General features: G+C 63.6%; 46 protein-coding genes and 1 pseudogene (2 of these 47 only partly in view). 16 read left to right on the top strand and 31 right to left on the bottom strand.

The features are described from left to right. The 7 genes from HAP54_RS20520 to HAP54_RS20490 all read right to left on the bottom strand — a co-directional run. A protein-coding gene (locus HAP54_RS20520) for an HlyD family type I secretion periplasmic adaptor subunit (RefSeq protein ID WP_166303266.1) crosses the window boundary here: on the bottom strand, window positions 1-146 show its start. 1,282 nt of this gene lie to the left of the window's left edge; 146 of the gene's 1,428 nt are visible here — the first part of the coding sequence; its start codon is at window positions 144-146; its stop codon lies beyond the left edge, outside the window. Next, on the bottom strand, window positions 143-2,797 hold the full coding sequence (locus HAP54_RS20515; RefSeq protein ID WP_166303264.1) for a type I secretion system permease/ATPase: 2,655 nt from the start codon (window positions 2,795-2,797) through the stop codon (window positions 143-145). Before HAP54_RS20515 ends, HAP54_RS20520 begins: the two co-directional genes overlap by 4 nt. A 163-nt stretch (window positions 2,798-2,960) precedes the next feature. Then, complete coding sequence (locus tag HAP54_RS20510; RefSeq protein ID WP_166303261.1) at window positions 2,961-5,483, bottom strand: glycoside hydrolase family 16 protein; 2,523 nt, start codon at window positions 5,481-5,483, stop codon at window positions 2,961-2,963. Window positions 5,484-5,866: 383 nt separating this feature from the next. Continuing rightward, window positions 5,867-6,877, bottom strand: a complete 1,011-nt coding sequence (gene galE, locus HAP54_RS20505) for a UDP-glucose 4-epimerase GalE (protein WP_166308121.1) — start codon at window positions 6,875-6,877, stop codon at window positions 5,867-5,869. A 45-nt stretch (window positions 6,878-6,922) separates the two neighbouring features. Then, on the bottom strand, window positions 6,923-7,927 hold the full coding sequence (locus tag HAP54_RS20500) for a glycosyltransferase family 2 protein (RefSeq protein WP_166303258.1): 1,005 nt from the start codon (window positions 7,925-7,927) through the stop codon (window positions 6,923-6,925). Continuing rightward, window positions 7,924-9,192, bottom strand: a complete 1,269-nt coding sequence (locus tag HAP54_RS20495; RefSeq protein WP_166303255.1) for a glycoside hydrolase 5 family protein — start codon at window positions 9,190-9,192, stop codon at window positions 7,924-7,926. Before HAP54_RS20495 ends, HAP54_RS20500 begins: the two co-directional genes overlap by 4 nt. Before the next feature lie 339 nt (window positions 9,193-9,531). After that, complete coding sequence (locus tag HAP54_RS20490; RefSeq protein WP_166303252.1) at window positions 9,532-10,665, bottom strand: GNAT family N-acetyltransferase; 1,134 nt, start codon at window positions 10,663-10,665, stop codon at window positions 9,532-9,534. Between the two features lie 214 nt (window positions 10,666-10,879). Here HAP54_RS20490 and HAP54_RS20485 point away from each other — a divergent pair, with 214 nt between their 5' ends. The 8 genes from HAP54_RS20485 (at window position 10,880) to HAP54_RS20450 (ending at window position 21,274) form a co-directional block, all read left to right on the top strand. Further along, entirely contained in the window at window positions 10,880-12,430 is a 1,551-nt protein-coding gene (locus tag HAP54_RS20485; RefSeq protein ID WP_166303249.1) for a glucosamine inositolphosphorylceramide transferase family protein, read from the top strand. 273 nt (window positions 12,431-12,703) lie between these two features. After that, window positions 12,704-13,960, top strand: a complete 1,257-nt coding sequence (locus HAP54_RS20480; protein ID WP_166303246.1) for an FAD-dependent oxidoreductase — start codon at window positions 12,704-12,706, stop codon at window positions 13,958-13,960. Beyond that, window positions 13,957-14,748, top strand: coding sequence for a glycosyltransferase family 2 protein (locus tag HAP54_RS20475; RefSeq protein ID WP_338696891.1), 792 nt, complete (start codon window positions 13,957-13,959; stop codon window positions 14,746-14,748). Before HAP54_RS20480 ends, HAP54_RS20475 begins: the two co-directional genes overlap by 4 nt. Before the next feature lie 46 nt (window positions 14,749-14,794). Further along, a complete protein-coding gene (locus tag HAP54_RS20470; RefSeq protein ID WP_166303244.1) occupies window positions 14,795-15,949 on the top strand; it encodes a glycosyltransferase family 4 protein in 1,155 nt (384 codons plus the stop codon). After that, window positions 15,946-17,910, top strand: a complete 1,965-nt coding sequence (locus tag HAP54_RS20465; protein ID WP_166303241.1) for a hypothetical protein — start codon at window positions 15,946-15,948, stop codon at window positions 17,908-17,910. Before HAP54_RS20470 ends, HAP54_RS20465 begins: the two co-directional genes overlap by 4 nt. Beyond that, on the top strand, window positions 17,897-18,655 hold the full coding sequence (locus HAP54_RS20460) for a hypothetical protein (protein WP_166303238.1): 759 nt from the start codon (window positions 17,897-17,899) through the stop codon (window positions 18,653-18,655). Before HAP54_RS20465 ends, HAP54_RS20460 begins: the two co-directional genes overlap by 14 nt. 16 nt (window positions 18,656-18,671) lie before the next feature. Continuing rightward, window positions 18,672-19,949 carry a glycosyltransferase gene (locus tag HAP54_RS20455; RefSeq protein ID WP_166303235.1) on the top strand — a complete coding sequence of 426 codons (1,278 nt, stop codon included), beginning with the start codon at window positions 18,672-18,674 and terminating at the stop codon, window positions 19,947-19,949. After that, complete coding sequence (locus HAP54_RS20450) at window positions 19,940-21,274, top strand: hypothetical protein (RefSeq protein WP_176422232.1); 1,335 nt, start codon at window positions 19,940-19,942, stop codon at window positions 21,272-21,274. Before HAP54_RS20455 ends, HAP54_RS20450 begins: the two co-directional genes overlap by 10 nt. Before the next feature lie 134 nt (window positions 21,275-21,408). Here the strand turns inward: HAP54_RS20450 and HAP54_RS20445 are convergent, their stop codons facing one another. From HAP54_RS20445 to HAP54_RS20405, 9 genes are all read right to left on the bottom strand, one after another. Further along, window positions 21,409-22,674: a GNAT family N-acetyltransferase gene (locus HAP54_RS20445; protein ID WP_248114477.1), complete on the bottom strand. Its 1,266-nt coding sequence runs from the start codon at window positions 22,672-22,674 to the stop codon at window positions 21,409-21,411. Further along, a complete protein-coding gene (locus HAP54_RS20440) occupies window positions 22,671-24,347 on the bottom strand; it encodes a polysaccharide biosynthesis/export family protein (protein WP_166303230.1) in 1,677 nt (558 codons plus the stop codon). Before HAP54_RS20440 ends, HAP54_RS20445 begins: the two co-directional genes overlap by 4 nt. 283 nt (window positions 24,348-24,630) lie before the next feature. After that, window positions 24,631-26,820, bottom strand: coding sequence for a hypothetical protein (locus HAP54_RS20435; protein WP_166303227.1), 2,190 nt, complete (start codon window positions 26,818-26,820; stop codon window positions 24,631-24,633). Between the two features lie 100 nt (window positions 26,821-26,920). Continuing rightward, window positions 26,921-27,526, bottom strand: coding sequence for a DsrE family protein (locus HAP54_RS20430; protein WP_166303224.1), 606 nt, complete (start codon window positions 27,524-27,526; stop codon window positions 26,921-26,923). A 34-nt stretch (window positions 27,527-27,560) separates the two neighbouring features. Further along, complete coding sequence (locus HAP54_RS20425; protein ID WP_166303221.1) at window positions 27,561-28,175, bottom strand: hypothetical protein; 615 nt, start codon at window positions 28,173-28,175, stop codon at window positions 27,561-27,563. Continuing rightward, the gene (locus HAP54_RS20420) at window positions 28,172-29,176 is read right to left on the bottom strand and encodes a TAXI family TRAP transporter solute-binding subunit (protein ID WP_166308115.1); all 1,005 of its coding nucleotides are present in this window, start codon (window positions 29,174-29,176) and stop codon (window positions 28,172-28,174) included. The genes HAP54_RS20425 and HAP54_RS20420 overlap by 4 nt, the downstream gene beginning before the upstream one ends. A 778-nt stretch (window positions 29,177-29,954) precedes the next feature. Next, window positions 29,955-30,901, bottom strand: a protein-coding gene (locus HAP54_RS20415) for an IS630 family transposase (RefSeq protein ID WP_166293914.1) whose coding sequence is annotated in 2 segments (ribosomal slippage) — window positions 29,955-30,562 and window positions 30,562-30,901 — 948 coding nt in all. Because the reading frame shifts where the segments join, the coding sequence is not laid out codon by codon here. A gap of 91 nt (window positions 30,902-30,992) precedes the next feature. Next, entirely contained in the window at window positions 30,993-31,787 is a 795-nt protein-coding gene (locus tag HAP54_RS20410; protein WP_224741855.1) for a MetQ/NlpA family ABC transporter substrate-binding protein, read from the bottom strand. A gap of 34 nt (window positions 31,788-31,821) precedes the next feature. Beyond that, window positions 31,822-33,147, bottom strand: a complete 1,326-nt coding sequence (locus HAP54_RS20405; protein ID WP_166303218.1) for an O-acetylhomoserine aminocarboxypropyltransferase/cysteine synthase family protein — start codon at window positions 33,145-33,147, stop codon at window positions 31,822-31,824. Window positions 33,148-33,559: 412 nt separating this feature from the next. Between HAP54_RS20405 and HAP54_RS20400 the strand changes: the two genes are divergently transcribed. Next, window positions 33,560-34,963: an LLM class flavin-dependent oxidoreductase gene (locus HAP54_RS20400; RefSeq protein WP_166303215.1), complete on the top strand. Its 1,404-nt coding sequence runs from the start codon at window positions 33,560-33,562 to the stop codon at window positions 34,961-34,963. A gap of 21 nt (window positions 34,964-34,984) precedes the next feature. Here HAP54_RS20400 and HAP54_RS20395 read toward each other — a convergent pair whose 3' ends face one another. The 6 genes from HAP54_RS20395 to HAP54_RS20370 all read right to left on the bottom strand — a co-directional run bounded on the left by HAP54_RS20395 (window position 34,985) and on the right by HAP54_RS20370 (window position 40,471). Beyond that, complete coding sequence (locus tag HAP54_RS20395) at window positions 34,985-35,758, bottom strand: MetQ/NlpA family ABC transporter substrate-binding protein (RefSeq protein WP_166303212.1); 774 nt, start codon at window positions 35,756-35,758, stop codon at window positions 34,985-34,987. 90 nt (window positions 35,759-35,848) lie between these two features. After that, entirely contained in the window at window positions 35,849-36,631 is a 783-nt protein-coding gene (locus HAP54_RS20390) for a MetQ/NlpA family ABC transporter substrate-binding protein (RefSeq protein ID WP_166303209.1), read from the bottom strand. 65 nt (window positions 36,632-36,696) lie between these two features. After that, complete coding sequence (locus HAP54_RS20385; protein WP_166303206.1) at window positions 36,697-37,362, bottom strand: methionine ABC transporter permease; 666 nt, start codon at window positions 37,360-37,362, stop codon at window positions 36,697-36,699. Continuing rightward, a complete protein-coding gene (locus tag HAP54_RS20380; protein WP_166303203.1) occupies window positions 37,352-38,476 on the bottom strand; it encodes a methionine ABC transporter ATP-binding protein in 1,125 nt (374 codons plus the stop codon). The genes HAP54_RS20385 and HAP54_RS20380 overlap by 11 nt, the downstream gene beginning before the upstream one ends. A 49-nt stretch (window positions 38,477-38,525) precedes the next feature. After that, complete coding sequence (locus tag HAP54_RS20375; RefSeq protein ID WP_029085626.1) at window positions 38,526-38,846, bottom strand: 4Fe-4S dicluster domain-containing protein; 321 nt, start codon at window positions 38,844-38,846, stop codon at window positions 38,526-38,528. Then, complete coding sequence (locus HAP54_RS20370) at window positions 38,843-40,471, bottom strand: FAD-dependent oxidoreductase (protein ID WP_166303200.1); 1,629 nt, start codon at window positions 40,469-40,471, stop codon at window positions 38,843-38,845. The genes HAP54_RS20375 and HAP54_RS20370 overlap by 4 nt, the downstream gene beginning before the upstream one ends. Before the next feature lie 315 nt (window positions 40,472-40,786). Between HAP54_RS20370 and HAP54_RS20365 the strand changes: the two genes are divergently transcribed. Beyond that, window positions 40,787-42,127, top strand: coding sequence for an LLM class flavin-dependent oxidoreductase (locus HAP54_RS20365; RefSeq protein ID WP_166303197.1), 1,341 nt, complete (start codon window positions 40,787-40,789; stop codon window positions 42,125-42,127). A 5-nt stretch (window positions 42,128-42,132) separates the two neighbouring features. Here HAP54_RS20365 and HAP54_RS20360 read toward each other — a convergent pair. After that, window positions 42,133-43,222 (bottom strand): annotated as a pseudogene (locus HAP54_RS20360) (LLM class flavin-dependent oxidoreductase). Continuing rightward, a complete protein-coding gene (locus HAP54_RS20355) occupies window positions 43,219-43,497 on the bottom strand; it encodes a hypothetical protein (RefSeq protein WP_166303194.1) in 279 nt (92 codons plus the stop codon). The pseudogene HAP54_RS20360 and the gene HAP54_RS20355 overlap by 4 nt, the downstream one beginning before the upstream one ends. Here HAP54_RS20355 and HAP54_RS20350 point away from each other — a divergent pair. Genes HAP54_RS20350 through epsC form a run of 3 tightly spaced genes read left to right on the top strand, consistent with a single transcriptional unit; the run spans window position 43,496 to window position 46,310 of the window. Further along, a complete protein-coding gene (locus HAP54_RS20350) occupies window positions 43,496-44,719 on the top strand; it encodes an acyl-CoA dehydrogenase family protein (RefSeq protein WP_166303191.1) in 1,224 nt (407 codons plus the stop codon). The genes HAP54_RS20355 and HAP54_RS20350 overlap by 2 nt on opposite strands. A gap of 46 nt (window positions 44,720-44,765) precedes the next feature. Then, window positions 44,766-45,338: a flavin reductase family protein gene (locus HAP54_RS20345; RefSeq protein WP_166303188.1), complete on the top strand. Its 573-nt coding sequence runs from the start codon at window positions 44,766-44,768 to the stop codon at window positions 45,336-45,338. Window positions 45,339-45,356: 18 nt separating this feature from the next. Next, window positions 45,357-46,310 (top strand): serine O-acetyltransferase EpsC, encoded by a 954-nt coding sequence (gene epsC, locus HAP54_RS20340; RefSeq protein ID WP_414646208.1) that lies wholly within the window; start codon window positions 45,357-45,359, stop codon window positions 46,308-46,310. Between the two features lie 12 nt (window positions 46,311-46,322). Here epsC and HAP54_RS20335 read toward each other — a convergent pair whose 3' ends face one another. The 5 genes from HAP54_RS20335 to HAP54_RS20315 form a co-directional block, all read right to left on the bottom strand. After that, window positions 46,323-47,240, bottom strand: coding sequence for an ABC transporter permease (locus tag HAP54_RS20335; RefSeq protein ID WP_224741856.1), 918 nt, complete (start codon window positions 47,238-47,240; stop codon window positions 46,323-46,325). Then, a complete protein-coding gene (locus HAP54_RS20330) occupies window positions 47,185-48,051 on the bottom strand; it encodes an ABC transporter ATP-binding protein (RefSeq protein WP_166303186.1) in 867 nt (288 codons plus the stop codon). Before HAP54_RS20330 ends, HAP54_RS20335 begins: the two co-directional genes overlap by 56 nt. Further along, window positions 48,048-49,103 carry an ABC transporter substrate-binding protein gene (locus tag HAP54_RS20325; protein ID WP_166303183.1) on the bottom strand — a complete coding sequence of 352 codons (1,056 nt, stop codon included), beginning with the start codon at window positions 49,101-49,103 and terminating at the stop codon, window positions 48,048-48,050. Before HAP54_RS20325 ends, HAP54_RS20330 begins: the two co-directional genes overlap by 4 nt. Before the next feature lie 29 nt (window positions 49,104-49,132). Beyond that, entirely contained in the window at window positions 49,133-50,062 is a 930-nt protein-coding gene (locus tag HAP54_RS20320) for a TauD/TfdA dioxygenase family protein (protein ID WP_166303180.1), read from the bottom strand. A 103-nt stretch (window positions 50,063-50,165) separates the two neighbouring features. After that, window positions 50,166-51,602: an FAD-dependent oxidoreductase gene (locus tag HAP54_RS20315; RefSeq protein WP_166303177.1), complete on the bottom strand. Its 1,437-nt coding sequence runs from the start codon at window positions 51,600-51,602 to the stop codon at window positions 50,166-50,168. A 398-nt stretch (window positions 51,603-52,000) separates the two neighbouring features. On the opposite strand from HAP54_RS20315, the gene HAP54_RS20310 reads away from it, so the two are divergent. The 3 genes from HAP54_RS20310 (at window position 52,001) to HAP54_RS20300 (ending at window position 55,091) form a co-directional block, all read left to right on the top strand. Next, window positions 52,001-52,825, top strand: coding sequence for a class I SAM-dependent methyltransferase (locus HAP54_RS20310; RefSeq protein WP_166303174.1), 825 nt, complete (start codon window positions 52,001-52,003; stop codon window positions 52,823-52,825). A gap of 27 nt (window positions 52,826-52,852) precedes the next feature. After that, window positions 52,853-54,193, top strand: coding sequence for an LLM class flavin-dependent oxidoreductase (locus HAP54_RS20305; protein ID WP_166303171.1), 1,341 nt, complete (start codon window positions 52,853-52,855; stop codon window positions 54,191-54,193). Window positions 54,194-54,272: 79 nt separating this feature from the next. Then, window positions 54,273-55,091: a MetQ/NlpA family ABC transporter substrate-binding protein gene (locus HAP54_RS20300; RefSeq protein ID WP_166303169.1), complete on the top strand. Its 819-nt coding sequence runs from the start codon at window positions 54,273-54,275 to the stop codon at window positions 55,089-55,091. 64 nt (window positions 55,092-55,155) lie between these two features. Here HAP54_RS20300 and HAP54_RS20295 read toward each other — a convergent pair whose 3' ends face one another. Next, entirely contained in the window at window positions 55,156-56,874 is a 1,719-nt protein-coding gene (locus tag HAP54_RS20295; RefSeq protein WP_166303166.1) for a PHA/PHB synthase family protein, read from the bottom strand. A gap of 161 nt (window positions 56,875-57,035) precedes the next feature. Beyond that, on the bottom strand, window positions 57,036-57,671 hold the 3' end of the coding sequence (locus HAP54_RS20290; protein ID WP_166303163.1) for a sigma-54-dependent transcriptional regulator. 738 nt of this gene lie beyond the right edge of the window; 636 of the gene's 1,374 nt are visible here — the last part of the coding sequence; its start codon lies off the right edge, out of view; it ends in the stop codon at window positions 57,036-57,038.

Genomic DNA, 57,671 nt, shown 5'->3' with positions numbered 1-57,671 from the left:
ATAATGCTCGCCCCAATCGCGCGCCCGATCGGTGACGGCGGCGATTCGGTGATCTCAAGCGCCGCCGGAAGAAACGCTATCTCCTGCTCGCGACGGCGAACCTCGGCTTTTGGAAACGGAATGATGTTCCGGCTAGCGAGCGTCATTGGATACCTGCCTGCAGCTGGTGCAGTCTCGCGTAGCGTCCATTCGAGCGGATCAACTCATCATGGTTGCCGTCCTCGACGATGCGGCCATGTTCGACCGAGATGATCCGGTTTGCGTGACGTACGGTGGAAAGCCGATGCGCGATCACGAAGACGGTCCGACCGGCAGAAATCCGCTTCATGTTCTGCTGGATCGCGCGCTCGCTTTCGTAGTCCAGCGCACTGGTCGCCTCGTCAAAAATGAGGATGCGTGGATCGGTGACCAGCGCCCTGGCAATCGCGATGCGCTGGCGCTGTCCGCCGGAAAGACTGCTGCCGCGTTCACCCACGACAGTGTCATACCCCTCGGACAGCTCCAGGATGAAATCGTGGGCGCCGGCGAGCGAGGCCGCCGCGATGACACGCTCCATTGGCATGGCCGGGTCAGCGAGCGCGATGTTCTCGCGAATGGAGCGATTGAAAAGCACGTTCTCCTGCAGCACGACGCCGATCTGACGCCGAAGCCAGGCGAGATCGACCATCGCAAGATCGACGCCGTCGATAAGCACGCGCCCGCTTTCCGGCACGTAGAGGCGCTGGATCAGCTTCGCGATGGTGCTTTTACCCGAACCGGAAGACCCAACAATTCCAATAACTTGCCCGGGATCGACACTGAAGGATACGTTGTGCAGCACCTCGGGACCGTCGAGGCGATAGCGGAACGTGGCGTGCTCGAATGAGACCTGGCCACGGATCGCCGGCAGCGCAGCGCGGCCGGGACTGGAGCTCGGCTCGGGAATGGTGTTGAGGATGTCGCCAAGCCGATCGATCGACAGCCGCGCCTGATGGAAATCCTGCCAAATCTGCGAAAGCCGCAGCACCGGCATGCTCACGCGTGACGCCAGCATGTTGAATGCGACGAGTTCACCGACCGTCAGCGCGCCGTCGATCACGAGCCGGGCGCCGAAATACAGGGTTGCCGCCACGACCAGCTTGTTGATCATCTGGACCGACTGGCTCGCCGTATTGTTCAAGCTCAGCACGCGAAAGCTCGCGGCTACATAGGCGGCGAGCTGCTCCTCCCAGCGACGCTGCATTTGCGGCTCGACCGCCATGGCCTTCAGCGTTTCGACGCCGGAGACGCTCTCGACCAGGAAGGCCTGGTTCTCGGAACCGCGATCGAATTTCTCGGCGAGGCGCCGGCGAAACAGCGGCGCGGCGCCCGCCGAAATGCCAATATACAACGGGAACGACGCCAATACGATGAACGTCAGCGTCGTGGAGTAGTAGAACATCACTGCGAGGAACACGACGGTGAACAGAAGATCGATCACGAGCGTGAGCGCCGAGCTGGTCAGGAACTGACGGATATTCTCCAGCTCGCGGACGCGCGCCACGGAATCGCCGACACGGCGGGTCTGGAAATATGCAATCGGCAACGCCATCAAGTGATGGAACAGCCGGGCGCCAAGCTCCACGTCGATACGATTGGTCGTGTGCGCGAACAAATAGACGCGCAGCGTCCCGAGGATGGTCTCGAAGACCGTGAGCGCGACAAGGCCTGCGACCAGCACGTCGAGCGTGCTCATGCCGCGATGCACGAGCACCTTGTCGATGACCACCTGGAAGAACAGCGGCGAGACGACCGCGAAGACCTGGAGGAAGAACGATGCGACCAGGACCTCGCTAAGCAGGCGGCGATACTTGTGGATTGCGCCGAAGAACCAGCTGATGTCAAAGCGCCGGGAGGTATCCGTCAACGCCGCGCGCCGCGTCATCAAGATGACGTCGCCATTCCACACGGCCTCAAGCTCGGCCTGGGTCATCATCTGAGGCTGGGGATGCGATGGACGCTGAACGAGGAGCTTGTCGTCGACGACCTTGCCGAGAACCAGGAATCCGCCGTCGCGCAACACGGCGATCCCCGGGAGCGGCGTTACAGCAAGCCGATTCCAGCTGGTTTTCTGCAACCGGGCCTTCAGCCCGAAACTCCTGGCGCAGCGGACGATGTCGGTGACGCCGAGGCGGGCCGCACCGGTCCGGTGTCGAATCTGGTCCGGGTCGGCCGCGATCCCATGGCAACGCAGCATGACCGCCAGCGCCATCGGCCCCGAGTCGTCGCCGCTGTCAGGTTCGATTGCGCTGGTCTCAACCGCGACATCGCGGCGCGCGGACCACATTGGAAGCTCGCGGACGCGTCGCAGCAGGCTCTCGCGCAGCTGCCGCATCAGATTGCGCCCGCGCGCGCTCAAACCAGCGAGCAGATCAAGCGCCTGGTGCGCGACCGGACGCGAATCGGCCGAGATCAGACGGCCGTCCCAGATTTCCTCGAATTCGGCGCGCGTGACGCGCCGCGGATGCGACGACGACGGATGCAGCACAAGCGCTTCGTTGCCGTCGACTTTGCCGAGCAGCAGAAATCCACCATCCCGCAGCGCCGCGATTCCGGGCAACCGGATATTGGCAAGCCGCGTCCAATCCGTCGTCCACGAGCAGACCTTGAGATCAAATTCGCCGGCGCAGCGGAGCATTGCGCGGATATCGATCGCCCGGCCTCCGCAAAGATCACGGATCTTGTCGAAGTCAGTGCTCACACCATGAAGTCGCAAGAACAGAACCAGGGCCCGGAGCCCAAGGTCTGCGGCATCGGCATTTCCATTCTGGATCGCCATTTATCAACTCGATTGTTCTGCGGTCACGCGACCGGCTTCAACAATTCCTTATTATGCATTCGCAAAAAACGAGGCAGTATCGAACGCAACTGCCGAACCGGTCAAATCTCGTTTCCGCGCCGCCGATCGACGGCGCGGAAACGCTGCCGGGTAGGCCGCAGCATCAATGCTGCGGCTTGCTCAGATACGATTGTTCGTTCCAGCTCCCTCCCTGCGCAACGGCCGTGAGGAGCTGCCCCACACCACTGCTGCCGTGATGGGTTGCCAGATACTGGCTCAGCACCGCAAAGTTCAGATTCGCCGATGCGCTCATGGTGGAAGACGCTGGCGGCGGGTCCGTCACCGTGATGCTCTGCGACGCAGACCTCGTGACGGAGCCGGTCGACGGGTCCGTTGCAGTCGCCGTGATCGAGAGCGTAGCAACCGGATGGTCGCTGCCCCGGTAGTTCGACTGCAGCGTCAATCCACTTTCGACCTGCGCGGCGGTCAGCGTGATGTCTCTCCCGCCCTTGTAGGTGCGGCCATCGAGGTTGTCGGTGATGGTCTCGTACCTCGGCAACCCCTTGATGGTCACGGTCACAGCATCATTCGGGTCGGTGGTCGCCACCTTGACACCCAGGTCGACGGTCCCGCCTCTTCCGTCCACCGACAGCGAGGTATCCGCGATCATGAGCACCGGCGCGACGGACGACGTCGGCGTTGACGGCGCCGTGACGCTCGGAGAGATCTGCAGACCGGCGAACGTCTTCACTGCGCCGGCAAGATTCGCCGCGGCACCGCCGGCGTCGCTGATGCTCGCACCGCTGGGCAGGTTGACCCCGGTGATGGCAAGGGCGGACGTCTGAAGATCGGTCGACGCAACGGTCGTTCGGAAGGTGAGCGCGCTGGTCCCCGAACCGCTGACATAGGTAGCGGTGCTGCCATCATTGAGCGACAGCGTCGGTTTGCCGGCCACATTCACGGCCTCGTTGAACCCGAGCGTAAATGTCACGGTATCGCCAACATGCTCGACCCCCGTCCCCGGCGAGGCGACAACCTGCGTCACCGCCGGCGTAACCGCTGGCGTGGTCGGCTGAGACGGTAGCGTGGGGCTCGTCGGATCGATCTGGAGACCGGCGAACGTCTTCACCGCACCGGCAAGATTCGCGGCGACGCCGCTGGCGTCACGAATGCTCGCACCGCCCGCAAGGCTGACCCCGGTGACGGCAAGGGCCGACGTCGCTGTATTGGTCGACGCAACGGTCGTTCGGAAGGTGAGCGCGCTGGTCCCCGAACCGCTGACATAGGTAGCGGTGCTTCCGTCATTGAGCGTCAGCGTTGGCTTGCCAACCACGTTCACGGCCTCGTTGAAGGCGAGCGACAATGTAACGGAATCGCCAACATGCTCGACCCCCGTCCCCGGCGAGGCGACAACCTGCGTCACCGCCGGCGTAACCGCTGGCGTGGTCGGCTGAGACGGTAGCGTGGGGCTCGTCGGATCGATCTGGAGACCGGCGAACGTCTTCACCGCACCGGCAAGATTCGCGGCGACGCCGCTGGCATCACGGATGCTCGCACCGCCCGCAAGGCTGACCCCGGTGACGGCAAGGGCCGACGTCGCTGTATTGGTCGACGCAACGGTCGTTCGGAAGGTGAGCGCGCTGGTCCCCGAACCGCTGACATAGGTAGCGGTGCTTCCGTCATTGAGCGTCAGCGTCGGCTTGCCAACCACGTTCACGGCCTCGTTGAAGGCGAGCGTCAATGTAACGGAATCGCCAACATGCTCGATACCCGTCCCCGGTGAAGCAGCAACCGACGTCACCGTCGGCGTAACCGCTGGCGTGGTCGGCTGGGTCGGTGGCGGGGGGCTCGTCGAACTGACGTTCGCTCCGGTGACGGAGCCGGCGCTGCCGGGCAATCGATAGAGCTGGATCTCGTCGATCTGCATCTGCATCGTCGAGGGGGTAGAGCCATCAAGTGCAGTATGCCAGCCGGCCGCGTTTGAATTCGCGACCTGATTGCTCATGATCAGCTGCATCGGCTGGTTCGGAATCTGCACCTGCGCGCTGGTCACCGTCGCGATCTGTCTTCCGTCGAGGTACCAGGTGATCGATTGGCCGGGCACCCAATTGATGCCGTAGGTATGGAAGCCGGCCGTGAGATCGACGCCGGTGTCGACAACACCGCCGACCGTCCCTGACGGCGAGTGAAGATGCCAGGAGAAGGCCTGGTTTGCCGGTCCCGAGCCGGTATATCCGCCCTCCTGGATATCGATCTCGAAATTGTCGCCGCTGTTCGAGCCTGCGCCGGGCATCAGCCAAAGCCCTGGCCATGCACCATTGCCGCTCGGCGCCTTCATGCTGATCTGAAGGTAACCGCCGTTAAACTCGAAGTTGCCGTAGCTGCTGACGGCGCCCGACGTAATCGGAAATGACTGCACCGAGCCCTGATTCATGCCGGTGACGGTCTGCTTGGCCGCGGTGAGATTCAGCAGACCGTTGCTCACGGTCACCTGGCTCGGCATGTCGTAATCGGCATCGTACGCGCCGCCCGGCCCGCTTCCACCCGATCCATAGCTGTTCCACGCCCAACCGTTGGCGGCGCGACTCGTGATGTAGGTGTGCCAGTCGCTGTCTAGCGAACTGGAAAAGGTATCCTGATAGACGAGATTGCTTGACGTAAAGCCTGCTGGTGCGGCAAGGGCCATTCCATGTTCCTTCCAAGGATTGAACTAAGAATTCCACCGTCGCGAACCGCGCGACGTACCGCATGCTCGCAGCGCATGGCGCCGCGGGCAGATTTCAGTCCAGTAGCGATTCGGTAGTACGCCCCTTCGACTGCTAGGTCGGTTGGCTAAAGATCAAGTATGGCGAAAAATCGTTTCAAAATGATCTTCTCACAGGCGTTTTTTGCCGCAGCGCGCCCCATTCGGACGGTGCGTTGGCGCTCAATTTTAACATTAGCTAGGATTTAATTCTCTGCGGCGGCTATGCGAAAAAGCCGTTACGTGGAGGCCGCGTTGACAAAGTGGCAAGGGTGCCATCCGCCAAGACGTCGCGATCACGCAGGCGTGTGTGGACCACTCAAGTGCTAGATGTGGCGGTAACCGTCGGGATTCTTCAGCTGCCAGTGCCAATGATCGGCGCACATCTGCGCCAGCGACCGCGCCGATTTCCAATCCAGCGTTCGTTTCGCAAAGCTCGGATCGGCACAGCAGATCGCGACATCGCCGGTGCGGCGATCTGCGATCTCGTACGGAATTGACCTGCCGCTCGCGGCCTCGAAAGCGCGAACGACCTCCAGGACGCTGCTGCCGCTTCCCGTTCCCAGATTGACCGTGAACACGCCGGGCTGCTCGAGGTGGCGCAAGACACTGAGATGGCCGGCAGCAAGGTCGACGACATGAATGAAATCCCGGATACCGGTGCCATCCGGAGTGTCGTAGTCGTTGCCCCAAATCCTCAGCTTCGCTCGCCTTCCAATCGCCACCTGCGCCACGAGCGGCACCAGATTGTTCGGAACGCCGATCGGGTCTTCTCCGACAAGCCCGCTCTCGTGCGCGCCGGCCGGATTGAAATAGCGCAGGATGCCGATGCGCCAATCGTCCTCGGCGCGATAAAGATCCTTCAGCATTTCCTCGACGATCAGCTTGGTACGACCGTATGGGTTGGTCGGTGCGAGCGGATGCCTCTCGTCGAGCGGCAGATAGGTTGGCATGCCGTAAACGGTGGCGGATGAGCTGAAGACAAGCGTCTTGACCTTCGCCCGTTTCATTGCCGACACCAGCCGCATCGTCCCCACGACATTGTTGTCGTAATAGGTCATGGGATCAGCGCTGGACTCGCCAACGGCCTTCAGCCCCGCAAGGTGGATGACCGCGGTCACGCCACATGCACGAAGCACCTCGAAGACGGCCTCCTCATCCCGGATGTCGACGTGTCGGAAAACGAGCGCTCGCCCGCAGATCGCTTCGACCCGGTCGAGAGAGGCCCGGTTGCTGTTGCAGAGATTGTCGATCGCCACGACATCGAACCCCGCGTCCAGCAATGCGATGCAGACATGGGACCCGATATAGCCAGCGCCTCCCGTCAACAAGATCATATCGATCACCGTGCCAGTCCAACAGGCCTTCCGTGCAACGCCGCTCTAGGATCTCCAGATCTGAGCCCGCGACGACAGATTCTGCGAGAAATCTTCGGCCATTCCGCCGAGACGCGTCGCGGTGTAGGCAAAGGCGGTCAGGCAAAAGCCGGCTACAATCGCCCCGGCCCGCCGGGCGGAGCTGAATTTGCCAAGCATCGCGGCCTTGAGCTCGCTCGCGACGGCGCGCGGCAAGACTTCGCGAACATAGCGCTGTTCGGTCTTGAGTCCGTCGCCGGAGCCCGCGAGATTCCTCAGGACCGCCTTGGCGGTGCCCTCGATCAAGCAGCGATTGACGAAATACGCCCACGTCGCCCGCTGCGCCGGCACGACATGGTGCACCCGCGCTCGCTGGCGATAGGCAAAGTAGCCGCCGGGAAATAGACGAGAGGCGCGGATGCAGAGTTCGGTCTCTTCGCAGCTCTCGGCCTTGCCGCCGATCCGCGCGCGACCGCTGACGGAAAATCCGAGCTTGCGGCGGCCGAGCTCCGAGGCGAAGCCACCGGCGCGGCGCAACACATCGGCGCGCACTGACATGTTGGCGCCGATCGGGTTGCGAATGCGCCCGTCCTGCACATCCATGCCGGCATAGGTGCAGCCGACGACCCAAGCGAATTCGGCAGGAAACCAGGACGGCGGCGGCGCCTGCCACATTGGCACCACCGGTCCACCCGCTCCCAACACCGCCGGATCCCGATAGGCCTCCAGCAGATCCTCAAGCCAGCACGGGTCGGCAGCGGCATCGTCATCCAGGAAACAGATAACCGACGCCGTGGCGTGCTCCGTTCCTGTCATGCGGCCACCCGACAAGCCGGGCTTCCCGGCATTCGCGAGAACGGTGACGCCGGCGAATTCCTGCGCGGCCCGCGCTCGCAGGGCTTCGTTGTTGTCGATCACCACGATGATTTCCCGGGGCGCGCGGGTTTGGGCGCGGACTGACGCGACGGCGCGTTGCAGCTCGCCCCAGCGGTCGAGCGTGTGCGCGCAAATCACCACAGATGCGTCGATCATGGCAGCTTCCGTCCGTTGTCCGGGGCCCGGTTCGTTTCCTGGGACCGCGTCGCCCGCGCTGTCGCCGCTTTGAAGGCATTCCAGATCGCGCTTCCGTCATTGCGGATATCAAACTGATCATGCTCGTCGACGGGAAAGCGCCCGCTGTCCTGACGCGACACCAGCCGCCACACCAGCCACCCCGCGCAATCGGGGTCGCGGCCAAGCTTGTCGAGCCACATGGCGTAGGCAGCGGCAGCGTCCGGATTGGAGCGGGCGTAGCCGAACTCCTCGAGCAAAACGGGCTTGTTGGCGCGAACACCCAACTGGCAAAACTCGGTGATGGTGTCGCCGAACTGCTGAACCGTCTGGTTGAAAAAGAGCGGGTAACCGTGCCAGGTCCCGTAATCGAGGGTGGGAATCGTCAGGTCGGACAGCTTGTCGGAGGCGCTGATATTTCCGGCATTTCCTGAACTGACGAGATGATTGGGATCGAGGAACTTGACGTAGGCAGACATCTCTCTGGTCCAGGCCAATCGCAGGCTCTCCGGATTCGCATTGCCTTCGTTCATCAACTCCCAGGCCATGATGTTCGGATCGTCGCGGTAGGTGATCCCGGTGAAGGAGTTGACGCGCTCCACGACGTGGCGAACCCAGGTCATGTAATCGCGCCGGGTGCGCCGGTCGCGAAAGAAGAAGCCGGACTTGTCCTGGCTCCCGTACCAGGCCCGCATCTGCTGAGCGCCGCCCGTATAGTCCCAGAAGTCGAGGAAGGCGATGATCAGTCTCAGGTGTCGCTTGCTGGCTTCGGCGACCAGGAAATCAATCTTCTGCATTCCGTTCGCGCCATCATTGATGGCCATCCCGCCTTCGCGATCGTCCCAGTAGAGCAGGTACGTCCCCTTGACGCCGAGATCGCTCGCGTCGGCCTGCATCTTCCACTGCCAGACGGTCGCCATGCTGCCGTCAAGCGATCCGATGACCGGCTGAAGAAAGGTGCGAACCACGTTGGCGCCCATCGCCACCGCGTCGTCGAGAACGCGAGTGACTTCGTTCTCCGAACCGAAGGTGAGATAATGGTTGTTCACGCCAGTCACAAAGAACTGTCTGCCGTCAAGCGTAAAGCGCGTTCCCTGAGCTTTGACGAAGGGTGTTGCCGGCGGACCGTCTGCCGCTTGACCATCCGCTGCGCTGGCGATGGTTGGGGCAGATAGCAGCGCACACACCAGTACGCGCAGTCCGGTGTTGCGCAGCCTGTCTCCCGCCCATTTCCAGCCAACAATCATTCCTCCACGTGACTATTGCAGGCGGCCGAGCGCAACTTCCCCGAAGGGTTACTCCCTTCGGCGCCGCGCTCCGAAGGGCCGACTTCCGATCAAGTGAAGGTGATTAGCCGGCTGGCGAGGAAGGCATTGGCTGAAGTGTCCAGCGCAGGCTGCGCGTCTTCATCGGCGCGGCAAATCGCCGCCGTTTTGCGGATCGGCATGACCTTAGACGGAAATCAGTGTGTGTCTGAAGGATCGGCGCAGCGCCCGCGGGGTCGCCTTGTCACAAGGCAAGCACATGACAGTGATGCGGCCAGCATGTGACCAGGTTCGGAAACTGTGACGCGCTCTGCGCGCGCCTTACCCGGAATGCTGGATCGTGTGCCACATTCGGCTACGCTCGCCGCCAAATTGCAGACGGCCCTCGTGCTGCGCCACTTCCATCGCGAACGCCTGCGAGCTGCGCATATGAACATCGATCAGGGCATCGACCATGGTGCGTCGGCCGGTCCACAGCTGCGACATGATTCCATCCGCCAACGAACACGAGTCGATCGCGGCGATCTGACCGGATTCAAGCAGCTCGTCCGTAATCCTGCTGATCAGCAGAGCCCCTGGGGAAAAGCGCGCGAAGGACGCATCGAATGCGGTCTTCCACGTATAGGCCTGGCGGCCGCTGTAGATCAGGACTTGGCCAGCGATCGCAACGTCATCGACGCGCAGCAGGGCGACCGAGGCCAGGTTGTGCGCGGCGAGGTTTCGGATCAGCTGCCGGGCAAATTGTGCATCGCCGGCGTCGCACAGCAGCGCTGTACCCTCCTCACCCTTCCAGCTCGCCGCCTCGAGCGCGAGAAAGACCTCGAACGCGGCTTCCGTTTCGGCCGGTGTCCGGCCGTTCACAATCTCCGCCTTTCCTGTCGCGGAGAGCCGATTCCAGTCCTGACGCAGCTTCTTGCGGGTCGATCCCGATTTCTTGGTCCCTGAGCACCGATCGGCAAACGGGCGTTCGACGCGCACAAGCTCGCGGTGCCGGCCCACGCCCTCGAGCTGCCGGAGCATCGCCGGGTAGACAACGGGGTCAGCTTCGAACGACCGCAATCGGATGATCTTGGGCAGGCGGAGGTCGTGCCTGATCACGTCAAAAAACGCTGCCATCACCTCGTCAGCGCGAGCACGGTCGATCACGGCATTCGAGGTGGACGCGTAAATCGGGATCGCTTCCAAAAAAGCGGGCGTGGTCGGCAAATTGCGCCTTTCGCACAAGGCCCAGAAGCCAACCGGACAGCGAGGCTCCACCCCCTCGTCCCACGCGATCAGGACGTGGATCTCGGCAAAGCCGGTCTCGGCAGTGGCAAGCAGCGCCGCAGGATGCATGAACGCATTGCCGTCGACGCGCGCAACGAGATCGTTCCACGGTTCGCAGAGTTCTGCACTCGGCGAGCAGCGGTACGCTGCAATCAATCCATTCTTGGCCCGTTGCCAGCCGACATTCATGCATCCAAATGACCTTCCCGACCGGCCGAGCGCAACTTCCCCGAGGGATTACCCCGTCTGACATCACACATCCCAGCGCTGTTTGGGCCATAGTTTTGCAGCCGATCGCCCTGGCGTGACCGTGTGCCGTCAGACCGAAAAAGGTGCTGCCTTTCCTCGTCGGCAAGGCACGCGGTTGCGGCGGGCGAAGAAACCGAACGGGCTCGGGGAGTGAATGCGCGTTTGCCTGCATCTTGATCCGTCGCGGCTGCTGCGCTGGCATCTGTGGCTCGCGGAGGCGCTTGCCAAGAATCCTCGCAACGAGGTCTCGTGCACCTTCGGCTCCGATCGCCACCCGATGCCGCAAATTTGCCGCTGGCTGCTCGAGCTGGAGCGGCTCGTCTACGGCGTTCGCGGAGATTGTGCCACCGATTCCATCCCGGCCGCACTCCGAGCGCTGCCGCCCCCGACCACCACGCCGGATGTCGTGATCAATCTCAGCGGCGAGACACCCGTCACGCGCGCACGGCGCGTGCTGACACCACTCTTCAACGGCGTCCCCGGCGAAATCGGAGTGATGGCAGCGCTGACGAATGGTGAGGACCTGCTCGTCGAGCTGCACGATACGACTTGCCCCTGGGGTCCGTGGACGGCGCGCCCCGCCAGCGCAGACCGCGACGTGTTCGCGGTGAGCCTTGATGGCACCCTCTCATGCGCTATCCTTCTGATCCTCAAGGCGGTACGCGGGGACAAGCGGGCAGCTGCATCCGATGCCGCCCGTCCACGGATGACCAGCCCTCCAGGCAGCGCTGCGGCCCTCATTTGGGCGAGTCGCACGGTGGCATCGAAGGCCATTCGTCTCCTGAATATCATTGCAAAAGGCGGAAAGATGTGGGCCGTCGGCTGGCGCCGCAACGAAGGGACAAGCCTGCTCGACAAGGGCAAAGCCGTCTTCAAGGTGCTCGCTGCGGATGCCGACAGCTATCTTGCCGACCCGTTTCCGTTCAGCCACCACGGGCAGGATTTCATCTTTGTCGAGCAGTACTCCTACCGGAAAAAGCGGGGATGCATCGCGGTCGCGAGAGTGAACCCCGACGGCACTACCAGCGCGCCGCGGATCGTCCTGGAGGAGCCGCACCATCTCTCCTATCCGTTCGTGTTCGAGCGGGACGGACAGATCTGGATGATCCCGGAATCCGGGGAAGCGAGCAATGTCTGCCTCTATCGGGCCATCGAATTCCCCTACCGGTGGACCCGGGAAGCGTGCCCGATCGACCGCGTCGAGGCCTACGACTGCACGCCGCTGTTTCGCAACGGCCGCTCGTGGTTCTTTGTCACCCCGAGACGGTGGAGATCCTCGGCATGGGACGTGCTCGAGGTCTACCACGCGGAGGGCCTGACCGGGACCTGGGTACCTCATGCCGCAAACCCAATCCTGATCGACGCCTCGCTCAGCCGTCCTGCCGGCGCCTTCATCGAGCACGGCGGGCAAATCCTGCGCCCGGTCCAGAACTGCTCCCGCGGTTATGGCGATGCGATAACGCTATGCCGGATCGATGCGCTCGGACCGTCGGAATTTGCTCAAACCCCGGTTGGGGTCATCCGAGCGGCAAGCTTCGGCTGCCACACCTACAATCGCGGGTCTGGCCTCGAGGTGATCGACATGTTCGGTCGCGTCAGGCGATTGCGAGAGGTCACAGCCTCCTACGAGCCGCTGTCACCTGAGGTGTCGGCCGCGGTGAACCGACAATCCGTCCTGTCTTCAATTCCGGCTGATGTCGCTTGAAGAAGGACGGGCGGTTGCTCTCCCGCACGATGGAAATCATCACCGGCGAAGTGGTTGCTGATGCAGGACTATTTCGTCGGCATCGGAAGCGATCTGAACGGATAACTACAAAGAGCTAACCACCTATCGTGCTTCCACTGTGAAGCGGCATCAGCGATCCTTGGCGTCGAGGGTAGCCGGAAGAGGGCCGCAAGGAGAGACTTCAGCGTTGGTAATCTCCCGATCTCTTTTTCATTTCAACTTCTGTTTTTATTTAGTGCGGGAGGTGCACATATGGGCCGATTAAGCACATCCGTAGATGTGGCCGTCATAGGCGCCGGCCCCTACGGCTTGTCGCTGGCTGCGCATCTGCGCGCACGCGGTGTGGAGCACCGGATTTTCGGTGAACCCATGGGGCCCTGGAAGCACAACATGCCACGCGGCATGCTGCTGAAATCATATCCTTGGGCAACAAGTCTCTCCGATCCCGGATCGGAATTCACGGTGAAATCGTTCTGCACCGAACGCGCCATGCCGTATCATGACGTGCTGACGCCGCTGACGCTCGACCGATTCATCGAGTACGGCGAGGCGTTCCGGATGCGGTACGTGCCCGCCGTGGAAAGCAAGGTCCTCACCGCGTTGGAGACCGCCGATGGCGGCCTTCGCGCCAGTTTTGACGACGGCGAGACGATCAACGCGCGGCGCATCGTGGTGGCAGTCGGCCTGCAGCCCTTCGAGCACCTGCCGCAGGACGCCGCGCATTTGCCTGCCGAGTTGTGCTCGCACAGCGGCAAGTACGGTTCGCTCGAAGCATTGGACGGCAAGGAAGTCGTCGTGGTCGGATCCGGATCGTCCGCGACAGACCTCGCCGCGCTGCTCCATGAACGAGGGATTTCAGTTGCGCTCGTCGCGCGCGCACAGCAACTGCGTTTCGCCAACCGTCCCCATAACCGCTCTTCCATCGAGCGTGCGATGGCGCCGTTGAGCGGCATCGGCCCGGGTTGGACACTGGGGGCCTACGCAAAGTATCCTCAGCTCATCCGGCTGCTGTCGAAAGAGCGGCGTATCAAGATCGCCAACCACGAGGCGCTTGGCCCGCTGGGCGGCGCCTTCGTGAGGGACCGCGTTGTCGGAAAGGTGCCGACGCTACTCGCCACTTCCCTCCAGAGCACCGAGACCCGCAACGGCAAGGCCGTGCTCAATCTGGTCGACGCTGGCCATGCCAAGCAATCGCTGCAGGCCGATCATGTGATCTTCGCGACCGGGTACAAGATCGATGTCAGCCGGCTCGGCTTTGTTAACCAGGCGCTGCTTCGCAACATCCGTCTTGAAGAGGGTGCGCCGCAGCTTTCGTCGCATTACGAGACGTCGGTGCCAGGCTTGCATTTTATCGGTCCCGCCGCAGCAAACAGCTTCGGCCCGGTGTGTCGCTTCGTATACGGGACCTATCATCCTGCGCGGACTCTTGCCCAACACCTATCAAGTATCCTTGTCCGGTCGCGGCCTGCGGTGCAGGTCCGGCCATTTGATCGTACGGTGCTGCCATGAACGCTCCTGTCCCCAACAATCTCTCCTACGTCAGTACCGTATGGGTGCCTGACCCGGTCAATCTCGCGCTGGCACACTCGCTGGCGATGCCGCGGGTGAGCTTCGTGGTCCCGACACTCAATGAGGCCAAGAACCTGCCTTGGCTGCTGCCGCGTATCCCGGCATGGGCACACGAAGTGATCATCGTCGACGGACGTTCGACCGACGACACGGTTGCGGTGGCGCGCAGCCTGCGCGAGGACGTGAAGGTTGTGATGGAGCCACGGCGCGGCAAGGGCGCCGCCCTGCAGGCCGGATTCCGCGCCGCCACCGGTGATATCATCGTCATGATCGATGCCGACGGGTCGATGGTGCCGGAGGAAGCCATCGTCTTCGTCGGCGCGCTGATCGCGGGCGCGGATATGGTCAAGGGCTCGCGCTTTCTCCAGGGCGCAGGGACCGACGACATGTCGTTGTTCCGGATGCTCGGCAATTGGGGGCTCACCCTGATGGTGCGGCTGCTCTACGGCGGCTCGTTCTCCGACCTCTGCTACGGATATATGGCATTCTGGACCAAGCACGTCCCCACGCTCAACTGCGACTGCGACGGGTTCGAGATCGAGACCCTCATCAACGTACGGGCCTTGAAGAACCAGCTGAACATCGTTGAAGTCCCGAGCTTCGAGGCTCCACGCATCAGCGGCCTGAGCAATCTGCGCGCCATTCCGGACGGCTGGCGCGTCCTCAAGACGATCCTGCGCGAGCGGGTGCGTTCTCCGGCCTCTCTCGTTGCCTATGGTTATCCATAGGCGGCGCAGGCGGAACGCAAGTGCACGATGATGGCGAGTGAGTCGAATGCGTATCCTGATGGTTGCCGCTCGCTGCCACCCCTTCGTCGGCGGTATCGAAACCCACATTCAGGAGGTGGGTCCCCGCTTGGCGGCGCGCGGCTACTCGGTCGACGTGCTTACAACCGATCCGTCGGGAAAGTTGCCGATCGAGGAGAACGTCCGTGGCATGAGCGTGCGGCGCGCGCCGGCCTGGCCGAAGGAATTGGATCTCTATATCGCACCACAAATCTATAGCGCGATCCGGCGCGGCACATGGGACCTGATCCATTTCCAAGGCTACAGCACTTTTGTGGTGCCGATCGGATTGCTTGCCGCCGTCCGCACCCAAATCCCATTCGTCCTGACCTTCCATAGCGGCGGGCATTCCTCGCGGCTGCGCAATGCCGTGCGCGGCACCCAGCGCGCGGTGCTCCGTCCGCTGGTGGCGAAAGCCGCGCGGCTGATCGGGGTCTCCGAATTCGAGGCCAGTTTCTTCAGCACGAAGATGGGCATCCCGCGGGAGCGGTTTGTGGTCATCCCGAATGGCGCCGCGATGCCGGCCGCCAGCCCCGGCGTCAAGGTCGATCCCGGCCTGATCGTCTCGAGCGGCAGGCTTGAGCACTACAAGGGCCATCACCGGGTGATTGCGGCCATGCCGGAGTTGATCCGCAAGGTGCCGAACGCGCGCCTGCACATCGTCGGGACGGGGCCTCACGAGGGCGCGCTGCGCCGTCTCGTCAGTACGCTTGGTCTTGAAGATCGCGTCACCATCACCGCCATCCCGGGATCCGAGCGGCAGAGAATGACCGACCTGCTGGCGAGCGCCGGTCTGTTCGTGCTGCTCAGTGAATACGAAGCTCACCCCGTTGCCGTGATGGAAGCGTTGTCGCTGCGCCGGCCTGTCCTCGTCAGCGACACGTCAGGGCTGAGCGAGCTTGCGACCAACGGCCTGTGCCGCGCGCTTCCGCTCAACGCGAGCCCGGGCGAGACCGCCGCTGCGATGGCAGAAGAACTCGCGGCGCAGCGAGAGATCCCCGACCTGGCCTTGCCGGATTGGGACGCCTGCGCGCAAGCGTTGAGCGACGTCTATCGTGATGTGGCTGGCAACCGGTCAACGGTCAGTCTTCCGCTCGACGACGCACTGAGCTTGCGATCCGTCACGAGGGCACGGGGCGGATGATACGAGCCCATCTCAACGCCGAAATCGCGATCGCACCGGCGCGTGCCTGGATGCATTCCATCCTTGCCATTATCGGCCCTGACCTGCGCGGCGACGATACGACGTCGGAGCCTGCGAACGCGAACTGGATTGCGACGCTGTGCCTCATCGTCGCCACGGGCCTGCTGCTGGTTGTGGCCGGACAGGGAGCCGGTCGTCGCGGCGCTGAAATGGCATCGCTGCTGTTCTGGTCGGGCACCATCCTGGTGATCGCTCCGACCAGCTTTCGCATCGCTTGGCCGGGTGTGGCCCGCAGCGAGCGTCTCTTCCTCCTGGTTCTCCTTGCCGGAGCCCTGTTCTTCCACAAGAGCGTCTATTCGCCCACGGGTCTCGGGTACCACGACGAATTCCTGCATTGGGCCGCAGCTGATGACCTTGTGACCGCCCGCCGGCTCTTCCTGCCCAATCCATTGTTACCGATCGCGTCGGCGTATCCCGCCCTCGAGATCGTGGCGACGGCGATCATGAATCTCACCGGCCTGCCTTTATTTGCGACTGCGACCCTGCTGTTGGCGGTCCTGAAAGGCACCCTCGTCGCAGCCATGTTTCTGTTCTACGAGAGGATTACCGGGTCTCCGCGCATCGCGGCCATCGGCTGCCTGACATACATGGGCTGCTCGACTTTCGTGGTGTTCGAGTCGATGTTCTCCTACGAGAGCCTCGGCTTCGTGCTGTGCATGTTGATCCTCGCGGTCGAGGCTGGATCGAAGGATCTTGCCGGGCGACCAAAATTAAGCGCGCTCGGTCTGATTGCTCTTCTGTTGGCGAGTCTGGCGGTCACCCATCATGTCACGGCGGCCTTTGTCGCTGTCTACCTTGGAATGGTGGCGGCCCTGGAGGCATTGCGGCGGGACGTCTCGCTCCGGTTCGAGGCAAGGATCGCCATGGGCGTCACTGCGGTGCTTGCCATCGTTATACCGCTCGTATGGGTGATGGCGCACGGCAATCCCTTCACTGGTTACGTCGGCCCCGTGGTCGAATCCGGCTTCAAGGCACTGCTGGCAAAGGTCCTGGGCACCAGCACCCCACAGTCAGAGCAGGTGGCCGTGCCGTCCCAGCCCCTCTTCATGCGCCTGACCACCTTGTTCGGTATCCTGTTCGTGGCCCTCGGGTTGGCGACGGGCTTCTTTCGATCGTTGGCCATGACAGCGCCGGGCAATCTGCGCTCAGGCTGGCTTGCAATCTACGGCATTCTGAAACGACGCTGGACCGACAGCCGCGTCGTACTGCTCACCGTGCTGGCCTGCGGCTTTCCTATCTCGGTTGCGTTCCGCTTGACCGTGAACGGATGGCAAATCGGCAACCGGATGGGAACGTTTGTCTTTATCGGCGTCGGACTGGTCGTCGGGGTGGGTATCGTCCATTTCTGGCAGGGTCGCGCCGCCCGCGGTTGGCGCCGGATCGTGCCATCCACTGCGCTGGCGGTGATCGTCATGAGCGGGGTCACTGCGGCATCGGTCGATCCGATCCGTGGCCGCTACAGGGTGGCTTCGGACGCGCAATCCATCGAGCACCTCGGAATCGAAACGGCGCTCTGGACCAAGGAGTGGCTTGGACCCGGCAACCGCTTCATCGGCGATCGGGTCAATCGTCTGCTGCTTGCCGGCTACGGCCGGCAGGACGTGAGAACCAAGCTCAATGATGCCGTCTATGCTGCCCGCGCGTTCAGGAACGAAAAACTCAGTTCAGACGATTTCTACGCTCTCGCCAGGAGCGAGCTTGATTTCCTGCTGGTGGATCTCCGCCTGACCACCGGGTCGCCGGTCCTAGGCTTCTACTTCGAGCCGTGGGAAACGCAGCAAGGAAAGCGGCTCTCGGCTGCCGAGTTGCTGAAGTTCAATGACGTCAAAGGTGTCACGCGCACTTACGATAACGGCTCGATCATCATCTATGACATAAGAGGACTGCATGCCGAGCCCTGACAAGCGCGACCTTTTCGGTGCCTGCTTGTGGGCAGGAGCCACGGTGGCCCTGGTCGCGGCCAGTGACAGCACGTTCCTCCGCTTCATCCTGGGCGTGCCGATGGTTCTCCTCATCTCCGGTCATGTCGTGCTGCGCGTTATCGGCGTAAGGAACTCGTCGCTGTCCGAACATCTTGTCTGTTCGATCGGTGCGAGTCTCGCCGTCACCATCGCCGGAGGCTTTGTGCTGAACGCGATCGGCTCGCTCACTCCGCTTGGCTGGGCGTTCTGGTACCTGGCGGTGACAACAGGAGCGATGCTGATACCTGCCAGCGGCAGCGATGTCTCGATTCCGAGTGCCTGGCCTGGTTCAGTGCGAATCCGCTCCAGGCAGGGAGCTGCGGTCGTATTGGCGATGCTTTTGGCAACGGGAGCCTACGCTCTCGCCGTCCGCGATGAGGCCAGCGACCGGCAGTTCAAATACACCGAGCTATGGATGTTGCCACCGGCCAAAGGAGTTCCGGGCCAACTCGTCGTCGGCGTTCGCAGTGCAGAGACCGAGGCTCGGCGATACGACCTGGAAATCACCCTCAACGGCCAACCGTTCGCCGTCTTCCGCTCGCTGACGATCGCGCCGGGCGACACCTGGGTACGGAAGTTCTTCGTGCCCGTCCTGGCCGCCCAGCAGAACGCCGAGGCCCGGCTCTACCGGCCGGACGACAACCGGCTTTATCGCAGGGTCTCGGCCTTGGTGCCGGGTACCTGAGGCGGAGGGCTCGGTCATGCGCATCTTGCTGCTGTCGCAATTCTATCCCCCGGTGATCGGGGGCGAGGAACGCCATGTCCGCAATCTCGGCGCGGCGCTGGCGCAGCGGGGCCACGACGTGAGCGTCGGGACATTGATGCGTCCGGGATCACCGGAGACCGAGCTGGACGGAGCGGTCCGCGTTCACCGGTTGCGCGGCACGCTGCAGCGCCTGTCGGGACTCCATGCCGATCCCGAGCGTCAGCACGCCCCGCCCTTCCCCGATCCCGAACTTGCGCTCGGCTTGAAGCGGCTAATTGACCGGGAAAGACCTGATGTCGTCCACGCCCACAACTGGATCTACGCATCCCTGCTGCCGCTCAGAGCCCTGAGTGGGGCCCGCTTCGTGGTTACCCAGCACGATTACGGGCTTGTTTGCGCCAAGAAGAACCTGATGCATCTCGGGACTCAATTGTGCAGCGGTCCGACGCTGACGAAGTGCCTGCCGTGCGCGGCCCGGCATTATGGCGCAGCGAAGGCGACCGCGACCACCTTCGGCAACTGGGCCTCGAGCTTCGCTGCCCGACGCATCGTGGACCGCTTCATCGCGGTGAGCCACGCAGTGGCCCGTCACACCGGGCTCACCCACGGCAGCGCGCCCTACGAGGTGATCCCCAACTTCGTGCCCGACGATGTCGAGGTGCCTGGCCCGGAGGACCCTTGCCTGCACGAACTACCTGACGACGGCTTCATTCTTTTCGTCGGCGACATGATGCGTCTCAAGGGCATCGACGTCCTTCTCAAGGCCTATGCCAGGCTGGAACGGGCGCCGCCGCTTGTCCTGATCGGACGCCGGCTCGCCGATACGCCGACCGAGTTCCCGCCAAACGTGCACACCTTCAGCGCATGGCCGCATTCCGCCATCATGCACGCTTGGCGGCGATCCCTGTTCGGAGTGTTGCCGTCGACCGGCCCGGAGGCGTGTGCAACGGTCATCATGGAAGCGATGGCGTGCGGCAAGGCCATCGTCGCAACCGATATCGGCGGCATGCCGGATCTGGTCGATCACGGCGAGACAGGATTTCTCGTACCGCCCGGCGACACGCCGGCGCTCGCCGACGCCATGCAGGCGCTGCTGGACGACCGCGCCTTGCTGGGCCGTCTCGAGGCGACAGGCCTGGCCCGCGTGGGGCGCCTCAAGGCCAAAGCGGTCGTGGCCCGGATCGAACAGGTCTACCGGGATGTCCAGCTCGCGGCTCCCGCCGAGGTCGCGATGGCCGCATACCGGGACACGGGAGAACCATCGTGCCGATAGACTTCGCCCGAACGGCCATCATGCGGCTGCGCCAGGCACTGCAAAAGAGCGCCACCCTCGTCATGAATTCCGGCGCGCTGGCGACCGGAACGGTGGTAACGGCTGGTCTTGGCTTTGCCTATTGGTGGCTCGCAGCCCGGCTGTTTCCGCCTGATGTGATCGGCGTTGCTTCCGGCCTTCTGGCCATGATGAGCCTCGTCACCCTGCTCGGCGAGGGCGGGCTCACGACCTTGCTCACCGGCGAGCTGGTTCGGCATCCCGGCAAGGAACCCGGGCTCGTCGCGGCCGCAGCCTCCGCCGGCGTGGCACTGACGGTCGGATTGGCCCTGTTGTTTGTCGTCGGGGAGACGCTCTTCAACAGTTCGACCGGGCCGATCGACGGTTGGTTCCTGGCCCTCGTCTTCGTCATCGGCTGCGGGCTGAACAATCTGACAGTAGTAGGCGATCAGGCATTTGTCGGCATTCTGCGTAGCAGCAGCAAAATGATCCGACTGGTCCTGTTCTCTATATTCAAGTTGCTGCTGGTTGCTGCGGCGGCCGCCCTCGGGTTTACCTCTCCTACCGCGCTCCTTTTGACCTGGGTGGCGGGAATGCTCGTGTCCTGGATCGGCGTCGATCTTCTGACGAGGGGAGGCGCGCGTCGCCTCGTTGGGCCCCCGGATTTCCGACTGCTGCACGTCCATCGCCGCCGGGTCCTCGACCATTATGCACTCGATGTCGCATCAATGGCACCGGTCTTCGTCATGCCCTATCTCGTTCTGGTGCTCCTGACGCCGGCCCTCAACGCCACGTTTGTGGCGGTATGGATGATGGTCTCCGTCGCCTCCCTGATTCCGTCAGCCATGGCGATGGTCCTGTTCCCGGTTGTCCGAGCAAACCCGAAACAATCCCGACACAACATCCTGGTGTCGCTGACGGTATCACTGCTGTTCTCGCTGGCGTGCGCCGTCTTCATCTTCACCTACTCACAGCAGATCCTGGCAATCTTCAATCCGGCCTATCCCAAGATCGCCGGTTCGAGCCTGAGCTTGCTCGGCTTCAGCCTGCTCGGATCAACATTGAAATTCCATGCCTGCACGCTCGTGCGGGTGGCAGACAGGATGCTCAAGGCAGCGCCCTGGTTTGCGCTCGGCGGGCTGCTGGAGCTGTGCGGTGCGGTCCTGGGAGCGAAGCTCGACGGACTTCAGGGTCTGGTACTGTGCTGGACGCTCGCCGTCAGCATCGAGGGAGCATGCGCGGCTCTCTGGTTGGCATCGGCTACGAAGTTAGCTTCCGACACCGATCCCGTACTCCAAAGCCCGACCTCATCACCGGTCCAGACCTGAGAAAACGCTCCTGATGGTAACCGGCGCGCCGGCGACGGCTTGAGCAGCAGCCCCTAGCGCAGCATCAACGGGAGTAAGGCCGGGATCGTCAGGCTGCAAGTTTGAGCCAGGCTGCGCACGACCGGCGAGGCCGTTCATGGCCCTTCGATGGCTTGAGGCGAACTGCCCTCGGCGTGTCCGGTCGGGGCCGTTCGCACGCTCATTTGCTTTCGCACGAACTGTCCCAGCGCTTGCCTGGCGCGCCGTAGCCTTGCCTCGACGCGGCGCTCCAAGGTGTCCCCGCCTATGATGCTCCACGTCATCGCGTGCTCGGCATTGGCAAGCTGGGACTTGTGGCGGGCGAAGCCGGCCAGGAAATCGTAGCCGCGCTCGCCGCGCGACATGCTGTCCTCGATCGACAGCACATGGCTGACCAGGCCAGGCTTCACCCGGCCATCCTGCTCGTAGAGAAGCCCGCTTTGGTAGTTCAGGACATGGCCATCGTGCACGAAATTGTACAACACTCCGACCGTTTGCCCTCCAACCAGCGTCCGTGAGATACGGATGGCGCCGCTGGGGACCCCGCGCGCAATCAGGTCTTCATGAAAAGTGCGGAAGCCGGGGTTGGCAAAGGATCCCTTGGCTCCCCATCGCGATTGATGAAAGCCGGCCAGCACATCGAACGCGGCGAGCGCCTCCGACGTCGTCTCCATGATCCGGAACTCGACGGGGCCGCGTTCGGCATAGAGCCTGATGGCGCGGTTGATGGCCTGGCGGGTGTTGCGACCCAATGAGGCTCGGTAGTCCCCGCTCTTCTCACCGATCTTGGTGAAGTCGACCCACCGCGCAACGTCAGCTTTCCTCACTTCATTCAAAAGCCCGACCCGGTGAGCCGCGCGAGAGGCGAGCGCCCCAAAGTCCAGATCAATTCCGGAGAGGACAAGCTCGTCGGAGACACTTAGGCTGCCCGCAAGAGCGTCGAGGCATGCCACCATGACGGGAGCAGCCGAAGCTTGCTCGGCAAGGATGCCGTTATATTCGATGAACAGCCGGTCGAAGCGAGCGTCTCCGGTTTCGTTGAGCAGCCAGCGCGCCCGCCCCTGCGGTCCGAAGCTCCACACCGTCCGCCGGCACACGATCGCCAGGCCTACGGTTCTCCCGGACATCCGCGCGACCAGCACATGTGGTCGTGCGCCGCGCGGGAGGTGCCTGAGCCACGTGCCGATCCAGAGCCAGGACAGATAGAACGAACCTGCCGCTCGCCGCTCCAGCTCCTTCCAAGAGACCTCAAGTTCTGCAATGTCCCCCAAGGGCTCAATGCGGACATCGATCGGCTCATGGCAACTGGCCTGCTCGACCGAAGCCGCGCGATCGACATCCGGCGAGGATTTCAGACGGGATGACGTCCTGCCGGGCATCATTTTGGAGCAGTCGTCTGATCCGCGACCGCTCGGCCAATCTCCTTTCGGTCGGAAGTTCGCCCAACGGGCGGTCGGTCGGTCGGTGACGCAGCAGGGGCCGGCGAACCGGCCTGGTTCGAATTGACCTGACTCGAATTGACTTGGCTCGGGTTAGCTTGGCTCGAGTTAACCTGGCTCGAGTTAACCTGGCTCGAATTGGCTTGGTTCGAATTGGCTTGGGTCTTCGCGTCGCCCTCGTTCACAATGATGTTCACGAGATCGCCCGGCTGCAACACGGTCATCCCGTTAGACTCGATAGCGACCGGCCCGGTCGCCGTTTGCCGCACCACCTGGTAGGTTGTCCGGTTTGCCTCTTTCTGGGCACGGACCGCAGGTAATGTGTTGAGGACCCCGTCACTGATATTGTACTCGCGCTCATTATCCGCGATTTGGCGTTCGATGGCCTCGATCTCGACCTCCAGGTCGTTCCTGATATCGGCCTGGATTCGAAATCCTTCGGCCTCGAGCGTGGCAAGGCGCTGTTTGGCCGTCGCGTACTGATTGAGCGCCTCTCGCTTACGCTGCTCGGCATCGGTCAACTCGATCTGAACCTGATTCATCACCGTTGCGCTGATGACATTGCGGTCCGCGAGCGCGCGCATGCTGTTGGCACGCTCCTGACGCAGCTTGACCAGGTCGTCGAGCGCTTCCGTGCGGCCATACACGGCAACATCCTGCTTGGCCGCTTCCAGCGAGCTCTGAAGCGTGCGCTCGCGGTTGATGCGGGCAGTGGCGATAACCTTACGCCGATCCGCCTGTTCGCGGACAAGGTTGGCCGCTTCAGCCGCTCCCGCCAGATCGATCAACCGGAGCGGAATCTTGGGCTCGGCGCCGTCCCGTTCGGCCTTCAGCACCGCTGCCCGTGCCAACAGCTTGAGCATGGCATCAGCCGAGCCGCTCCGCCTCAGGGATTCCCGCACCGCTTCGATCTTCTGCCACGGCTCAGAGGCGGCCCGGTCGAGCCCACCGGCAAGCGCCATCGCGTGCAGCACGGTCATGCCCGACACATACTTGAATGAGCCGGGGCTCTTGACCGGCCCCAGCACGTAGATGGGTGCGTGCTCCACCGACAGAATATTGACCACACCCTTGTGGCCGAGCAACTGATCGAAGGCCTCTGCCAAATCGGTACGAACCTGCAGTGTTGACCGCTCGGCAACCCGAATGGCGCCAAGCAAGGGGACCGAAATCGTGCCGTCGTCCTGAACAGTGTATGGGCCGCTCAGTTCCGGACGCTGCACGAGACCGCGCAAGGCCGAGCCTGAGCCGCGCCCCCATTTGTCCTCTTCGAGTTCGACGCGCTCGTAGAAGGCGATCGTGAGTTTGTCGCCGATGCCGCACAACTCTCCGGCCGGCGCCGCCCGCGCCGGGCCGGCGATCTTGGAGCGTTCGGCGATTGCGGAGGCAGGCGTGCCGTTTGATACGACCGGCGTCATCGACGGCCCGCCCGACGAAGCCGGCTTTGCTGCAGCAGCGGCTTGTGGCACGGCCTGAGCCGGCCTGTCGTACTGGGCACCTAGCGTGGCAAACGCCTTTTCCACCACCGCGTGGGACAGTATCTCGACTGCACCCCAGTTCCAGACCGCTGCCACACCGACGACGGCAAGACTGGCGATTGCAAGGATAGTGCTCATTCCTCCGCGAGTTCGGAATGGATTAGGCCGAGCGGGCTTGGACTGATGTTCGACAACCATAGACGCGACTTTCGCGTTCGATGATGGCTACCACGTCGCCGAACGCGACCGTGGCTCCAAAAGCGGCACTACGACAAGCAGGGCTTAGCCATCGTGACCCCTGGGAGGAGGACGCACAACTATCCCATTGTGGGCACCCCTTTTGAGTAAACCGCGGCAAGCCCCGCGCAGACGGCTGTTGGTCGTTAAGTCAATGAGATCGCCCGGTTAATTTGCGCATGCGCTACTGGCGCAGCGCTTCCAGCCGCGATTTGGCCTCCCGGACTCCCGCGGCGTCGGCATTGACATAGAGGTCTTGCGCTCTGCGGGCGTCACCGCGCGTGCCGTAGGTCCCCCATTTCGCAAGAATCAGCGGATCGTAGGTCTCTGCCAGCGCGAAGCTCGCTTGGGCGCTGCCCATTTCGATGGCCCGCTCCAGTACGAGCCGCGCCGCGCCAATATCCCCCTGCCGGAGCAGCGAGCTCGCTCGCGCGACCAGCCCTGCAGCTTCCGCGGCTTGCTCGGGAGCAGGCGGAGCAGCGGCACGAGCAGGTGCTGGCAGGGTTTGCTGGGCGACTGGATGAGCGGTCACCTCGATGGACTTGGGCTTGTCCCGCGGGATCGAACCGGTCGTCAGGGCTTCCGGCGCAGCGCTACGCGCGTTGCGAACCTGGGCCTCATACGCATGGACCGTGCTCAGCCACAGGGAGGAGCTCTGTGCCTGATCCATCCTTGCGCGCAATTGCCTCAACTCGGAAGCACCGGCTTCCGCTGCCTGCTTCTGCAGCGAGACTTGCTCGCTTGCCTTTGCCGCCCGCGCCGTCTGGGCCTCACCATCGCGACGCGCTGCCGCCAGATCCTGCTCCAGCCGGGCGGACTGTTCTCGCTCCTTTTGCAAATCCGCGGCGGCGCTCTTCGCCGCCGCTTGCAGGCGGGACGCTTCCTCCCCTGACTTCGTCACGAGTACGGTCTTGCTCTCGATGTCACGTCGCGCCGCCGCCAGGTCCTGTTCCAGCCGGGCGGTTCGCTCTCGCTCCTTTTGCAAATCCGTCGCGCCGCTCTTCTCCCCCGCTTTCAGCCGGGAGAATTCCTCACTTGCCTTGGTCGCAAGCGCAGTCTTGCTCTCGACGTCGCGTCGCACCGTCGCCAAATCCTGCTCCAGCCGGGCGGACCGCTCTTGCTCCTTTTGAAGGTCCGTGGCGGCGCTCTTCCCCGCCGCTTGCAGGCGGGACGCTTCCTCCCCTGCCTTGGTCGCGAGTGCGGTCTTGCTCTCGATATCGCGTCGCGCCGCCGCCAGATCCTGCTCCAGCCGGGCGGACCGCTCTTGCTCCTTTTGTAGGTCCGTGGCGGTGCTCTTCCCCGCCGCTTGCAGCCGGGAGGATTCCTCCCCTGCCTTGGTCGCGAGCGCGGTCTTGCTCTCGATATCGCGTCGTGCCGCCGCCAGATCCTGCTCCAGCCGCGCAGACCGCTCACGCTCCTTTTGCAGGTCCGCGGCGGCGCTCTTCCCCGCCGCTTGCAGGCGGGATGTTTCCTCGCCTGCTTGCGTGACCAGCGCAGTCTTGGTCTCGACATCACGTCGCGCCGCCGCAAGGTCCTGCTCCAGCCGCGCTAATCGTCCAGAGTCGTCGGGCATGGATTTGCGAGGCGAAGCCGCGGCCTTTTCAGCCGCCTGCCTGAGCTCCGCCGCTTCTTCCGTAGCTTTGCGGGCCTGCGCCTCATAGGCGAAGATCGAACTGCGCGCCCGGGAGAGGTCCTGTGCGAGCATGTCCGCTTTCTCGCGCGATTGCTTCAGCTCGGCGGCCCCGGCTTCTACCACCCGCTTCTGGCGCAGGACATCCTCGCCCGCCTTTGCCGCCGCCGCCGTCTGGGCCTCGACATCACGCCGCGCTGTCGCGAGATCCTGTTCCAGCTTCCCTGCCCGCTCGCGCGCCTGTTGCAGGGCGTCCTGCAACTCCGCGCCGCCCTGCGCGGTCTGCTTGGTCTGGGCAGCGCCTTCGGCCGCTTTCGCCGCCAGCGCAGCCTGGGTTTCGCGTCGGGCCGCCGCGAGATCCCGCTCCAGCCCTTCCGCCCGCACGTGCTCGTACTCGATACGCTGCATCAGGCTGATATCAAGCCTTGCACTGGAGAGTTCGCAGGACAGCTTCTCCCCCAATTGGGACTTCTGTTCCGGAGGCTGCTCAGTCTCGGTGGTCGCTCCCTGCGCAACCTGCACCGGTTTGCCGGTGTCCCCTGGGCCCTGTGGCACGACTTCGGATGCCGAGGAGCGCGCAGGATCGGGCGACGCCCGTGTCTCCGGCGCCCACGCCATCGCCAGCACGACCGCGGTCGTCCACAAGAGCGCGGGTCGTCCGAGCTTGAGCGCGTGCCGACGCGGCGAGCCCGCGATGTTGCAGAGAGTACCTACTTCATCATTGAGAAGAACCGTGCGACCCATCCGCAATCACCCGTCGCAAGGCGACACGATCTGTTGAGGTGCGGCATTATGCGCCCCAACTCCGCGCGAAGCCATCCACCCCTTTCGGGTTAGGCGGCGGTCACGGCTTCACATAGGACCAGCCCTTCTCCTGCAGTTCCATCACCCGCACGACGCCCGACTTCACCACCTCCGCCTGACGAATGATCGGGATGTCCTTTTTCTCTGCATTGTGCATTTTTTCCTGGGTGTTGCCGCAGGCCTTGAACGCGATCTCGGGCGTGCTCAGCGCCAACTCCTCGATACGGGACTTCACCGGCGAGGTGTCATCGCGCAGCATATGCAGGCCGGGCCCGAACGTGACAACCTCGATTTTTACCTTCTCGCCGAGATCCTTGTAGTATTGCGCGACGTTGGTCGCATTGTTGAGCGCGAGATTCATCGCGGCGGGATCATTGGTGTTCACCTGCAGGATCAATCGGTGCGGCTTGCTGTCGGGCTGCAGCCGGGCGTTGGCGGAAAGCGGCGACCGCTCCCTCTTCTGTTTGGCCGCCCTGTGCTTGAGCGTTTTGCTTTCTGCAATCTGCTTGCTGTCGACAGCGGGATTTGTCGTGCCCGGTGTCCAGTACCGTCCGCCACTTTGCTGCGCCGCTGCAAACGACGTGGCGAGCAAGACCGTTACGGCTCCGATGATGGCTACTCTCGCAGTATGTTGAAACACGCGCATAATGCCTCTCCTGTCGAACACACGTTGCTACTTGTTACCCATTGGGCTTGGCGACTGGCTGCGGCCACTTGCACGCGGCGGCGATCTTCACGCGCACCGCGTCCAACCCGCCGAGCGGAAACGCTGCATGCAGGGCTGGGCCTTTGCGGGATGTGAGGTGAATATTGAGGCCGCCGTTACCCGGAAGGGACTGCAGCAGGCGGACGACATCGCCGCCGAACGCAACGCCGGTCCCCGACGCCGGCACGTCTGCCGCGACCTGCAGCGTCTGGTCGTCGTTGACGCGATAGGAGATTGCATAATCGTCGCCGCGACCGGATACGCCCGGCCCGGCGACGATCAGTTCGTTCCGTCCGCCGTGGCAGCGAATCGAAAGCGTCATCCCGGCGCCACCGGCAGCATCGCGCGACGATGTCGTGGCGGTGGCGACCGGTGAATAATCGACCGGCGACGTCGTCAGGCTGACGATCCAGTTGCCCGTCGGGTTCGCCGGACGAGGCGCTGATGTACGCGGCGCCTTCTCGGGACACTCCATCCCTTCGGGACATGCGCGAAGCTGCGCGATCCGGCGATCGTCTGCCGCCTGCGCCCAGGACATCCCGCCCAGAAGCATGATTCCAGCCACCACGCGGGTCGCCGCGCGTTTCATTGCGATCGATTTGCGGCGGCGCGCGGCTCGCGATCGAGCCACGCCTGCGCCGCAGGGAAGCGCGCCAGGCCGGGAACGGTCGCTGCGAGATTGATCGCCTTCCACTTCGGGTCGAAGCCTGGCTGCTGCAGCTTGTCAATGCGCGAGAACAGATACTCCACGAAGCGCGCAAGGCGTTCATAGCGGTTCGACTTGGCCGGGAAGTTGAAGGCCACCAGAGCGGTCGGTACCGCGATTGTCGTGACGCGCTCGCCCGGCTTGATGAGATTGGGATACTCCGATGCCTCGAGCGAGGCGGGAAGATAGAAGTCCTCGAACTTCTTGTCATAAGGCACCGGCAGGAACTTGAACCCCGGCTCCCAGCGGCCGCGCACGAAGGCGTCAATCGGCTTCGAGGTGATGAAGACGACCGCGGCCATTTCGCCCTTGCGCATCTGCTCAAGCGCGACCTGATGCGGAATGAAGGTTTTTTCCACATCGAGGCCGAGGCGGCTGAAGATCAGGGGCCCCGAATAGGCCGCGGCGGTCCCCAGATTGTTGAAGTTGACCTTCTTGCCGGCGAGATCGCTCAGGCTCTGAATCTCGGGACGAACGAATATATGCAGTTCGGACGGAAACAGGTTCAGCACGTAAGCCAGCCGTTGCTGGATGTCCGGCACCTGGCTCTTGTACTCCTCGAGCGCGTCGGAGTTGATGATGGCTGCATCGATGCCACGCAAATAGAGCAGTGAGTTCACGTTCTCGGTCGGTCCGCGCGTCACGACCGGCAAAACGTGCAGCTTGTCGCCATCGTCCACGACGCGGGCGATTTCGGACGCGAAGCGGATGGGCGCGCCTTCGAGCAGGCCTCCGGCGAGGCCGACCGTCCAGGCATTCATCGTCACCTGCGGCTTTTCCGGCGGTGGATCACGCCGCACTTGACGAGGTGCAGCACGTTGCGCCTGCGCATCCGTGCTGGACGGTGGAATGGTCGTGAGCAGCGGAACCAGCGCCGCCAGCACGAGCAACCGGAGCACTCCCCGCTTTGCGGTCGGCGCCCCACCTGAAATCACCTGTCTCATGGGGGGCTCCACCCTCGCCGATCCGATATTTTGCTGTAGTCTCATGCAGTTCGGCCGCGCGCGCCACTTCCCGCATGGAGTGCCCACCTACTCCTTCCGGATTATGCGCGTGCCTCCCCTAGCGCCGCGGCAGCGAGGGATCGATCGGTATCGGTCGAGGCCTCGGTTGCGCGGGCGCCGCGCGATCCGGCATCTCGAGACGCCAACGCCGATCGCGGCTGCTCAGGGAATGAACTTTCTTTGTCCGCGCGGCCGACCAAACGACCGTTCTGCAAGATCGCCTCAACCCTATCCATTGATTGCAAACTTGCGATACCGCCGGCGTGCGCGCTCAAGCCGGACAAGGACGTGTTATCGTGCAGTGAAACGACACTTCAGTGGAGGTTCTATGCATCCGGCGTCTTCTTGGCTCCACGCGCTTGGTCGTGTGGCCCGGCGCGTCCGGCGGTGGCGCAGGAGACTTGCGCGCGCCGCAAATCCCGACGGACAGCGCGACTCCCGTGAGATCTTCCTGTTCGGGCCGCACGGCTAGTCGAGCCCGTGCGCACAAGATGCCTGCATCTTCGGCTGACCCGCGACACCTGCGGCTGACATTCCAGGCTTCGGCCTACACCCAGCGGCTATGGCGCGAATTCCTTGCTGCCCTGCTCTCCCGTGCCGAAGAGACAGGGCAGCTCCCGCTCCGCCGTGAACTGACAAGTACTAGAGCATTTTCCGATCACGTTGCGTCGTAACCAGCCGCGACGAGATAATTTTGGCATTCCTCGGGTGAGAAGCGCTTGAGAGCGTTGGCGATTGCTTGCCAGAGATCGGGCATGGTGCGCGCTGCGGCGGCCCGCAACAGGGCTTTCAGTTTAGAGAAGGCCATTTCGATCGGGTTGAAGTCTGGACTGTAGGGCGGAAGATAGAGCAGGCTTGCTCCGACCGCCCGGATGGCCTCTCGAACGCCATGGACCTTGTGAGCGGGCAAGTTGTCCATGATAACGGTATCGCCCGGCCGCAGCGATGGGGCGAGCAATTGCTCGACGTAGGCCAGGAAAGCGTCGCCATCCATTGGACCGTCCAGAACAAGCGGCGCGATCAGACCGTCGGAGCGCAATCCAGCGGTGAATGTCGTCGTCTTCCAATGTCCGTGTGGGATAGCTGCACGACATCGCTCGCCGCGTGGCGAGCGGCCGTAAAGCCGCGCCATTTTGGTGTTGGCGCTGGTTTCGTCGATGAAGACGAGACGCTCAGGGTCAAGATCGATTTGCCCTTCGAGCCACTCCTCACGCGCGGCATTTATATCGCCGCGCCGTTGCTCGGCGGCGTGCGCTGTCTTTTTTTAAGTGTGATCTTTCTGCGCTGGAAAAAACGCCAGAGCGACGCGATGCCAGTCGATATTCCACGACGTTTCAACAGTTCTCGCAACTCGGCGAGCGTGATATCCGGCTTCGCTGTCACTGCCTCCAGAATCAATTGCGAATGCGCTTCGATGCGCTGCGATTTGCGGTCACCGCCCTGGCGTTTAGGAACGATGTCGCCAACTTCCTTGAGGCGACCGCGCCAGCGGATCGCACTGGCCGCGCTGACACCAAAGCGCTCAGCAGCCTGTCGACAGGACATGCCACCGTCAATCGCGGCTATCACCCTTTGACGAAGATCAACCGAAAGCGCCCTGGCCATACATGCTGGCCTCCCTCGCCAGCATGCAGCTTGAATCTGACTCGCGCCGTTTTGGGAATCCCCACCCGATTCATTCCGGTCGGAAAATGCTCTAGCTGCTGAAGCCGGCGGGAATGAACGCCGGCAGCTTGTTCTCGATGAATTTCTTCACCTCGGGCGAGTTGAAGACCTGGATAAAGGCCTTGAGGCGCGGATCGTCCTTCTTGTCCGGCCGCGCTGTGAAGCGCAACACCAATCCGTCGTCCACGGTACGATCGATGAGCAGTGCCGATTTCGGATCGCCGCCCGCGGGGATCAGATAGGTGATGTTGACGAGCGCGGCGTGACGTCGTCGAGCGAGCGATAGGTCTGGGCCGGATCGAGTTCGACGATCTTCAGGTTCTTGGGGTTCTCGATGATCGAACCGGCTCACCGAGAAGCCCTTGCCCGGCGTCAGCTTGATCAGGCCGGCCCGCTCGAGCAGGATCAATCCCCGCGCGCCGTTGAGCGGCTCGTTCGGAATAGCAACGCTGTCGCCGGGCTTGATCTCGTCGAGCGACTTGATCTTCTTCGAGAACAGCCCGACCGGGGCGATCACGCCGACCTTGTCAACCTGGACCAGATTGAAGCCGCGCTGCTTGTTCTGGATCGCGAGATAGGTGGCGTGCTGGAACAGGTTCGCGTCAACGTCGCCGCTGTTGACCACCTCGTTCAAGGCGACCCAATCGGACAGCTCGACGATCTTGACGTCCTGTCCCTTGTCCTTGGCGAGCTTGGCGGCGAACGCCGCCAGCTGGCCAACCGGACCGGCGCTGGTCGCGATCTTGAGGGGCTCGTCAGCGACGGCGTTCGCCGTCAAGGCAAGGAGGACGCCTGCCGCTTGCGCCAGGCGCAACAATGTCTTCATCATCTCAATCCTGTTCCAATGTTGTCGAGTGCGATCACGCTGCCTTGCGGGCGCTGCCACCGGCCTCGGCCTGCGCCAGGGCCTGAACGAGGTCTGCGATGATGTCGTCGGCGTGCTCGATCCCGACCGAGAGCCGCACGTAGCCAGGCGTGACGCCGGCCGCGAGTTGCTCCTCAGCGGTGAGCTGCTGGTGGGTGGTCGAGGCCGGATGGATCGCCAGCGACCGCGCATCGCCGATATTGGCGACGTGATAGAACAGCCTCAGCGCGTCGATGAAGCGGCGGCCGGCCTCGACGCCGCCTTTCAGCTCGAAGCCGACAAGCGCGCCATAGCCCCCCTTCAGATAGGCGTCGGCGCGGCGCCGATTCTCCCCCTGCTGCAATCCCGGGAAGATCACATGCGAGACGGCGGGGTGCTTGGCCAGGAAATCCGCTACCTTGATCGCATTCTCGTTGTGCTGACGCAGCCGCAACGGCAGCGTCTCGAGCCCCTGGATGAACTGGAAGACGTTCTGTGGCGCGATCGCGGCGCCGAGATCGCGCAACAACTTCACGCGCGCGCGCAGGATGTAGGCGATCGGACCGAGCGGTTTGGCCGCTTCCGTCCAAATCGCGCCGTGATAGGCGGCGTCCGGCTGGGTCAGCAGCGGAAAGCGCTCGGCATGCGCCGCCCAGTCGAAATTGCCGCCATCGATGATCGCACCACCGATCGACGTGCCGTGGCCGCCGATATATTTCGTCGTCGAATAGACCACGATCGCGGCGCCATGATCGAACGGGCGCGCAACCAGCGGCACCGCCGTGTTGTCGAGGATGAGCGGCACACCGAGCGAGCGTCCGATGTCAGCGACTTCCCTGATCGGGAACACGTTGAGCTTGGGATTGGGCAGGGTCTCGGCAAAATAGGCACGGGTCTTCGCGTCGGTGGCGCGACGGAAATTCTCGGGGGCGGCCGGATCGACGAACCGCACCTCGATGCCGAACTGCTTCATGGTCTGCGACAGCAGCGTCCATGTGCCGCCATAGAGATCGGTGGAGGAGACGATGTTGTCGCCGGCCTGGGCGATGTTGAAGATCGCAAAGGCCGATGCGGTCTGGCCCGACGCCACCGCGAGCGCGCCGACGCCGCCTTCCAGCGCGGCCAGCCGCTCCTCGAAGGCATCGGCCGTCGGGTTCTTGATCCTTGTGTAGATCTGCCCGATCGATTCCAGCGCGAACAGCCGCGACGCATGGTCGGTGCTCTCGAACTGGAACGAGGTCGTCTGATAGATCGGAACCGCTACTGCGCCGGTCGCAGGATCCGACCGGTAGGACCCGCCATGCAGGGCGAGCGTCTCGAGATTTTTCGTTTCGACCGGCATTTCGAAATCTCCTGGGATCGGTGAACCAAGCGTTGCAAGTCGCGAAATAATGCGCAGCGACTTTGCGGCTGTCGAGATGTCCAGGAAAATAGCGATGGACGTACTGGCGTCTCACGGAACGGCATCGTGAATTTTTCAGATGGCACATCCGTCGCGACGCATTTGTTTCGTGCGCGACCGCCATCGCCGGCGCGCGATATAGCGGGTCACACAGCGCGGATCGCGCAGTTGATCGCCCGCGCGCGCGGATTCCCGCAGACTTCCGACCGGACCGGAGGCGCCAATGAGCGTGACCCTGCTACCCGGGATTTCCGATACAGCAGGATTTTCACGCTTCCTCGCCGAATACAAAACAAAGTCGCGCAGGCAAGCTGTTACGTTGGTCCGACACGCTCCCTATCGGAACAGGTCGATGGCAAAATCAAAAGAGCTTCGCTTCAATGCGTTCAACATGATGGCGCCAAGCCACAACTGGGCCGGCCTGTGGTCGCATCCGCGCGACACCTCGCTCAACTACAACTCGCTCGACTATTGGATCGAATATGCCAGGACAGCCGAGCGCGGACTGCTCGACGGCATCTTCCTGGCCGACGTGTTCGGCATTTATGACGTCTACGGCAACACCCCGGACACGGCGCTCAGTCAGGCCGTTCAATTGCCGAACGCCGAACCGACCCTGCTGGTCTCGGCCATGGCGCTGGTCACCAGGCATCTCGGCTTCGGCATCACGTCCAACCTCACCTACGAACATCCCTACCAGTTTGCCCGTCGCTTCTCGACGCTCGATCATCTGACCAACGGACGGATCGGCTGGAACATCGTCACCGGCTATCTCGACAGCGGCGCCCGCGGCATGGGGCTCGAGGCGAACCGCGCGCATGATGAGCGCTACGAGGCGGCCGAGGAATTCCTCGCCGCGAGCTACAAATTATGGGAGGGCAGTTGGGCGGACAGCGCAGTGCGCCGGGACCGTGCGGCGCGTATCTTCACCGATCCGGCGAAAATCCATCCCGTCCGTCATCAAGGGCCGCACTACAAGGTCGACGGCATCCATCTCGCGGAACCCTCTCCGCAACGCACGCCGCTATTGTATCAGGCCGGCACTTCGAAACGCGGCCGCGCCTTTGCGGCACGGCATGCAGAGGCGATCTTCCTCAACGGCCAGACCCGGCCGATTCTCGCCCGCGCCGTCCGCGACATCAGGAGCGCGGCAAAGGAGTTTGGCCGCGATCCCTATGATATCCGCCTGTTTGCCGGCGCGACCGTGATCGTTGCGCCGACCCGTGCAGAGGCCGAGGATCTGCTCTCGGATTATGCCGCACATGTCGACCAGACCGGTCAGCTGGCTCTGCTCTCGGGCTGGACCGGCATCGATTTCTCGACCTATCGCCCCGACCAGGCGGTGCAATATGTCGAGAGCAACGCGATCCAGTCGATGGTCGAGAACTTCACCTTGCGCAGCGATCGCCCGGTCAAGGTCGGCGATCTCGCGACGCTGAGCCGCGTCGGCGCGCGCTCGCCCTTCGTGGTCGGCTCGCCCCAGGATGTCGCGGACGAGCTGATCGCCTGGGCGGATGAAACCGATGTCGACGGCTTCAACTTGTTCCGCCTCGTCGCACCGGAATCGCTCGACGCATTCGTCGATCTCGTCGTGCCGGAGCTGCAGTCACGCGGGGTCTACAAGACGGCCTACCGCGAGGGTACGCTGCGGGAAAAGCTGTTCCCCGGCCGCGGGCCGCGGCTTCACGTCACGCATCCCGGCGCGAGCTATCGGCTCTCGCCGTCGAATGCGGTCCGTCCCGACGCTGCCGAATAGACGCGTTGCCGGTTGCGCCGCTCACCAAGTCGCGATGTAGGTGCCCTTGAACCGCGTGTCGAGGAACGCCTTCACCTCGTCCGAATGATAGGCCTCGATGAAATGCTTGACCCAAGGCTTGGCCTTGTCGTCCTCGCGCACCGCGAGGATGTTGACCCAGGGGCCGTCGGCCGCCTCACGGGCAATGGCATCGACGGCGGGATTGAGGCCGGCCTGCACCGCATAGTTGTTGTTGATCGACACCAGGTCGACGTCCTGCAACGAGCGCGGCAGCTGCGCGGCGTCCAGTTCGACGAAACGGAGCTTCCGGGGATTGTCGGTGATGTCGGCAATCGTGGACGCGACGTTGGCCGGGTCCTTCAGCTTGATAAGGCCGTGAAGCGCGAGGATCATCAGGCCACGCGCACCGTTCGAGGGATCATTGGCGATCGCCACCCGCGCGCCCTCGGGCAAGTCAGCCAGCTTCTTATACTTCAGCGAGTAGACGCCCTGCGGCGAGGCGATGGTGTTGGCGACCTTGACGATCTTCCAGCCGGTCTTGGAGATCTGGTTCTTGAGGTAGGGCTCGTGCTGAAACGAGTTGGCCTCGAGATCCCCGAGCGCCAACGCCTGGTTCGGAATCACGTAGTCCGTGAACTCGACGACCTTGATGTCGAGCCCGCGGCCGGCGGCCACCTTTTTCACCACATCGAGGATCTCGGCATGGGGGCCTGCCGTGACTCCGACGCGGATGGTCTCGGCCTTGGCGCCGCCAATCAGAAGCACGGCGGCAACAACGGTCATCAGGATACGCATAAAATTCCCCAACATCGCGGCAAGCTGCGCTCCACGGTGGCCAAGCCCGTGGAAGCAACGCCTGCCCGCTCAACTTTCCTGGATTTGCGGCTACCAGCTCGGCAGCACGGCGCCCTTGAACTTGGTCAGGACAAACTCCTTGACCTCGGGCGTGTGATAGCTGTCGACGAGGATCTTGACCCACGGCTTGTCCTTGTCCGCGGCGCGAACCGCGATCAGGTTGACGTAGGGGCCCTTCGGATCCTCCCGCAGGATCGGATCCTTGACCGGATCGAGGCCGGCCTGGGTGGCGTAGTTCGTGTTGATCACGGCCGCGTCGACATCGTCGAGCGCACGCGGTGACTGCGCCGCATCGACCTCGACGAATTTGAACTTCTTGGGATTGTCGGCGACATCAAGGACCGTGGGCTTGAAGCCAACGCCGTCCTTCAGCTTGATCGCACCCCTGTCGCGCAGCAGCAGCAACGCCCGGCCGCCATTGGTGGGATCGTTCGGGATCGAGACCTTGCCGCCGTCCGGCAGATCGGCCCAGCTCTTGTGCTTCTTGGAATAGACCCCGATCGGAAAATTGACCGTCAGGCCGACCGGCTCGATCTTGTAGCCGCGATCGGTCTTCTGGTTGTCGAGATAGGGCTGGTTCTGAAACGAATTGGCCTGGATGTCGCCGGCATCGAGCGCCGCGTTCGGCACCACATAATCAGAGAATTCGACGAGCTGGATATCGAGCCCGTTCTTGGCCGCGATCGGCTTCACCGCCTCGAGGATTTGCGCATGCGGCCCGGGCGTCACGCCGATCTTGATCGCTTCCGCCGAGGCGGCGGCCGACCAGATCGCCAGCACGCCGGCAAGCACGATAATGGGACGAAAGGACATTTTGGTCTCCGTAGGAACTCGCAATATGACAAACAGCCCCGAAGGGCTCGTGACGGATTCCCGTCTCAGCGGTGGCGCAGGCGGCGGTTGACGCGGCGGGCGAGATAATCGCCGGCGGTCTGCACTGTCTGCACCAGCGCGATCAGGACGACGACGACCGCCAGCATCATTTCCGGCATGAAGCGCTGGTAGCCGTAGCGGATGCCGAGGTCTCCAAGCCCGCCGCCGCCGACCGCTCCCACCATCGCCGAATAGCCGAGCAGGCTGACCACCGCGAGCGTCAGAGCAAGCACCAGGCCGGGCAGCGCCTCGGGGATGAGCACCTTCAGCACGATCTGCAGCGGGCTGGCGCCGAACGACGATGCGGTCTCGATCAGTCCGGCATCGACCTCGCGGATCGCGGCCTCGACCAGTCGCGCGATGAACGGCGTTGCCGCGATGGTCAGCGGGACGATCGCTGCGCCCGAGCCGATCGAGGTGCCCGCGATCAGCCGCGTGAACGGGATGATGGCTACCACCAGGATGATGAACGGTGTCGAGCGCGTCGCATTCACGATGATGCCCAGCACGCTGTTGACCGCCGGTGCCGCGAACAGCTCCCCTTTGCGGCTGGTGGCCAGGAAAACGCCGATCGGAAGCCCGAACGCGGTGGCGATCAATGCAGCGACCGACACCATGAACAAGCTCTCGCCGGTGGACTGAACGATCAGGTTGATGAGTTCACGCGACATAGCCGAGGCGCTCCACCGGAAGGTTATGCTGGGAGAGATAGGACGCTGCCTTGTCGGCCGCGGCCTCGCCGCCGGGAATGCCCAACGTCAATGAGCCGACATGCTGGCCTCCGATCTCGTCGATCCGGGCCGACAGCAACGCGACATCGATCGAGAGCTCGCGCGCCAGGCGGGCGACGATGGTGTCGCCGGCATCGGCGCCGCGAACCTGCACGCGGATAACGGCATGTCCGCCCGCGACCGGCTGCCGCTGCAGTCGGCTTGCCAGCGACACCGGAACGCTGTCGCCGACCACTTCCGACAGAAAGGCCTGCGTGACCGGATGGCCGGGATGCGTGAAGATATCCGCGACATGGCCGCGTTCGACGATGTGGCCGCTGTCGATCACCACGACTTCCTTGGCGAGCTGCCGGACCACCGACATTTCGTGGGTGATCAGGATGATGGTGACGCCAAGCTCGCGATTGATGTTGGCCAACAGGTCCAGGATCGAGCGGGTGGTTTGCGGATCGAGCGCCGAGGTCGCCTCGTCCGACAGCAGCACGTTCGGCCGCGTCGCCAGCGCGCGGGCGATGCCGATGCGCTGCTTCTGGCCGCCCGACAGCTCGGACGGGTAGCGATCGTATTTGTCGGCGATGCCGACGAGCTCGAGCAGCTCCGCGACACGAACCGCGATATCAGCTCGCGACCAACCCGCGATCTCGAGCGGCAGGGCGATATTGTCGGCGGCGGTGCGCGACGACAGCAGGTTGAAATGCTGGAAGATCATGCCGATCGAGCGCTGCGCCAGCCGCAGCTCGCGGCCCGCAAGTCCGGAGATATCGCGCCCATCGACAATGACACGGCCGCTCGATGGCTTCTCCAGCCCGTTGATCAGCCGCACCAGGCTGGATTTGCCGGCGCCGGAACGGCCGATCACCCCGGTGATCGAGCCGCGCGGAATCGCAAAGTCGATGCCTTGCAAGGCCTGCACGCTCGGCTTGTCGCGGTAGGCCGGATAGGCCTTCGAGACCTGCTCGAACCGGACCATCGTGTCAACCGCGCTCGGCGGATGCGCGACGGGTAGCAGCGGCTCGACGGGCCGAACCGCCGTCAGGGATTGATGCACGTTCATTCAGTCAGTCCATTAGGTCGCTTTGGTCGCCGCCATCGCGGCCGGGGCTTCAATGACCAAAGAGCAGATAGCTGCGGTCGATGCCGCGGCGATCGCTGGTGTCGTCGGTCCAGCCCACCGCCCGGCGGTAGCTGCCCATCCTGTCCGTTTGCCTGAGCGCAACGAGGTCGATCGGTTGCGCCTGATCCGCAAAGGGCGAGACATAGAGCGCATCCTCGGGACAATAGAGCTCGCAGAGGAAACAGGTCTGGCAGTCGCTTTGCCGGGCGATTACCGGAATTCCATCGGTCTTGTCAAATACGTTGGTCGGGCAGACGTTGACACAGATGTCACAGGACGTGCAGCGCTCGGCATCGATAATTTCGATCACTCCGCAGCCTCCGCGTAGCTGGCCTCGGCATGGGGCCGGGCCACGGTCCAGATCTCGTCGAGACCGCCGGTCGTCACATAATGCCGCTGCCGGTCGTCCTGGTTGGGGAAGTCGTCGCGGCGATGCATGCCTCGGCTTTCCTGACGGGCGAGCGCGCTGCGGTACATCCACCGTGCAGTCGCCAGCATCGCCGCGGCCTCGCGCGCCCGCAAGATCTCGGACTTGCCGGCGGCGTCGGCTTCCGACACATCGCGCCATGCCGCGTCGAGACGTCCGAGCGCTCCCTGTAGTCGCGACGCTTCCCGGAAGTAGTTCAGCTCATAAGGGAAGACCTCGCCCTGAACGGCTCTCGCCAGCGCGGCCGGTTCGAACGCACGACGCTGCCGGCTTCGAAAGCCGACGGTTCCCGCGGACGATAACTTACGCCTGGCGATCGGCCCAACCTGCCTGGCGTAGTCGGCCGCGCCCTGCCCCGCCCAGGATCCCGACGACATTGCCCAGGCGGCGTTGTGGCTGCCGCCGCCGGTGAAGCCACCGCAGATCAATTCACGCGTCGCCGCGTCGCCCGCCGCATAGAGGCCGGGCACGCTGGTGGCGCAGCTGTCGTCGACGATACGAAGACCGCCGGTGCCCCTGACCGTGCCCTCCAGCCGTAACGTCACCGGAAAGCGGTCCTTGAACGGATCGATCCCGGTGCGATCGAATGGCAGGAAGAAATTCGGCTGCGATGCGCGCATGTGACGCTGCACGTCGTCATCGGCCTTGTCGAGCCGCGCATAGACCGGCCCCTGGAGCAGTGCGCGCGCAATCGCCGATCGTCCGCCCTTCGACGCCGCGCCGGGCACCACGCTGCCGTCGTCATAGCTGAAGGTGGCCCAGCCGTAGAACAACGTCTTGGTCACCGACCCGAACGCCGGTGAGATCGCGTAAGCGTTGGAGAACTCCATGCTGCTGAACTCGGCGCCGACCTCCGCGGCCATCAGGTAGCCGTCGCCGGTCAGCACGTTCGATCCAAGCGTCTTGCTGAGGAAGGCACAGCCCCCGGTCGCGATCACGACCGCCCTGGCGCGCACCGTCCAGCGGTCCTGCTTTTGCCGGCGGATGCCGCTGGCGCCGGCGACAGCCCCGTCGTCGTCCATGAGCAGTTCGAGCGCCGGGCTGTGGTCGAGAATGGTGACGCCGGCCTGCTTGGTGCGCTTGCGCATCAGCCGCATATACTCGGCCCCCTGCAGCGAGTTGCGCTGCGGCCCGCCGCGGTCGTCCACTGGATAGGGATAACCCCAGTCGGCCAGGCGATTGCTCTGCTGATAGGTCCGGTCGAGCACGCGCGCCATCCAGCGGCGATCCTGCAGATAGCCACCCATCTTCTCGCGGTTGGTCATCGCGACCTCACGCAGGGCCGGATTGGGATCGATGTACCAGACGCCGGTTCCCGCCGACGCCGTTGCGCCCGAGGTGCCGCAGAAACCCTTGTCGGCGAGCACCACCCGCGCACCGCGCTCCGCCGCGTTGACCGCAGCCCAGGTCCCCGCGGGTCCGCCGCCGATCACCAGAACGTCGGCCTCGAACGCGACCGAGCCGTCGGGCGCGGACACGCGCTCGGCGCGATGAGTTTGGTTCGGCATGATTCACGGCTCCAGGCAGGATCAATCGCGATGATGCGGCGCGTCGCGATATCGTTGCCCGCGCAGGCCCGCCCTGGCAATTTCAGATATTCGCGGAGACTTGGACGAAGCTTTCACCCGCCTCACCGCACGAAGAAGATTCATGTTGCGGCGTGCCGGATGTTGCGTCACCGGAAGGCAACGCGACATGGACTTGCGCACAGGATTGCCGCGGGGAGACGGATATTTCTTTTTGCCCGCACCCGCCCCCGACGCATTCTCGCGCACGCATCAGGCCGGTATCTAGCGACAAGCATCATCGCAGATACGGCAGCCATGTCTCATCGTCAGCTTCATCTCAACGTCAATCTTCTGCACTCCGGCGTCTATGCATCCGCCTGGCGACTGCCGGACAGCGACCCGCGTGCCTGCTTCGATGTCGGCCACTACGTGCGCGTCGCAGAGATCGCGGAGCGTGGCAAGCTCGACGCGATCTTCCTCGCCGATACGCCTGCCATCACTGACCGCATCGACTACCGCTCGTTCATGTCGCTCGAGCCGACCATCGTGCTGGCGACCGTCGCCGCCGCGACCACCCATATCGGGCTGATCGCGACGGCCTCGACGACTTACAACGAGCCCTACAACATCGCACGCCGCTTCGCGACGCTGGACCTGGCGAGCGGTGGCCGCGCCGGCTGGAATGCCGTGACCACGGCCGACGCGTCAGCCGGCCGCAATTTCGGTCTTCCCAACGTGCTCGAGCACAAGGCGCGCTATGACCGCGCCAAGGAGTTCGCCGAGGTCGTGCATGCGCTGTGGGACAGCTGGGAAGACGATGCCTTTGTCGGCGACAAGATGAGCGCGCGGTTCGTCGATACGTCAAAAGTTCACCCGATCGGACATCGCGGCACCCACTACAGCGTGGCCGGACCGCTCAATGTTCCGCGCTCGCCGCAGGGTCGTCCGGTCACCGTCCAGGCCGGCGGATCGAGCGACGGCCGCGACCTCGCCGCCGCGCAGGCCGAAGCGGTGTTCACGCTTGCACAGACGATCGATGAAGGCGTCGCCTATGCGCGCGATCTGCGTGCGCGTGCCGTAGCCTACAGCCGCGCAGGAGGGTCCATCGTGATCCTGCCGGGGCTGGCCACCGTCATCGGCAGCACGGAAGCGGAAGCCAAACGGCGCCAGGACGAGCTTTGGGAGTTGGTCCCGATCGAATACAGCCTTGCGCGGCTTGCCGGCACATTGCAGGTCGATCCTGATAGTCTCGATCTCGACAAGCCCCTGCCCGATCCGTTGCCGCTGCCGGCCAACGCCAACCACACCATGTTCCAGGGAACGGTGAACATCGCGCGCCGCGGCAATCTCACCGTCCGTGAGTTGCTGCGCGCCCTCGGCGGCGGCGTCGGCCACAGGATCATCGTCGGTACGCCCGAACAGATCGCCGACGACATCGAGGCCTGGTTCAAGGCAGGTGCGGCCGACGGCTTCAACCTGATGCCGGATGTGCTGCCCACCGGATTGGCGATCTTCGTCGACACAGTGGTGCCGATCCTGCAGCGCCGCGGCCTGTTCCGCACCGACTATGCCGGCACCACGCTGCGCGAGCACTTCGGATTGCCGCGGCCGGTCAGCCGGTTTACGCAAGCGCCGGCGGCCGCGACAAGCGCCTGATCCGGTCACCGCGAGCCGGCCAGAAGGCCCGGCTTGCCATCGGCCGTGACTGGAGCCCGACGCACGCGCGGGATGATCTCCTTTGCAAAGCGCTCCATCTCGGCTTCGAACGGCTGGAACTGCAGCATGAACAGTTCAATGCCGGCGGCATGAAATGCCCGGATACGCGCAGCCACCTCGTCATAGCTTCCCACCAGCCCCGCAGCCGTTCCACCATTGCTGCCGACCCGCGCCGATTTCTGCATCGTCTGCATCATCACGACCTTGGGATCGGTGTTCTGCCTCTGGATCGCCTTGATCGGCGCATCCTTGCTTGAGAGATCGAGCAACCTTTCATAGGCCCCCTCTGCCTCAGCCTGCGTCTCGCGCGCGATCACAAAGGCGGACAGCCCAAACCGAAGTGGAGCCGCCGTTCTCGGCCGGGCCGCGACATCGGCGATCAGGCGGGCAACGTCGTCGAGCGGCTGCCCATTGATGAACCAGACGTCGCCATGATCGGCGACCAAGGCGCGCGCCGGTTCCGTCACCCCCGACATAGATCAGCGGCCGTGGCCGGTAGAGACTCCCGGGCCGCAAGACATAGTCCCTGATATCGAAATGCTCGCCCTTGTAGGTCAGCCGCTCGCCCTGCATCAGGCGGGACACCACGGCGATCCACTCGCGGCCGTAGGCATAGCGGGCGTCATGCTCCGCAAAGCCGATGCCTGCCTTGTCCAGCTCGGGCCGGTTCCAGGCATTGACCAGATTGATCGCAAAACGGCCGCGGCTGATGTTCTCGATCCCGAGCGCAAGCTTCGCCAGCACGACCGGATGATAGAGATAGGGCTTGATCGCGGCGATGATCTCGATCCGGCTGGTCAGCGCGGCCAGTGCGGCCGCCGCGCTCCAGGCCTCGAGCTGATCGAGATCCTCCTGATGCGGATTGATCGTGTGCTGCGCAATCAGCGTGGAGTCGTAGCCCAGCGCCTCTGCCGCGAGCACGAGATCGCGGTTGCGCTCCCATGACGCATCATAGGGCTCTTCGGGATCCTGATAGGCGGCGCGCGAACCGTGCACCAGCGCCCAGATGCCGAAGCGAAGCGGTCGTGTCGTCATTGGCGATCTCCGAATTGGCGTTTGCCGCTCCGCTTGTGTGGAAATCGCGGCGCGAGATCAAGCAACGGCGCATCAAAAGATTTTCCTTGCTGCTCGGCGCGCGCGGACAAATCAGAAAACTCCGAATCCCGCGACAATTGAAAAACCGCTCTATTTCTGTCCGCGAAAAATCGTGGGACAGTTTGCAACATGTGCACGATGCCGGCATTCGACCTCAGGTCGAACAAGCAACCGAGCAAGATCACCAACCATCGCCATCCCAGGTCGACATCCATGAACAAGCCCGTGCCCGCCACCTCACTGCAACCGTCCGACCGCCTGGATAGCCATCCCCCCGACATCGACGCGCTGCTGAGCCGCATCGCCGAGGGTGCGAGCAAGCGCGAGCGTGTCCTGCCATTCACTGAAATTGATCTCATCCGCAAGGCACGTCTCGGCGCGCTACGGCTTCCGGTCGAGGCCGGTGGCGCGGGGGCGTCGATCCGCGCCCTGTTCGAGATCGTCATCCGGCTCGGCGCAGCCGACGCCAATGTCGCGCATATCCTGCGCAACCATTTCAGCGTGGTCGAGCGGCTGGTGCGCCGGCCGAAGGACGAGCAGCATCGGCAATGGCAAAAGGCCGTCGCCGATGGAGCGATCATCGGGCTCGCGGCCACCGAACTCGATACGCCGAAGGTCGGCAATGTCACGCCGAACACGACGCTGACCGCCGACGGCGACGACTATCTGCTCAACGGCACCAAATACTACAGCACCGGCACGCTCTATTCCGACTATGTTCTGGTGCGCACCGCCGACACGACAGGCGCCAATGCGGCCGTGCTCGTCCCGGTTGCTCGCGAAGGCATCGAACTGATCGACGATTGGGACGGGCTCGGACAGCGCCTGACCGCGACCGGCACCACGCATTTCCGCAACGTGCGCGTCAAGCGTCAGGAGACGGTGTTCGATGCACCCGATACCGGATACGGCATTCCCTACTCCAACACATTCGCGCAATTGTTCCTGACCGCCATCAACGCCGGCATCGCGCGCGCCGTGTTGCAGGACGCCACCGAGCTGGTGCGATCGCGCAAGCGGACCTTCTACTATGCGCCGAGCGAAATTCCGGCGGATGACCCGTTGCTGCAGCAAACGGTCGGTCAGATCGCGAGCGGGGCGTTTGCGGCCGAGACCGTCGTGCTCGCGGCGGCGGAGGCGCTCGACGCCGCCACCGATGCATTCGACGCCGGCGACGCCGGCGCTGTCGATGCCGCCCACAGGGCGGCGCTGCTCTCGGCAAAGGCAAAGCTCGTCGCTGACGAGTTTGCGATCCGCAGTGGCAGCCTGCTGTTTGACGTCGGCGGCGCGTCCGCCACCAAGAAGGCGACCAACTTCGACCGCCACTGGCGCAACGCGCGGACACTGGCGTCGCACAATCCAAACAGCTTCAAGGCCCGTTCGATCGGGCAATATGAGATCAGCGGCACGCCGCTACCTGCCAAGGGCTTCTTCTGATCGGAAACGATCCGGCGAAGCGAAGCGAAGAGAGGGGAGAGACTCGATGAGCAAGCCGGACCTCCATTTGGTCGATGCCGACCATGAGATCGAGCAGCAGTTTCGGCTCGTGATGCGCCGCCTCGCCGGCGGCGTTTCGATCATCACCGCGGGACAAGGCGACGACATCACCGGGATGACCGTCACCTCGCTGACATCGCTCAGCGCCGCTCCGCCGCGGCTGCTGGTCAGCATCAACCGGCAGGCCTCGTGCTTTGCCCCGATCGCCCGTCATCGGCTGTTTGGCGTCAATATCCTCGGCTCCGACCAGCAGGCGCTGGCGGAGCGTTTCAGCAATGGCCGCCTGAAAGGCATGCAGCGTTTCGAGGGAACGGCCTGGACATATGGCCCTTCCGGCGTCCCGCTGCTGCAACACTCGCTGGCCATGGTCGAATGCCAGGTCGAGGAGATCATCGAGCGGCATTCGCACGGCATCATCGTGGGTCGCCTCTCCAGCATGGAACTATCGCATCGCCCAACCGGCCTCACCTACTGGAATGGGCAATATGTGCAGATCGATCACGAAGCCGATCTCGATCTCCTGGCCGAGGTCAGCATTCCTCTGGCGCATGTCCGTTAGGACAGGGAAAGGCAAAGCATGAAACGCGAAATGCCGCCACCGTCGCCTCCGGCATCGGCCGGCGCGGTCAGCAGAGCACCGGGCCGCTGGCAGCTGGACCGGATCGTGGCCGAGTTGCGCACGTCCCGCGAGGAGACCCATAGTATCCGGCGGGACGGCGAGGCGCATCGTGCCCCTTCTCGCGAGGCGCTGGAGGCGATCCTCGACGGCCTCACCGAGGCTCTATTCCCGCGACACTACGGCCAATCTGACCTCGACGGCGAGAACATCGACTATTTCGTCGGCAACACGCTAAGCACGGCACTGGATTCCCTCAGCGCGCAGATTCATCGCGGCGCATTGTTCGTTGGCGACGAGCTGGAGCCAGGCTTTGTGCACGAAGAGGCGATCGAGCTGAGGCGGGCGTTCGCTACGCAGCTGCCGTCGGTCCGCGGACTTCTGATCAACGATCTGCGGGCGGCATTTGTTGGAGACCCGGCCGCGCGGAATTTTCCCGAGATCCTGATTGGCTATCCCGGGATGACCGCCATCATCCACCATCGCCTTGCCCATCTCCTCTACCAGATCGGCGCACGGCTGGTCGCCCGCCTGATGTCGGAGATTGCACATACCCGGACCGGCATCGACATTCATCCCGGCGCCCAGATCGGCTCGGGCTTCTTCATCGATCACGGCACCGGCGTCGTGATCGGGGAGACTGCGATCATCGGCAACAACGTCCGTGTCTATCAGGCGGTCACGCTCGGCGCGCGGCATTTCCCGACCGACGACGAGGGACATGTGATCAAGGGCGACGCACGCCATCCAATCGTCGAAGACGATGTCGTCATTTACGCCGGCGCGACGATCCTCGGCCGGATCACGATCGGCCGCGGCTCCACCATCGGCGGCAATGTCTGGCTGACCAGGGATGTTCCGCCGAACAGCGTGGTGACCCAGGCCACGGCGCGCAATACGCCGGCGTCTGGCTAGACGTTCCTTGTCTCAGGCTGACACCGGCGCCTTCCAGCGCATGAAGTGCCGTTCGATCGCCTCGAGGACGGCATTGAACGCCAGGCCGATCACGGTGATTCCGAGAATGCCGAAATACATCTGCGGGATCAGGAAGCTGTACTGGCTGTTGATGATGAGATAGCCGAGACCGGCCTTGGCCCCGACCATTTCGGAAGCCACCAGCACCAGCATGGCCGATGCGCTGGCCAGGCGAATGCCGACGAAGATCGTGGGAAGCGCGGCCGGCAGGATCACCTTGCGGAACAGTTGCTGCGGGGTCGCTCCCATGGTCCGCGCCGATTTGATCAGCAAGGGGTCAACCTGCTTCACCGCGGCGATGGTGTTGAGCAACAACGGCCAGGCGCAGCTGTAGATCACCATCGTGACCTTCGACAGCTCACCGATCCCGAGCAGCAGAATGAACACCGGCAACAGCGCCAGCGGCGCGGTGTTGCGGCAGATCTCGATGAACTGGTTCAGGAGATCGCCGAGCCGGGCGTACCAGCCAACGACAAGGCCAAGCGGTACGATCAAGGCAACCGAGATCAGAAATCCGCTCAGGGCGCGCAGCAGGCTGGCAGAAACATCGTCATAGAGTTCGCCGGTTTGCGCGAGCTGCCAGCCGGCCGCGATCACCTCCGAGAACGGCGGCAGGAACACCGGATCGATCAGCCCAAGCCGCGGCGCGGCCTCCCAGGCGGCGAGCAGGACAATCAGTAACAACGAACGTCGCCCGCGCGCCGCCAGACCGCGGATGCCTGCGCGCAACCGACTCGTGATCGGCGGGAGTCGGCCTTCCACCGCCTGCTCGCGCCGCCCATGCGCCAGTTCCAGCAACGTCAGCATTTCGAGACTAGACATGAGCAACCTCCGCAGCTTCAGGGCCCGCACGGCGTGCGCCGGCACCATCCGCCAACTGGCCCTGCTGGGCCTTCCGCACTTCCTCGCGAAGCAGGCTCCAGACCTTGTGCCTCACGCGGCCGAACTCCGGCAGCGACCGCACATCCTCGGATTCGCTGCGCAAGCGCTCGGGGATATCAACCACCTGCTTGATCCGCCCCGGGCGCGAGGTCATCACCGCCACCCTTTGGCCGAGCACGACGGCCTCGTCGATGCCATGGGTGATGAAGACGATGGTCTTGCCGGTGGCACGCCATATCCGCAGCAGTTCACCCTGCAGCGTCTCGCGCGTCTGCGCGTCGAGCGCGGCGAACGGCTCGTCCATCAGCAGCACCTCCGGATCATACGCAAGGCTTCGCGCAATTGCGACACGCTGCTTCATACCGCCGGAAAGCTCGTGCGGATAGCGGTCGGCAAAGCTGGACAAGCCGACGAGATCGAGGAAATGCTCCGCGATCTCGCGCCGCTGCCTCGCCTTGAGGCCTGCGATGTCGAGCCCGAACTCGACGTTCTGCGCCGCAGTTCGCCACGGAAACAGGGCGTACTGCTGGAAAACGATACCGCGATCGCGTGCAGGTCCGGCGATCGGCCGGCCATCGAGCAGGATACGGCCGCTGGTCGGCGCGGTGAGCCCGCCCAGAAGGTCGAGCAATGTGGATTTGCCACAACCGCTCGGACCCACCAGCGCGAGGAACTCGCCCGCACGAACATCCAGCGTGATGTCCTCCAGCGCGGTGAAGCGACCTGCCGGCCGGCCGCCTTCGCCTCGCGTCACAAACTCCTTACGGACCTGCTCGATGCGGATCTTGACCGAGCTCATCGTGCCTCCGCGGTCTTGCCGGGACGGAAATAGTTGAACTCGTTGGTGTAGGTGTCGGACGCCTTGAGTTGCCCCGGCTTGAACAGCCCGTCCTTGACCAGCCAGTCGATCCACACCTGGATCTCACCGTCCGATATCAGGCCGCCTTTGGACGCAACCCCGGTGCTCTTCCAGTACTTGATCGAGGATGCATCCTCATTGCGCTTGCGCTCCGCGATGATCTTCTCGAACCGGGCCCGCACCTCTTCTGGCGGCGTTGTCTGCGCCCACTGGATCGCGCGCGAAATCCCTTCCACCAGCTTGCGGGCGGTGTTGGGATTGTCCTTGATGAACTTGTCGCGCAGCACATAGGCGCCGCCGGTGAACTGGCCGAACAGGTCGGTATCGGCGAACAGCGAGCGGATGCCGCCACGCTCCAATGCCTTGTCGCGCAGCACGCCGCTGAGCACGCTAACTTCGACCTGACCTTGCCGCAAGGCCTGCTCGCTGCTGACCGGCGGGATCGCCACCAGCGTCACCTGCTTGGCCTCGCCGGCGCTGAGGCCGTTACGGGCCAGATATTCGCGCAGCACGAATTCCAGATGCGCGCCCAGCGTGTTGACCGCAACCTTCTTGCCGATCAGGTCGCGCGCCGCCTTGATCGGGCTGTCCTCCTTCACGAAGTAGCCCTCATAGGTGTTGGCATCGGAGCCGTAGTAACCGACCACGGCCTTGATCGGCGCCCGCGCCGCGATCAGCTTGAGAATCGCGCCATAGAACGCACCACCGATGTCGATGTCGCCGGTGACGACGGTCTGGATGTCCTGCGGTCCGCTGATCGTGTTGCCGACCCATTTGAGCTTCAGCGGCGCGAGATAGCCGAGGTCTTCGGCGAGCTCGGTGAACGTCACCTGGCCGGCCCAACCCTGGTAGCGGATCTCGGTCTTTTCGAATGGCGGCTCGGCGAAAGCCGAAGCCGCCAGCCCCAGTGCCACGGCACCGGCGAGGATGAGCCGCGCGGCCGCGCGCGCGGCGAAACGCCGGGCGCGAAGGATTCGGATCAATGCATTCATGTTCGCAACTCCGCTCGATCGGATCGGGATCACGCCGCCTTCGCGGCCTGCTGCTTCGGTGCCTTGATGCGCGTCACGCTGCGGCGGCCGTCGATCGACACCGGCACTTCGCCGTCGATCGTGGCACGGCGCACCACGCGGTGCTGATCGCCGTAATCATTGACCGCATAGTGCTGGGTGGCGCGGTTGTCCCAGATCGCGACGTCGCCGGCCTGCCAGCTCCAGCGCACGGTGTTCTCGGGCGCCGTGATGTGCGACTGGAACAGGTCGAACAGCTTCTGGCCGTCATATTTCGGCAAGCCGACGAAACGCTGGACGAAGTTGCCCAGCACCAGCGTCCGCTCACCGGTCTCGGGGTGAACGCGCACCACGGGGTGCTCGGTCTCGTAGACCGTGCCGGTGAACACTTCGTCGAAATGCTTGCGGTCGGCCTCGCTTGCGCGGGCCTTGACGGCATAATCATAGGCGTTGCTGTGAACCGCCCACAGCTCGTCGGCGAGCCGTTGCAGCGGTGCCGGCAGGTCGAGGTAAGCCGCTGCCGTATTCGACCAGACGGTGTCGCCGCCGTAGGGCGGAATCACCACCCCGCGCAGGACCGAGATCTTCGGATAGACGTCAACGAAGGTCACGTCGGTATGCCATTGATCGGCACGGCCGCTGCCGCGCCCCGAATCCAGCTCCAGGATCGACGACGTCCCCTTGATTGCCCCGACCGTCGGATGCGGTACGAGCTTGCCGAGCCGCACCGCAAAGCGCTCCTGCTCGGCGTCGTCGAGATGCCCCTGGTCGCGGAAGAAGATCACCTTGTGCTCGAGCAGCACCTGGTTGACGGCGCGGATGACCTCGTCGGACAGATCGCCCGACAGCCTGACGTTCCTGATCTCCGCTCCAAGCCTCGCCGCGCGCTTGACGATGTCCGCGCGCGGAATGACGTTATCAATAGTCGTCGTGCTGCTCATGATCGTGCTCTCACCACCGCGATCTCCCAGACAAGGCTCCACCATGCGCCGGTCGCGGGAGCGACGGCGGAGACAAATGAATTCAATGCTGTGCTGCTCTGACCTACTCGGCCGCGACGTACTCCGGTGGCCGCCACACGGCCGGTGCGTAGAGCTCAGCGCCGAAATCGTCTGCGATCGATCCGTTGATGCGCGCTTCGTGCGCCAGCAGATCTTCCAGAAACAGATCGCGGCTGATCCGTGCCACAACGGCGGGAACGTCGCGCCTGAAGCTCGGGACATCGCCGACCGGCAAGCCGAAACTGACGAAAGCCGCCGGGTTGAAGACATGAATATTTTTCAGGAAGGGCGCGCGGCCGGGCTCCCTCTCCAGATATTCATGCCCCGATCCCAGATAGGGGTACGCCGCCAGCGTCTCGTCCCTCTCATCATCACGCGGCGTGAACCGGTCACGCCACAGCAGGATCTCGTTTGTGAAGTCGCGAAGCTCGGCCTGCGCGCCGAGGTCCACCGAATATCCGGTGCCGGCGATGGCAAAGTCGAACGCAAATTCACCCTGCGGCGTCACCGCGACGGCACGCCCGCCTTCGAGCCTCACCGCCTGCCATGGAGCGCCCAAATGGAGATGAAAATTGGGAAACGCGACGGCGCGCGAGATCGCATCCGGTGGCGGCGTCGAGCCGGCGCGACGGAAGCGGATCGCCTGTTGCCAGCGTACCGCATCCGGCAAAGCTCCGTAATTGTCGTAGGCACCCGGATAGCCCCGGATCCGGATCACCGGGAGCGAAGCCAGTGTTCCGCGCCGCGCATAGAGATGGACGTCGCGCGCGCCGGCTTCGAGCGCGACGGCGGCGGCATCAAATGCCGACGCGGCGCTTCCGACCACCGCGACCGACCGACCCCGCAGGGTCCTGAAGTCGATCTTCTCCGAGGTATGCGCATGAAATTGCTTCGGCAGATTGCGCAGCACGTCTGGAACAAGGGCGCCACCACTGCCGGCAAAGCCGGTCGCGAGCACAAGCTTTCGCGTGGTTTCGACTGTCGTGCGATCGCCCTGCGCGAGATGCAGTCGCAGATGATCTCCCGCGGGCTCGATGCGAACCAGCCGCGTCCCGTAACGAACGCCGACGCCGGTGACCTTGCGATACCAGTCGAGATAGGCGGCCCAGTCGAGCCGCAGAATGCGATCGAGCGCGTCATACGCGGCTGCGCCGTAGCGCGCCTCGTACCACGCCTGGAATCCGAGACCGGGCAGACCAAGCTCGGGGCCCGGCAAGCTTTTGGGCGTGCGCAGCTTGTGCATCCGCGCACTCGTCAGCCAGACGCCCGACGCACTGCCGTCGGCCGCGGCATCGATCACCGAGACCTTGCCGATCCCGGCCCGCCGCAGTGCAAACGCAAATGCCGAGCCGGATTGTCCGCCGCCGACGACGACCGCATTGTGATCAATCCCGTCGCGATCGGGCACCCAGTTTTGCGGATCGGGTCCGATCAGGCGCAGGGCTTCGCGGGCAACGCTGTCGGGATCGGATTGCGGCATGTTGATCGGCCTCGCTTTGACGCTGTAAATCGTAAAAGCGAACGATCCCCAGTCAATGAAACGAAACCAGCTTTGTTTTCGACGGCGCGCAACGATCGCTTCGCGGTCGACGCAGCCGTTGAAATATTTGCGGCGATCATCGCCTTGCTTGCTCCGGCTGCGCGCAAAAACCGCAAGACTGCGCCGTCTCACGCGCGAGATCAGCGCTAATCGCCTGCCGATTTCGTCGGGACGGCTGCACTCGTCTAACATCGCCGATCAACTCACAAGGTGAGTGCTTGCTTCCCACGCAACAAAGCAAGTTCATTTCATCGACAGGCTTGCGATCACCGACGTAGAGTCAAAGTCCAGCTCGCACGCCGAAGCGCGCGCAGCGCCGCAATCATGGATCATCGAACATGCCGCAAACGAGTGGCGCCATCAGCCTCGACCACGATACTCCGGAGCTGGCTCGTTCCTACGATGAAGCCGGGCTGGTCCAGTTCCGTCACGGCAAATTCCTGATCGGACCGTTGGCGATCAAATCCGGCGAGCATGTCCTCGACATCGGGACCGGCACCGGCCGCCTCGCCGAATTCGTGGCAGGTCTCGTCGGACCGAACGGTCAGGTGATCGGCATCGATCCGCTCGCCGGCCGCATCGAGATCGCGCGGCTTCGCCAGTCGGACAATTTGCAATTCCACACCGGCCGGGCCGAGGACCTCTCGCGCTTCGATGACCGCCAGTTCGATGCGGTCTATCTCAACAGCGTGTTCCATTGGATCGCCGACAAGAGCGGCGCCTTGCGGGAGATCCACCGGGTGCTGAAGCCGGGGGGCCGGCTTGGGCTGAACGTGCAGGACCCGTCGCGTCCGCATCAGTCCCGCGTACTGCTGCGCCAGGCCATCGCCGAGGCAGGGCTCGCCGATCATCGCCAGGATTCCAACCCGGTGCTGGGCCTGACCGATGGCGAGCTCAGGCCGCTGTTTGTCGCCGGCGGCTTCACCGATTACCGCAGCGAGTTGCGCGCGCTGACCGACGTCCATGCAGATGCAAATTCGCTGCTCCGCTGGTCGGAAGCGAGCGCCTTCGGCAACTTTCTGGAGGCATTCTCGCCGGCCGAACGTGAACAGGTCCGCAGCGCATTTGCACGCCTGGTCGAAACCAAACGAACGCCGGAGGGGCTGATCCTGGAGCGTTATTTGCGTTTCGCGTTTGCGCGCAAGGCGTCGGCCGGCAACTGACACCACCAACATTCCCGAGTTTCAGGCATGAGCGATCGACGGCTTTCTCTCAATCTCTTCATCTATCCGGGCGGCCATCACGAGGCGGCGTGGCGCTACAAGGGCTCCGCCGCGGACCGCATCCTCGACGTCACCTTTTATCAGGAGCTGGCGCAGAAGGCCGAAGCGCACAAGTTCGACGCGATCTTCTTTGCCGACGGACCGGCCCTGGCCGACAATGTCCACTACGCGCAGCGCTTCCGCTTCGAGCCGATCACCTGGCTCGCCGCAATCGCGGTCGCCACCAAGAGGATCGGCCTGATCGCAACCGCGTCGACGACCTACAGCGAACCTTATAACCTCGCCCGCCTGTTCGCCTCGCTCGACCATCTCAGCGGCGGCCGCGCCGGCTGGAACATCGTGACGACAAGCACGGCGCAGGCGGCGCAGAATTTCGGCCTGCCGGAGCATCCGCCGCATCACGAACGCTACGAGCGGGCACGGGAATATCTCGACGTCATCACTCGTCTCTGGGACAGCTGGGAAGACGGCGCGCTGATCAACGATCCCGTCTCCGGGGTCTTTGCCGATACCGGCAAGATCCATGCGATCGACCACGTCGGGAAGCATTTTCGGGTTCGCGGGCCGCTCAACATCTCGCGGACGCCGCAGGGACGGCCGGTCTACGTCCAGGCGGGCTCGTCGGACGACGGCCGCGCCTTTGCCGCGCGCTTTGCGGAAGCGATCTTCACCGCGCATCAGACGCTGGCGAGCGCCCAGGAATTCTACGCCGACATCAAGCGTCAGGCGCGCGTCTTCGACCGCAGCCCCGATCAGATCAAGGTCCTGCCGGGCATCAGCCCCTTCATCGCCAGCACGCAAGCCGAGGCGGATCGGCTGCAGGACGAGTTCAATGAACTGATCCAGCCGGAATATTCGCTGACCCAGCTGCGCCAGATGATCGGGCTCGACCTCTCCGGTTTCGATCTCGACGGCCCGTTCCCGCGCCATCTGATCGACACCGACGGTGCGCGTGGCGTGGCCAGCCGTTTCAAGCTCGTGGTCGACATCATCGACCGCGAGAAGCCGACGATCCGCCAGCTGGTCCAGCGCCTTGCCGGCGCGCGCGGCCATTGGGTGATAGCGGGTCCACCGGAGAAGATCGCCGACAATATCCAGACCTGGTTCGAGAACGGCGCCGCCGACGGCTTCAACGTCATGCCGCCCTGGCTGCCCGGCGGATTCGATGTCTTTGCCGAGCAGGTCGTTCCGATCCTGCGCAAGCGCGGCCTGTTCCGCGACGACTACGCCGGCACGACATTGCGCGATCATTACGACCTGAATCGGCCGCCGAGCGTCTTTTCCGGCTCGATTCAGGCGATCGCCTGAACGCTTCCCATTCCCAAATCGTTCGGCCTTCCGCGGCAAGTGCTGCCGCACGGCTCCCATCAAGGACGCAATAACGACCATGCAGACTGCGCGCTTCTCCTGGCTTTCCGCTCTCCTGCTTCTTGGCGCCGTGATCAGTACCACCGTGCGCGCCGAGGCGCCTGCCAAGCCCGAGTTGAAAGTCGGTTTCGTCCCGGGCCCCTATATCGACGAGTTCAAGGTCGGCGTGGCGCCGGAGCTGCAGAACAAGGGCTATCGCATCAGATATGTCGAGTTCTCCACCGGGCTCGAGGCCAACAACGCGGTGTTCAAGGGCGAGATCGATGCCAACGTGATGCAGCACACGATCTTCCTGAACTCCTATAACGAGCGGCAGAGCACCGATCTCGTCGGAATCGTCCACGTGCCAACGCCGCCGATGGGGCTCTATTCCAAGAAGCACCCGCCGGGCACGCCGATCAGGCCGGGCTCGACGATCGCGGTGCCCAACGACCCCGTCAATCTGCAGCGCGCATTGTGGATCCTGTGCGACCTCGGCCTCGTCGAAATTCGCGACTCAAAGCCGGTCGACGTCAGCGAGCTCGACGTCATCAAGAACCCCGGCGGCATCAAGATCGTGCCGCTGGAAGCAGCCCAGGCGCCGCGCGCGCTCGACGACGTCGACTTCGCCGCGATCCAGGGCAATTTCGCGATCTACAGCGGATTGAAGCTGACCAATGCGTTCGCGCTGGAAAAGATGACGACGCCCTACATCAACGTGGTCGCCGTCAAGAAGGCCAATGCGGATGCGGCGTGGGCGCAGGACATCGTTGCCGGCTACAAATCGCAGACCTTCAAGACCGCGATCTTCTCCGACCGCTTCTATGACGGGTTTACCTTGCCGGACTACCTGAAGTGATGGCCGAGCCGTCCAGAGCGCCGGAAATCATCCGAAGCAGCGCTCACACGGCTCGCTATCGCTGTCAGTTCGCTTTGGCCATCACGTATCGGCCTGGCGCGGATTCCCCTGGAGGATAGAGATTGCTGCCGAGTTGCGGGCGGGCGGGCACCTGGTCTTCAGCCCACGGCTTGAGCCATGCGATCCAGTCGTTCCACCAGCTGCCCGGCTTTTCGGCCGCGCCCGCCAGCCATGCCGCCGGGTCGTCGCATCGCTCGTCCGACAGCCAATAGCTTCGCTTGTTCTTCGAGGCGGGGTTGATCACGCCGGCAATATGCCCGCTCGCGCCCAGCACAAAGCGGGTGTTGCCACTGAACAGGCCCGTGGTGCGATAGGCCGATCGCCAAGGCACGATGTGATCCTCAACGGTCGCAAGGACGTAGGCAGGCAGGTCGACCCGTCCGAGATCGATTGGCGTTCCGCACATCGTCAGGCGGTTCGGCTCCCGAAGGTTGTTCTCCAGGTACATGTTCCGGATGTACCAGCAATACATCGGCCCCGGCAGGTTGGTCACGTCGGCGTTCCAGAACAGAAGATCGAAACGCTCAGGCGATTTTCCCTTCAGATAGTTATTGATCACGTTCGGCCAGATCAGCTCCTTCGAGCGCAGGGTCTGGAACACAAACCCGAGCTCCGAACCGCGGTAGATGCCGCCATTGCCGATGGTCTGCTCCCGCTGCCGCACCCCCTCCTCGTCCACGAACACGCCGAGATCTCCCGGCTCGCGGAAGTCGAGCATCGTCGTCAGCAATGTCACGCTGGCGACCGATTCGTCACGCCGCGTCCGCAGGATCGCCAGCGCAGACGACAGGATGGTTCCGCCGACGCACCAGCCGACCACGTTGACCTTGTCGGCACCGGAGATCGACCGGGCCACCTCGATCGCGCGCATGGCGCCCTGTTCGACGTAGTCGTCCCAGGCAAAGTGCCCGCATGAGACATCCGGATTGCGCCAGGAGACCATGAAAACGGTCAGACCATGCTCGACCGCAAAGCGGACGAAGGAATTGGCCGGCTGCAGGTCGAGAATGTAGAACGTGTTGATGCAGGGCGGCACGATCAGCAGCGGCCGCGCCGTCACCTGCGCGGTCGCCGGTTCATATTGAATGAGCTGAAACAGCTCGTTCTCGAACACGACCGCGCCCCTTGATGTGGCGACGTCCTTTCCGACTTCGAAAGCTTCCTCGTCCGTGATCGTGAGGCTGCCTCTGCCCAGATCGGTCATCAAATTGTCGAGACCGGCCTTGAGACTCTGACCTTCGCTGTCCGTCGCAAGCTTGATGACGTCAGGATTGGTGGCGATGAAATTGGTCGGGCTCATCGCCTCGACAAGCTGGCGCGTGAAGAAGCGCAAGCGATGCTTTTCCTTCTCATCGAGATCGAGCGCTTCGACGAAGTCGACGCAATAGCGCGCGTTCAGCAAATAGCATTGCTTCAAAACGCTATAGGCCGCGTTGTCCCGCCATTCCTCGGCGTTAAACCTGCGATCGCCACGCGCAGGCTCGATGCCCCCTTCGCTCGGCACCCCGGATGCCGATCTGATGATGTGCTCGGTGAGCTGGTACAGGCGCCTGAGGTGATCCGCCTGCAATTCGGCGAAGCGTTCCGACGAATTCAGGGTTGAGCCGAGGTTCGCCCCCTCGCGATCGACGTTCGTCGCCCACCCGAGCGACCGCCACAGGCTTTCTCCCGCTTTCATGAAGCCCTCGACAAATTCGTCGGGCATGTTGAATGGCCGATTCATGACGTCCCTCGCTAGGCAAGATTGCCTGGTTCGCTTCCGATCTCGGGCAGCTTCTACCGGCGCCGTTTGCCCTCGCATTCACCGAGAGCCTGCTATCTATCCGGGCGCCCGCGCGGTGCGGACTTCCGCTGCTCCCGGCGCCGCAATCGCTCACCGCAGTCTCAGGAGCCGGAGCGCACAGCGCCCTCCCTGATCCCGTCGACGCTGACGGAGAGGCGCTTGATCTTGTCGTACAGTGTCTGCTTCGGGATGCTCAGGAGCGCGGCGGTCGCCTGGACGTCGCCTTGCTTGCGGCGCAGCGCGTCCTCGATGATCGATCGCTCGATGTTCTCCAATTGCCGCGGCAATGACATATCCGACGTACCGAAGCCCGCCTTGTTGATCGTCTTGCGGTCGAGCACACCAAGCACGAAACGATCGGCTACGTTGCGAAGCTCGCGCACATTGCCCGGCCACGAATAGGCCAGCAGATGCGACATGGTCTGCTCGTCCAGGATCGGCGCATCACGCTCGAACCTCCGCGCCGCGTCCAGGGTGAAATGCTCGAACAGCAGCGGGATATCCTCCCGCCGCTCGCGCAGCGGTGGCAGCTCGATGAATGCGACGCCGAGGCGATAGTAGAGATCGGCACGAAACAGCCGCTTTTCGCTCAGTTCGAACAAATTCGCCTTGCTCGCGGCCACGACGCGGCAGTCCACCGAGATCGGCTTGTTGGTTCCGACGCGCTCGATGGATCTGTCCTGCAGCGACCTTAGCAACTTGACCTGGACGCTCAGCGGCATGCTCTCGATCTCGTC

The sequence above is a fragment of the Bradyrhizobium sp. 2S1 genome (assembly GCF_011516625.5).
In the GTDB taxonomy this organism is placed as follows: Bacteria; Pseudomonadota; Alphaproteobacteria; order Rhizobiales; family Xanthobacteraceae; genus Bradyrhizobium; species Bradyrhizobium septentrionale.
The sequence above is the reverse complement of the archived record's forward strand: the minus strand, read 5'-3'. Positions and strand labels throughout refer to the sequence as shown.

Bases quoted from the DNA above. Each gene is read 5' to 3' on its own strand.
- HAP54_RS20440 (WP_166303230.1), bottom strand. From the start codon at position 24,347: ATGAGCACTATCCTTGCAATCGCCAGTCTTGCCGTCGTCGGTGTGGCA.
- HAP54_RS20460 (WP_166303238.1), top strand. From the start codon at position 17,897: ATGCCGAGCCCTGACAAGCGCGACCTTTTCGGTGCCTGCTTGTGGGCA.
- HAP54_RS20395 (WP_166303212.1), bottom strand. From the start codon at position 35,758: ATGCGTATCCTGATGACCGTTGTTGCCGCCGTGCTTCTGATTGGCGGC.
- HAP54_RS20485 (WP_166303249.1), top strand. From the start codon at position 10,880: ATGCGCGTTTGCCTGCATCTTGATCCGTCGCGGCTGCTGCGCTGGCAT.
- HAP54_RS20410 (WP_224741855.1), bottom strand. From the start codon at position 31,787: ATGAAGACATTGTTGCGCCTGGCGCAAGCGGCAGGCGTCCTCCTTGCC.
- HAP54_RS20300 (WP_166303169.1), top strand. From the start codon at position 54,273: ATGCAGACTGCGCGCTTCTCCTGGCTTTCCGCTCTCCTGCTTCTTGGC.
- HAP54_RS20445 (WP_248114477.1), bottom strand. From the start codon at position 22,674: ATGATGCCCGGCAGGACGTCATCCCGTCTGAAATCCTCGCCGGATGTC.
- HAP54_RS20335 (WP_224741856.1), bottom strand. From the start codon at position 47,240: ATGGTGCCGGCGCACGCCGTGCGGGCCCTGAAGCTGCGGAGGTTGCTC.
- galE (WP_166308121.1), bottom strand. From the start codon at position 6,877: ATGATCTTGTTGACGGGAGGCGCTGGCTATATCGGGTCCCATGTCTGC.
- HAP54_RS20480 (WP_166303246.1), top strand. From the start codon at position 12,704: ATGGGCCGATTAAGCACATCCGTAGATGTGGCCGTCATAGGCGCCGGC.
- HAP54_RS20390 (WP_166303209.1), bottom strand. From the start codon at position 36,631: ATGTCCTTTCGTCCCATTATCGTGCTTGCCGGCGTGCTGGCGATCTGG.
- HAP54_RS20495 (WP_166303255.1), bottom strand. From the start codon at position 9,192: ATGATTGTTGGCTGGAAATGGGCGGGAGACAGGCTGCGCAACACCGGA.
- HAP54_RS20295 (WP_166303166.1), bottom strand. From the start codon at position 56,874: ATGAATCGGCCATTCAACATGCCCGACGAATTTGTCGAGGGCTTCATG.
- HAP54_RS20515 (WP_166303264.1), bottom strand. From the start codon at position 2,797: ATGGCGATCCAGAATGGAAATGCCGATGCCGCAGACCTTGGGCTCCGG.
- HAP54_RS20305 (WP_166303171.1), top strand. From the start codon at position 52,853: ATGAGCGATCGACGGCTTTCTCTCAATCTCTTCATCTATCCGGGCGGC.
- HAP54_RS20330 (WP_166303186.1), bottom strand. From the start codon at position 48,051: ATGAGCTCGGTCAAGATCCGCATCGAGCAGGTCCGTAAGGAGTTTGTG.
- HAP54_RS20455 (WP_166303235.1), top strand. From the start codon at position 18,672: ATGCGCATCTTGCTGCTGTCGCAATTCTATCCCCCGGTGATCGGGGGC.
- HAP54_RS20405 (WP_166303218.1), bottom strand. From the start codon at position 33,147: ATGCCGGTCGAAACGAAAAATCTCGAGACGCTCGCCCTGCATGGCGGG.
- HAP54_RS20470 (WP_166303244.1), top strand. From the start codon at position 14,795: ATGCGTATCCTGATGGTTGCCGCTCGCTGCCACCCCTTCGTCGGCGGT.
- HAP54_RS20500 (WP_166303258.1), bottom strand. From the start codon at position 7,927: ATGATCGACGCATCTGTGGTGATTTGCGCGCACACGCTCGACCGCTGG.
- HAP54_RS20315 (WP_166303177.1), bottom strand. From the start codon at position 51,602: ATGCCGCAATCCGATCCCGACAGCGTTGCCCGCGAAGCCCTGCGCCTG.
- HAP54_RS20325 (WP_166303183.1), bottom strand. From the start codon at position 49,103: ATGAATGCATTGATCCGAATCCTTCGCGCCCGGCGTTTCGCCGCGCGC.
- HAP54_RS20400 (WP_166303215.1), top strand. From the start codon at position 33,560: ATGGCAAAATCAAAAGAGCTTCGCTTCAATGCGTTCAACATGATGGCG.
- epsC (WP_414646208.1), top strand. From the start codon at position 45,357: ATGAAACGCGAAATGCCGCCACCGTCGCCTCCGGCATCGGCCGGCGCG.
- HAP54_RS20355 (WP_166303194.1), bottom strand. From the start codon at position 43,497: ATGGATGTCGACCTGGGATGGCGATGGTTGGTGATCTTGCTCGGTTGC.
- HAP54_RS20385 (WP_166303206.1), bottom strand. From the start codon at position 37,362: ATGTCGCGTGAACTCATCAACCTGATCGTTCAGTCCACCGGCGAGAGC.
- HAP54_RS20490 (WP_166303252.1), bottom strand. From the start codon at position 10,665: ATGAATGTCGGCTGGCAACGGGCCAAGAATGGATTGATTGCAGCGTAC.
- HAP54_RS20320 (WP_166303180.1), bottom strand. From the start codon at position 50,062: ATGAGCAGCACGACGACTATTGATAACGTCATTCCGCGCGCGGACATC.
- HAP54_RS20380 (WP_166303203.1), bottom strand. From the start codon at position 38,476: ATGAACGTGCATCAATCCCTGACGGCGGTTCGGCCCGTCGAGCCGCTG.
- HAP54_RS20350 (WP_166303191.1), top strand. From the start codon at position 43,496: ATGAACAAGCCCGTGCCCGCCACCTCACTGCAACCGTCCGACCGCCTG.
- HAP54_RS20310 (WP_166303174.1), top strand. From the start codon at position 52,001: ATGCCGCAAACGAGTGGCGCCATCAGCCTCGACCACGATACTCCGGAG.
- HAP54_RS20435 (WP_166303227.1), bottom strand. From the start codon at position 26,820: ATGGGTCGCACGGTTCTTCTCAATGATGAAGTAGGTACTCTCTGCAAC.
- HAP54_RS20475 (WP_338696891.1), top strand. From the start codon at position 13,957: ATGAACGCTCCTGTCCCCAACAATCTCTCCTACGTCAGTACCGTATGG.
- HAP54_RS20365 (WP_166303197.1), top strand. From the start codon at position 40,787: ATGTCTCATCGTCAGCTTCATCTCAACGTCAATCTTCTGCACTCCGGC.
- HAP54_RS20430 (WP_166303224.1), bottom strand. From the start codon at position 27,526: ATGCGCGTGTTTCAACATACTGCGAGAGTAGCCATCATCGGAGCCGTA.
- HAP54_RS20425 (WP_166303221.1), bottom strand. From the start codon at position 28,175: ATGAAACGCGCGGCGACCCGCGTGGTGGCTGGAATCATGCTTCTGGGC.
- HAP54_RS20465 (WP_166303241.1), top strand. From the start codon at position 15,946: ATGATACGAGCCCATCTCAACGCCGAAATCGCGATCGCACCGGCGCGT.
- HAP54_RS20510 (WP_166303261.1), bottom strand. From the start codon at position 5,483: ATGGCCCTTGCCGCACCAGCAGGCTTTACGTCAAGCAATCTCGTCTAT.
- HAP54_RS20370 (WP_166303200.1), bottom strand. From the start codon at position 40,471: ATGCCGAACCAAACTCATCGCGCCGAGCGCGTGTCCGCGCCCGACGGC.
- HAP54_RS20345 (WP_166303188.1), top strand. From the start codon at position 44,766: ATGAGCAAGCCGGACCTCCATTTGGTCGATGCCGACCATGAGATCGAG.